This is a genomic window from Serratia quinivorans, from assembly GCF_052113645.1.
Lineage (GTDB): Bacteria > Pseudomonadota > Gammaproteobacteria > Enterobacterales > Enterobacteriaceae > Serratia > Serratia quinivorans_B.
Genome location: NZ_JBIEIU010000003.1, coordinates 227,339 through 284,333 on the forward strand (window position 1 = coordinate 227,339; position 56,995 = coordinate 284,333).

General features: G+C 57.2%; 50 protein-coding genes, 1 tRNA gene and 1 riboswitch (2 of these 52 cut by a window edge). Of the genes, 29 read left to right on the top strand and 22 right to left on the bottom strand.

Annotation, left to right across the window (positions count from 1 at the left end; all coding sequences use genetic code 11):
- Together ACGS9J_RS08435 and pdxR are read right to left on the bottom strand one after the other, a co-directional pair.
- Positions 1–489 carry the start of an oxidoreductase gene (locus ACGS9J_RS08435; protein WP_442230488.1) on the bottom strand. It extends 1,533 nt beyond the left edge of the window, so the window shows 489 of its 2,022 coding nt (coding positions 1–489); the start codon lies at positions 487–489; its stop codon lies off the left edge, out of view.
- 172 nt (positions 490–661) lie between these two features.
- Positions 662–2,128, bottom strand: a complete 1,467-nt coding sequence (gene pdxR / locus ACGS9J_RS08440) for a MocR-like pyridoxine biosynthesis transcription factor PdxR (RefSeq protein WP_442230489.1) — start codon at positions 2,126–2,128, stop codon at positions 662–664.
- Positions 2,129–2,256: 128 nt separating this feature from the next.
- Between pdxR and ACGS9J_RS08445 the strand changes: the two genes are divergently transcribed.
- From ACGS9J_RS08445 to ACGS9J_RS08455, 3 genes are read left to right on the top strand one after another with little or no spacing between them, the layout of a single operon-like run.
- Complete coding sequence (locus ACGS9J_RS08445; protein ID WP_442230490.1) at positions 2,257–3,522, top strand: 4-aminobutyrate--2-oxoglutarate transaminase; 1,266 nt, start codon at positions 2,257–2,259, stop codon at positions 3,520–3,522.
- Between the two features lie 13 nt (positions 3,523–3,535).
- Positions 3,536–4,990 carry an NAD-dependent succinate-semialdehyde dehydrogenase gene (locus tag ACGS9J_RS08450; protein WP_442230491.1) on the top strand — a complete coding sequence of 485 codons (1,455 nt, stop codon included), beginning with the start codon at positions 3,536–3,538 and terminating at the stop codon, positions 4,988–4,990.
- A 58-nt stretch (positions 4,991–5,048) separates the two neighbouring features.
- Complete coding sequence (locus ACGS9J_RS08455; RefSeq protein ID WP_442230492.1) at positions 5,049–6,293, top strand: aromatic amino acid transport family protein; 1,245 nt, start codon at positions 5,049–5,051, stop codon at positions 6,291–6,293.
- 67 nt (positions 6,294–6,360) lie between these two features.
- Here the strand turns inward: ACGS9J_RS08455 and yfcF are convergent, their stop codons facing one another.
- Positions 6,361–6,999 (bottom strand): glutathione transferase, encoded by a 639-nt coding sequence (gene yfcF, locus ACGS9J_RS08460; protein WP_442230493.1) that lies wholly within the window; start codon positions 6,997–6,999, stop codon positions 6,361–6,363.
- Positions 7,000–7,170: 171 nt separating this feature from the next.
- On the opposite strand from yfcF, the gene ACGS9J_RS08465 reads away from it, so the two are divergent.
- Positions 7,171–7,887, top strand: a complete 717-nt coding sequence (locus ACGS9J_RS08465; protein ID WP_442230494.1) for an HPP family protein — start codon at positions 7,171–7,173, stop codon at positions 7,885–7,887.
- 77 nt (positions 7,888–7,964) lie between these two features.
- On the opposite strand, the gene ACGS9J_RS08470 is transcribed toward ACGS9J_RS08465, so the two are convergent.
- Positions 7,965–8,041, bottom strand: a tRNA-Ile gene (locus tag ACGS9J_RS08470).
- Positions 8,042–8,188: 147 nt separating this feature from the next.
- Between ACGS9J_RS08470 and mug the strand changes: the two genes are divergently transcribed.
- Both mug and ACGS9J_RS08480 read left to right on the top strand, forming a co-directional pair.
- Positions 8,189–8,677, top strand: a complete 489-nt coding sequence (gene mug / locus ACGS9J_RS08475; RefSeq protein WP_442230495.1) for a G/U mismatch-specific DNA glycosylase — start codon at positions 8,189–8,191, stop codon at positions 8,675–8,677.
- 28 nt (positions 8,678–8,705) lie between these two features.
- The gene (locus tag ACGS9J_RS08480; protein WP_442230622.1) at positions 8,706–9,149 is read left to right on the top strand and encodes a nuclear transport factor 2 family protein; all 444 of its coding nucleotides are present in this window, start codon (positions 8,706–8,708) and stop codon (positions 9,147–9,149) included.
- A gap of 48 nt (positions 9,150–9,197) precedes the next feature.
- Here ACGS9J_RS08480 and rpoD read toward each other — a convergent pair whose 3' ends face one another.
- The 3 genes from rpoD to rpsU all read right to left on the bottom strand — a co-directional run bounded on the left by rpoD (position 9,198) and on the right by rpsU (position 13,291).
- Positions 9,198–11,033: an RNA polymerase sigma factor RpoD gene (gene rpoD, locus ACGS9J_RS08485; RefSeq protein WP_442230496.1), complete on the bottom strand. Its 1,836-nt coding sequence runs from the start codon at positions 11,031–11,033 to the stop codon at positions 9,198–9,200.
- Between the two features lie 157 nt (positions 11,034–11,190).
- Entirely contained in the window at positions 11,191–12,939 is a 1,749-nt protein-coding gene (dnaG, locus tag ACGS9J_RS08490) for a DNA primase (RefSeq protein WP_442230497.1), read from the bottom strand.
- Between the two features lie 136 nt (positions 12,940–13,075).
- A complete protein-coding gene (gene rpsU, locus ACGS9J_RS08495; RefSeq protein ID WP_001144069.1) occupies positions 13,076–13,291 on the bottom strand; it encodes a 30S ribosomal protein S21 in 216 nt (71 codons plus the stop codon).
- 326 nt (positions 13,292–13,617) lie between these two features.
- Between rpsU and tsaD the strand changes: the two genes are divergently transcribed.
- The gene (tsaD, locus tag ACGS9J_RS08500) at positions 13,618–14,631 is read left to right on the top strand and encodes a tRNA (adenosine(37)-N6)-threonylcarbamoyltransferase complex transferase subunit TsaD (RefSeq protein WP_442230498.1); all 1,014 of its coding nucleotides are present in this window, start codon (positions 13,618–13,620) and stop codon (positions 14,629–14,631) included.
- Between the two features lie 62 nt (positions 14,632–14,693).
- Here tsaD and ACGS9J_RS08505 read toward each other — a convergent pair whose 3' ends face one another.
- From ACGS9J_RS08505 to plsY, 4 genes are all read right to left on the bottom strand, one after another.
- A complete protein-coding gene (locus tag ACGS9J_RS08505) occupies positions 14,694–16,436 on the bottom strand; it encodes an ABC transporter ATP-binding protein (RefSeq protein WP_442230499.1) in 1,743 nt (580 codons plus the stop codon).
- Positions 16,430–18,226, bottom strand: coding sequence for an ABC transporter ATP-binding protein (locus ACGS9J_RS08510; RefSeq protein WP_442230500.1), 1,797 nt, complete (start codon positions 18,224–18,226; stop codon positions 16,430–16,432). Before ACGS9J_RS08510 ends, ACGS9J_RS08505 begins: the two co-directional genes overlap by 7 nt.
- A gap of 142 nt (positions 18,227–18,368) precedes the next feature.
- The gene (gene fhuA, locus ACGS9J_RS08515; protein ID WP_442230501.1) at positions 18,369–20,570 is read right to left on the bottom strand and encodes a ferrichrome porin FhuA; all 2,202 of its coding nucleotides are present in this window, start codon (positions 20,568–20,570) and stop codon (positions 18,369–18,371) included.
- A gap of 221 nt (positions 20,571–20,791) precedes the next feature.
- A complete protein-coding gene (gene plsY / locus ACGS9J_RS08520; RefSeq protein WP_442230502.1) occupies positions 20,792–21,433 on the bottom strand; it encodes a glycerol-3-phosphate 1-O-acyltransferase PlsY in 642 nt (213 codons plus the stop codon).
- 107 nt (positions 21,434–21,540) lie between these two features.
- Between plsY and folB the strand changes: the two genes are divergently transcribed.
- Complete coding sequence (gene folB / locus ACGS9J_RS08525; protein ID WP_006320572.1) at positions 21,541–21,900, top strand: bifunctional dihydroneopterin aldolase/7,8-dihydroneopterin epimerase; 360 nt, start codon at positions 21,541–21,543, stop codon at positions 21,898–21,900.
- A gap of 131 nt (positions 21,901–22,031) precedes the next feature.
- Entirely contained in the window at positions 22,032–22,856 is an 825-nt protein-coding gene (gene bacA / locus ACGS9J_RS08530) for an undecaprenyl-diphosphate phosphatase (RefSeq protein WP_442230503.1), read from the top strand.
- A 40-nt stretch (positions 22,857–22,896) separates the two neighbouring features.
- On the opposite strand, the gene ACGS9J_RS08535 is transcribed toward bacA, so the two are convergent.
- Together ACGS9J_RS08535 and ACGS9J_RS08540 are read right to left on the bottom strand one after the other, a co-directional pair.
- The gene (locus ACGS9J_RS08535; protein WP_442230504.1) at positions 22,897–24,141 is read right to left on the bottom strand and encodes a multifunctional CCA addition/repair protein; all 1,245 of its coding nucleotides are present in this window, start codon (positions 24,139–24,141) and stop codon (positions 22,897–22,899) included.
- Positions 24,142–24,264: 123 nt separating this feature from the next.
- Entirely contained in the window at positions 24,265–24,885 is a 621-nt protein-coding gene (locus tag ACGS9J_RS08540; RefSeq protein WP_442230505.1) for a TIGR04211 family SH3 domain-containing protein, read from the bottom strand.
- 280 nt (positions 24,886–25,165) lie between these two features.
- Between ACGS9J_RS08540 and ACGS9J_RS08545 the strand changes: the two genes are divergently transcribed.
- The 4 genes from ACGS9J_RS08545 to yjeH all read left to right on the top strand — a co-directional run bounded on the left by ACGS9J_RS08545 (position 25,166) and on the right by yjeH (position 32,174).
- Entirely contained in the window at positions 25,166–26,473 is a 1,308-nt protein-coding gene (locus tag ACGS9J_RS08545; RefSeq protein WP_442230506.1) for a CYTH domain-containing protein, read from the top strand.
- Between the two features lie 45 nt (positions 26,474–26,518).
- Entirely contained in the window at positions 26,519–29,356 is a 2,838-nt protein-coding gene (gene glnE / locus ACGS9J_RS08550) for a bifunctional [glutamate--ammonia ligase]-adenylyl-L-tyrosine phosphorylase/[glutamate--ammonia-ligase] adenylyltransferase (RefSeq protein ID WP_442230507.1), read from the top strand.
- 93 nt (positions 29,357–29,449) lie between these two features.
- Positions 29,450–30,880, top strand: coding sequence for a bifunctional D-glycero-beta-D-manno-heptose-7-phosphate kinase/D-glycero-beta-D-manno-heptose 1-phosphate adenylyltransferase HldE (hldE, locus tag ACGS9J_RS08555; RefSeq protein ID WP_442230508.1), 1,431 nt, complete (start codon positions 29,450–29,452; stop codon positions 30,878–30,880).
- A gap of 25 nt (positions 30,881–30,905) precedes the next feature.
- On the top strand, positions 30,906–32,174 hold the full coding sequence (yjeH, locus tag ACGS9J_RS08560; protein WP_442230509.1) for an L-methionine/branched-chain amino acid transporter: 1,269 nt from the start codon (positions 30,906–30,908) through the stop codon (positions 32,172–32,174).
- A gap of 7 nt (positions 32,175–32,181) precedes the next feature.
- Here the strand turns inward: yjeH and ubiK are convergent, their stop codons facing one another.
- Positions 32,182–32,466, bottom strand: coding sequence for a ubiquinone biosynthesis accessory factor UbiK (gene ubiK / locus ACGS9J_RS08565; RefSeq protein WP_442230510.1), 285 nt, complete (start codon positions 32,464–32,466; stop codon positions 32,182–32,184).
- A gap of 145 nt (positions 32,467–32,611) precedes the next feature.
- Positions 32,612–32,773, top strand: a riboswitch (FMN riboswitch).
- 109 nt (positions 32,774–32,882) lie between these two features.
- Here ubiK and ribB point away from each other — a divergent pair.
- A complete protein-coding gene (gene ribB / locus ACGS9J_RS08570) occupies positions 32,883–33,536 on the top strand; it encodes a 3,4-dihydroxy-2-butanone-4-phosphate synthase (protein ID WP_442230511.1) in 654 nt (217 codons plus the stop codon).
- A gap of 65 nt (positions 33,537–33,601) precedes the next feature.
- Here ribB and zupT read toward each other — a convergent pair whose 3' ends face one another.
- The gene (gene zupT / locus ACGS9J_RS08575; RefSeq protein WP_442230512.1) at positions 33,602–34,369 is read right to left on the bottom strand and encodes a zinc transporter ZupT; all 768 of its coding nucleotides are present in this window, start codon (positions 34,367–34,369) and stop codon (positions 33,602–33,604) included.
- 203 nt (positions 34,370–34,572) lie between these two features.
- Here zupT and ygiD point away from each other — a divergent pair, with 203 nt between their 5' ends.
- Positions 34,573–35,355, top strand: coding sequence for a 4,5-DOPA dioxygenase extradiol (gene ygiD, locus ACGS9J_RS08580; RefSeq protein ID WP_442230513.1), 783 nt, complete (start codon positions 34,573–34,575; stop codon positions 35,353–35,355).
- Between the two features lie 16 nt (positions 35,356–35,371).
- Here the strand turns inward: ygiD and ACGS9J_RS08585 are convergent, their stop codons facing one another.
- A complete protein-coding gene (locus tag ACGS9J_RS08585; protein ID WP_442230514.1) occupies positions 35,372–36,397 on the bottom strand; it encodes a LacI family DNA-binding transcriptional regulator in 1,026 nt (341 codons plus the stop codon).
- A 215-nt stretch (positions 36,398–36,612) separates the two neighbouring features.
- On the opposite strand from ACGS9J_RS08585, the gene ACGS9J_RS08590 reads away from it, so the two are divergent.
- Genes ACGS9J_RS08590 through ACGS9J_RS08610 form a run of 5 tightly spaced genes read left to right on the top strand, consistent with a single transcriptional unit; the run spans position 36,613 to position 40,963 of the window.
- Entirely contained in the window at positions 36,613–38,382 is a 1,770-nt protein-coding gene (locus ACGS9J_RS08590; protein ID WP_442230515.1) for a class I mannose-6-phosphate isomerase, read from the top strand.
- 4 nt (positions 38,383–38,386) lie between these two features.
- On the top strand, positions 38,387–38,815 hold the full coding sequence (locus ACGS9J_RS08595; protein WP_442230516.1) for a PTS sugar transporter subunit IIA: 429 nt from the start codon (positions 38,387–38,389) through the stop codon (positions 38,813–38,815).
- 9 nt (positions 38,816–38,824) lie between these two features.
- Positions 38,825–39,325, top strand: coding sequence for a PTS system mannose/fructose/N-acetylgalactosamine-transporter subunit IIB (locus tag ACGS9J_RS08600; RefSeq protein ID WP_442230517.1), 501 nt, complete (start codon positions 38,825–38,827; stop codon positions 39,323–39,325).
- A gap of 16 nt (positions 39,326–39,341) precedes the next feature.
- Positions 39,342–40,142: a PTS mannose/fructose/sorbose/N-acetylgalactosamine transporter subunit IIC gene (locus ACGS9J_RS08605; protein WP_442230518.1), complete on the top strand. Its 801-nt coding sequence runs from the start codon at positions 39,342–39,344 to the stop codon at positions 40,140–40,142.
- Complete coding sequence (locus ACGS9J_RS08610; RefSeq protein ID WP_442230519.1) at positions 40,142–40,963, top strand: PTS system mannose/fructose/sorbose family transporter subunit IID; 822 nt, start codon at positions 40,142–40,144, stop codon at positions 40,961–40,963. The genes ACGS9J_RS08605 and ACGS9J_RS08610 overlap by 1 nt, the downstream gene beginning before the upstream one ends.
- Positions 40,964–41,013: 50 nt before the next feature.
- On the opposite strand, the gene ACGS9J_RS08615 is transcribed toward ACGS9J_RS08610, so the two are convergent.
- The 4 genes from ACGS9J_RS08615 to ACGS9J_RS08630 form a co-directional block, all read right to left on the bottom strand.
- A complete protein-coding gene (locus ACGS9J_RS08615; protein ID WP_442230520.1) occupies positions 41,014–41,796 on the bottom strand; it encodes a glucose-6-phosphate isomerase family protein in 783 nt (260 codons plus the stop codon).
- Positions 41,789–42,352 (bottom strand): glucose-6-phosphate isomerase family protein, encoded by a 564-nt coding sequence (locus ACGS9J_RS08620; protein WP_442230521.1) that lies wholly within the window; start codon positions 42,350–42,352, stop codon positions 41,789–41,791. Before ACGS9J_RS08620 ends, ACGS9J_RS08615 begins: the two co-directional genes overlap by 8 nt.
- Before the next feature lie 123 nt (positions 42,353–42,475).
- Entirely contained in the window at positions 42,476–43,636 is a 1,161-nt protein-coding gene (locus ACGS9J_RS08625; protein ID WP_442230522.1) for a glutathionylspermidine synthase family protein, read from the bottom strand.
- A 3-nt stretch (positions 43,637–43,639) separates the two neighbouring features.
- On the bottom strand, positions 43,640–44,308 hold the full coding sequence (locus ACGS9J_RS08630; RefSeq protein ID WP_442230523.1) for a DUF1190 family protein: 669 nt from the start codon (positions 44,306–44,308) through the stop codon (positions 43,640–43,642).
- Between the two features lie 353 nt (positions 44,309–44,661).
- On the opposite strand from ACGS9J_RS08630, the gene ACGS9J_RS08635 reads away from it, so the two are divergent.
- Genes ACGS9J_RS08635 through dhaM form a run of 4 tightly spaced genes read left to right on the top strand, consistent with a single transcriptional unit; the run spans position 44,662 to position 48,978 of the window.
- Positions 44,662–45,768 carry a glycerol dehydrogenase gene (locus tag ACGS9J_RS08635; RefSeq protein WP_442230524.1) on the top strand — a complete coding sequence of 369 codons (1,107 nt, stop codon included), beginning with the start codon at positions 44,662–44,664 and terminating at the stop codon, positions 45,766–45,768.
- A 52-nt stretch (positions 45,769–45,820) separates the two neighbouring features.
- Positions 45,821–46,891: a dihydroxyacetone kinase subunit DhaK gene (gene dhaK, locus ACGS9J_RS08640; RefSeq protein ID WP_442230525.1), complete on the top strand. Its 1,071-nt coding sequence runs from the start codon at positions 45,821–45,823 to the stop codon at positions 46,889–46,891.
- A gap of 9 nt (positions 46,892–46,900) precedes the next feature.
- Positions 46,901–47,533, top strand: a complete 633-nt coding sequence (gene dhaL / locus ACGS9J_RS08645; RefSeq protein ID WP_442230526.1) for a dihydroxyacetone kinase subunit DhaL — start codon at positions 46,901–46,903, stop codon at positions 47,531–47,533.
- Between the two features lie 11 nt (positions 47,534–47,544).
- Positions 47,545–48,978, top strand: coding sequence for a dihydroxyacetone kinase phosphoryl donor subunit DhaM (gene dhaM / locus ACGS9J_RS08650; protein ID WP_442230527.1), 1,434 nt, complete (start codon positions 47,545–47,547; stop codon positions 48,976–48,978).
- Between the two features lie 6 nt (positions 48,979–48,984).
- On the opposite strand, the gene dhaR is transcribed toward dhaM, so the two are convergent.
- Both dhaR and tolC read right to left on the bottom strand, forming a co-directional pair.
- Positions 48,985–50,931, bottom strand: a complete 1,947-nt coding sequence (gene dhaR / locus ACGS9J_RS08655; protein ID WP_442230528.1) for a dihydroxyacetone kinase operon transcriptional regulator DhaR — start codon at positions 50,929–50,931, stop codon at positions 48,985–48,987.
- Positions 50,932–51,081: 150 nt separating this feature from the next.
- Positions 51,082–52,581 (bottom strand): outer membrane channel protein TolC, encoded by a 1,500-nt coding sequence (gene tolC / locus ACGS9J_RS08660; RefSeq protein ID WP_442230529.1) that lies wholly within the window; start codon positions 52,579–52,581, stop codon positions 51,082–51,084.
- A 283-nt stretch (positions 52,582–52,864) separates the two neighbouring features.
- Here tolC and nudF point away from each other — a divergent pair, with 283 nt between their 5' ends.
- The 5 genes from nudF to parE all read left to right on the top strand — a co-directional run.
- Positions 52,865–53,497 carry an ADP-ribose diphosphatase gene (gene nudF, locus ACGS9J_RS08665; RefSeq protein WP_044553528.1) on the top strand — a complete coding sequence of 211 codons (633 nt, stop codon included), beginning with the start codon at positions 52,865–52,867 and terminating at the stop codon, positions 53,495–53,497.
- A complete protein-coding gene (locus ACGS9J_RS08670) occupies positions 53,497–53,922 on the top strand; it encodes a DUF1249 family protein (protein WP_004948286.1) in 426 nt (141 codons plus the stop codon). Before nudF ends, ACGS9J_RS08670 begins: the two co-directional genes overlap by 1 nt.
- 27 nt (positions 53,923–53,949) lie before the next feature.
- Positions 53,950–54,777 carry a 3',5'-cyclic-AMP phosphodiesterase gene (gene cpdA, locus ACGS9J_RS08675; protein ID WP_442230530.1) on the top strand — a complete coding sequence of 276 codons (828 nt, stop codon included), beginning with the start codon at positions 53,950–53,952 and terminating at the stop codon, positions 54,775–54,777.
- Positions 54,777–55,361 carry an esterase YqiA gene (gene yqiA, locus ACGS9J_RS08680; RefSeq protein ID WP_442230531.1) on the top strand — a complete coding sequence of 195 codons (585 nt, stop codon included), beginning with the start codon at positions 54,777–54,779 and terminating at the stop codon, positions 55,359–55,361. The genes cpdA and yqiA overlap by 1 nt, the downstream gene beginning before the upstream one ends.
- A 104-nt stretch (positions 55,362–55,465) precedes the next feature.
- Positions 55,466–56,995, top strand: partial view of a DNA topoisomerase IV subunit B gene (parE, locus tag ACGS9J_RS08685; RefSeq protein ID WP_442230532.1) — the 5' portion only. Its footprint extends 366 nt past the window's final position; only the first 1,530 of its 1,896 coding nucleotides appear in the window; it begins with the start codon at positions 55,466–55,468; its stop codon lies beyond the right edge, outside the window.

Here is a 56,995-nt window from a genome sequence, read left to right on the forward strand (position 1 = left end):
CATCACCTCGACGCCGTCGTAGCCGGCCTGTTGCGCCAAGGCTGCACACTGCGCGAAGTCGGCGATGGTCTGCAGGATATCCGCTTCGCTCAGTGCGGTGGGGGCGAAGGGATTGATCGGTGCCTGCAGCGCAGAAGGGGCTACCGGCTGCGGCTGGTAACTGTAGCGGCCGGCATGCAGGATTTGCAGCGCAATTTTGCCGCCGGCCTCATGGACAGCGTCGGTGACGATGCGATGGTGATCGACCTGCTCCGGGTCGCTGAGGGTTGAGCCACCACGATACACCACGCCTTTCTCATTGGGGGCGATGCCGCCGGTGACGATCAACGCCACGCCGGCCGCTGCACGTTCGGCATAGAAAACGGCCATGCGCTCGGGGCCATCAGGCAGTTCTTCCAGGCCGGTGTGCATCGATCCCATCAACACCCGATTTTTCAGGGTGGTAAAACCGAGATCCAGCGGCGCCAGCAGGTGGGGGTAATTGCTCATTGCAGTCTCCATCGCATCTTTCATCGTTATTATTATGTGTGACCCAAGTGGTCGGATGAGATAAATCTAGTCGTTGTCTTCGCCATTGGGAATCTGCGTTGCGCTGAATGTGATAGATGTCATGAATCTTTGCCCCCGTTTGCAAGGATGCCTTCGGAGCCGCCTGTTGTTTTCAGGGGGTGATACATTCCAGCAGCAGGGTAAAGGCCGCGGCCATCTGCTCTTCCGGTACGCAGGCAAAGCCCATCAGCAGGCCACGGCGATGATTGGGCAGCATGTAGTAACGGGACAGCGGCCTCACCAGTACGCCGCGCGTATTGGCTGCGGCGGCAATCGCCACGTCGTCCGCCTCGTCCGGCAGGTTGAGGATCAGGTGCAGCCCGGCATTGTTGTTAAATTCGCTCAACGCCTGTTTGCCCAGATGTTGCTCGATAAGACTGGTGAGGAAGGCGCGCCGCCGGGCGTACAGCAAACGCATACGGCGGATATGTGCGGTGTAGTGACCTTCCTGAATAAACTGCGCCAGCGCGGTTTGGATCAGCAGGTGGCCCCCGCGATACAGCTCGGCATGGGCGGTTTTCAGCGCCGCCATCAGCGGCTTTGGCAACACCACGTAACCCAGCCGTAGCGCCGGATACAGCGTTTTACTGAAGGTACCGATATAGATCACCGGCGCGTCGGCTTCCAACCCCTGCAGCGCCGGGATCGGCTGGCCGGAAAAGCGAAACTCGCTGTCGTAGTCATCTTCAACAATCCAACTGCCGGCGTTGCGTGCCAGTGCCAGCAACCCTTGTCGACGCGCCAGGCTCATTACCGATCCCAACGGATATTGGTGCGACGGCGTAACGAAGATCAGCCGCGGTGCCTCGGTGGGCTGTTCCGGCAGCACCATACCGGCTTCATCCACCGCCAGCGGGCAGATATTCACGTCGTTCATTCGCAGGATATTGCGGATCCCCCAATAGCCCGGCTCTTCAATCCACGCGTCGTCGCCCGGATTGCACAGCAGGCGCGTCACCAGATCTATCGCCTGATGGATGCCCTCGGTAATCAGAATTTGTTCTGGAGAACAGCGTACCGAACGCGCTACGCGCAGATAGTCCACCAGCGCATGCTGCAGCTCGGGGCTGCCACCCTGATTGCTGTAGGTCAGCCGCTGCGGAGCCGGGCGACGGCTGATGCGCGCCTGGATCTTGCTGAATAACTGGTGTGGAAAAGCGTTTACGTCAGGCACGCCGGGGATAAACGCCCCCCACTGTTTGGGACTGGCGCTGGCGTGGTGCAGCAGGGCAGCGCCGCGCGCCGACAGTTCAATGCGCCGCTGTTCCCCGTCACTGCCTGCCGGTGCGCTGACAGTGGATAAACAGCTATCCGGCACGGTTTCTGCGACGAATGTGCCGCTTCCGGCGCGCGCCAAAACATATCCTTCTGCCAGGAGTTGTTCATAAACAGTTAATACAGTGTTGCGGGAAAGGCTGAGCTCCTGCGCCAAATCGCGTGAGGCGGGCAGGCGGCTGGAGGGCGGCAGGCTGCCGTCCAAAATGCTGGTGCGGATCGCATTATATAGCCGTTTATGCAGCTTATCATCCGGCTGTTCGCCAAGACGCTGCAATAACAGGTCACCACTCAGTGAGCGCAATTGGATCCCTCAATTAATCGTAACTGGCTCTCGATTATAGGGCCACATCCTGTGTAAATAAACGTCATTGTTTCACGAATGTGAACAAAACGTTTAGCTGGCATCGACTACCGACCGGAGAGAACAACATGAAAAACGCAGAATTGAATCAACGTCGTCAGGATGCCACCCCGCGCGGGGTCGGTGTGATGTGTGGTTTTTACGCCGAGCGCGCAGAGAACGCCACGCTGTGGGACGTCGAAGGTAATGAAGTTATCGATTTCGCCTCTGGTATCGCCGTGCTGAATACCGGACACCGCCACCCGAAGGTGATCGCCGCCATTGAAAAACAGCTGAAGGCCTTCACTCATACCGCTTACCAAATTGTTCCTTACGAAAGCTATGTTGCACTGGCTGAGCGTATCAACCAGTGTGCGCCGATCGAAGGTCCATGTAAAACCGCCTTCTTCACTACCGGTGCGGAAGCGGTAGAGAACGCCGTCAAAATTGCCCGCGCCCACACTGGCCGTCCGGGCCTGATCACCTTTGGCGGTGGCTTCCATGGCCGTACCTACATGACCATGGCGCTGACCGGCAAAGTGGCCCCTTACAAACTGGGCTTCGGGCCATTCCCCGGGTCGGTGTTCCACGGCCAGTACCCGAATGCGCTGTACGGCGTGACCACGGAAGACGCGATGAACAGCCTGGAGCGTATCTTTAAAGCGGATATCGATCCCAAACAGGTCGCGGCCATCGTGCTGGAGCCGGTACAAGGTGAGGGCGGTTTCAACGTCGCTCCAGCCGAATTTATGCAGGCACTGCGCACGCTATGCGACGAGCACGGCATTTTGCTGATTGCCGACGAAGTGCAAACCGGCTTTGCCCGTACCGGCAAGCTGTTTGCCATGGATCATTACAGCGTGAAACCCGATCTGATCACCATGGCGAAAAGCCTGGCGGGCGGTATGCCGTTATCGGCCGTAGCCGGTCGTGCAGAGGTGATGGATGCCCCGGCACCGGGCGGGCTGGGCGGCACCTATGCCGGTAACCCACTGGCGGTGGCGGCGGCGCTGGCCGTGCTGGATGTGATTGAAGAAGAGCAGTTGTGCCAACGTTCGCAACGCCTGGGCCAGCATTTGGTGGAAGTGCTGCAGCAAGCGCGCCAGACCAGCCCGGCCATCGCGGATATCCGTGCGCAGGGTTCGATGGTGGCGGTGGAGTTCAACGATCCCCAGACCGGTAAACCTTCTGCCGAGATCACCCGTCAGGTGCAGCAGAAAGCGCTGGAAGAAGGCCTGCTGCTGCTGAGCTGCGGCGTCAACGGCAACGTGATCCGCTTCCTGTATCCGCTGACCATTCCTGAAGACCAGTTCACCAAGGCGCTGGGCATTCTTTCCCGCGCGCTGGCCCAATAAGGAGCGATCGGCAATGAAATTGAATAACCCCGAGCTGCTGCGCAGTCAGTGCCTGATTAACGGCGAGTGGTGCGATTCGCTGAGCGGCAAACGTGAAGCCGTCATCAACCCGGCGAATGGCATCGAACTGGCCAGCATTCCACTGGTCAGCGGTGAAGAAACCCAACAGGCGATTAACGCGGCACAGGCCGCGCAGCAAGGCTGGAAGCAACTGACGGCCAAACAACGTTCCGCACTGATGCTGGCCTGGGCTGACAAGGTGCTGGCGGCCCAGGAAGATCTGGCGCAGTTGATGACCGCAGAGCAGGGCAAGTCACTGGCGGAAGCGCGCGGTGAAGTGGCCTACGCCGCCTCATTTATCACCTGGTTTGCCGAAGAGGCCAAGCGGGTGGACGGCGCCGTCTTGCAGGCGCCGTTGGCCTCGCAGCGTTTGGTGGTGGTGAAGCAGCCGATCGGCGTGTGTGCGGCGATCACGCCGTGGAACTTCCCGGCGGCGATGATCACCCGCAAGGTGGCACCGGCGCTGGCAGCAGGCTGCGCGATTATCGTTAAGCCGGCCGAACAAACGCCGCTGACTGCGCTGGCGTTGGGCAAACTGGCGCAGGACGCCGGTATTCCGGCAGGGGTTCTGCAGGTGGTGACCGGCGATGCCGCGCAGGTAGGTAAAGTGCTGTGCGACAGCCCGGTGGTACGCAAGCTGAGCTTTACCGGTTCGACCGAGGTAGGACGCATCCTGATGGCGCAGTGCGCGCCAACCATCAAAAAGCTGTCGCTGGAACTGGGCGGCAATGCGCCGGTGATCGTTTTCGACGACGCCAATCTGGACGCGGCGGTGGCAGGCATCATGGCCTCCAAATTCCGCAACAGCGGCCAGACCTGCGTTTGCGCCAACCGCATCTACGTGCAGGACGGTATCTATGACCGCCTGGTGGACAAACTGGTGGCGGCGGTCGAGCAACTGAAGGTCGGTGACGGCAGTCAGGAGGGCACCACTCAGGGCCCGTTGATCGACCAGGATGCGGTAGACAAAGTGCAGAGCCACATTGACGATGCGTTGATCAAGGGCGCGCAGATCGCTACCGGCGGTCAGCCGCACGCGCTGGGCCGCACCTTCTTCCAACCCACGGTGGTGACCGGCGTGACGCAAAAAATGCGTTTCGCCAGGGAAGAAACCTTTGGTCCGGTGGCGCCGCTGTTCCGTTTCCATGACGAGGCGGAAGCCATCGCCATGGCCAACGATACCGAATTCGGCCTGGCCGCCTATCTGTTTACGCAGAACGCTTCACGCCAGTGGCGGGTGCCGGAAGCGTTGGAATACGGCATGGTCGGTATCAATACCGGACTGATTTCCAATGAAGTCGCACCGTTTGGCGGCGTGAAGCAGTCAGGACTCGGACGTGAAGGATCGCGTTACGGGATTGAAGAATATCTGGAGCTGAAATACCTGTGTATCGATGTGAGCTGTTAACCACCGGGAAATTAACCTATCCCGGTGGCCTGCGCCGCCGGGAGACAAAGGATGCTGAATGTCTTCTGAAAACATCTCTGTTTCTCCGGCGCTGGCCGCCGGGGTGCGAACGCCTGCACCCGCCAAATCACTGAGTTTCCTCGAAGGGGTGGCGATGATTGTCGGCACCAACATTGGCGCCGGCGTGTTGTCCATCGCTTACGCCTCCAGCAAGGCCGGGTTCTTACCCTTGCTGTTTTGGCTGGTGCTGGTCGGCAGCCTGACCACCATCACCATGCTGTACGTCGCTGAATCCACTCTGCGCACCCGCGCCCATCTGCAATTGAGCGGGCTGGCGAAACGTTATGTTGGCGGTCTCGGCGCCTGGCTGATGTTTGCTTCGGTATGCGTGAACAGCGTCGGAGCGCTGACCGCCTATATGACCGGCAGCGGTAAATTGTTGCAGTCGCTGTTTGGCATCTCGCCGGCGATAGGCAGCCTGCTGTTTTTCGTGCCCGCAGCGGGGGTGTTGTACCTGGGGCTGAAGGCGATTGGCCGTGGGGAAAAGTTTATCAGTATCGGCATGGTGGTGATGCTGACCGCGCTGGTGGCGGCTACGCTGCTCAAAGATACCACCCAGATGCGCAACCTGCTGGACGGCGACTGGCGCTTTATGGTGCCGGTATTTAACGTGGTGGTGTTCTGTTTTTCTGCGCAGTACATCGTGCCGGAAATGGCGCGTGGCTTCTCGGACAAGCCGGAGCAACTGCCCAGGGCGATTATGGTCGGTATGGCCGTGACTTTTGTGCTGCTGGCGGCGGTGCCGATGTCGGTGATTGCTCTCAGCGGGCTGAATGGCATCTCTGACGTGGCGACCATTTCATGGGGCCAGGCGTTAGGGCAGTGGGCCTTCTTCTCCGCCAACATCTTTGCCCTGTGCGCGATGCTGACCTCTTACTGGGGGTTGGGCGGCAGCTTCCTGACCAATATTTTCGACCAGTTCAAACTGGGTAACGACGAACAGCCATTGCGCCGTTTCGGCGTGCTGATGCTGGTGGTCTTACCGCCGTTCGCGCTGGCTTACAGTGGGCTGGTGTCCTTCGTTAACGCGCTCTATTTCGCCGGAGTATTCAGCGGGGTGATCTTGTCGATTATGCCGATGTTGATCCTGCGAGGCGCACGCAAGCACGGCGATCAGACACCGCGTTGGCAGTGTAACTGGATCACCCACCCGTTGTTGCAGATCAGCATCGTGTTGCTGTATTTGGCCAGCGCGGTGTACGCCATTGCGTCGTTGCTAGGCTATCTGCCCTCTGGATGGTGACTTGCCTTCCCTCAAGAAGTGATGTTGTTTCTCAGTTGAGAACGGCGGCGTCGTGGCCGCCGATTTTTTATCCCCCGCGCATTTTCTCCGGCAGCGCCAACCAGGCTTGCACGGCAGGCCGTTGCCACTGTTTCTGCGCATAGTGGCGAAGGTTTTCCGGCACCGGATCGCCATGTATCACCAGCCGATTCAGCATCAAGGCCAGATCGGTGTCGGCAATGCACCACTCCCTGAACAGATTATCCTGGCCGTGACTCAGCAGTTTTTCGACGGCGGTAATCAACTTGTTGGCGGCAGCCTGTGCGGCGTTGGACAGCGGAGGAAACTTGCCGTTAATGAACACCGCCTCTGTCGGTCGCTCGGCCCGAAGTGGTAGCAGATCGCTGCGTAGCCATGCCTGGACTTCGCGTGCTTTGGCGCGTTGTTTGACATCGCGCGGGTACACCGGATGGGCCGGGTGGATCTCATCCAGGTATTCATCAATAGCCGAGGACTCCGACAGCTGAAACTCGCCGAACACCAGCGTAGGCACCCGGCGCGTCAATGACAACGCCGCATAGGCCGCCTCAGTATTTTTCCCCTGCGATAAATCGACCGGCTTCACGGTGAAGGGAATGCCTTTTTCCGTCAGGGTAACAAACGCCGACATGGCATAAGGGCTGAAAAACTCGGCGTCGGTATAGAGTTCGGCAATCGGCTGAGACATTGGGTTTTCCTCAAGGCAAAGGGATGCGAACTTTGATAATTGACGAGGAGTGGCTAAAGATCAATCTGTTAGCTGAAAGTTATTTCGGCGGTGAAAAGCGCGGCGAGCGGCGACGGTTGGCGTTGTGATATATTTGTTGCCATTAAGTTGAATTTGGCAGCAAGAAGTAACATGAAAATGCAGGTGTTGGAAAGATTGAGAGTAGGGTGCGCACGTTTGTGGCCGCACCCGCTGGCGGTGGGCAAAAAAGAGATTTTGCTTTCCAGCGTCGGTGCCGGGCTGGGGCTGATGATCGCCGGCTGGATCAGCCATTTTGTTCTGGGCGAGGTGAACCTGTGGTTTATCGCCCCGATGGGGGCGTCCGCGGTGCTGCTGTTTGGCGTACCGAACAGCCCGCTGGCACAACCCTGGTCGATCGTAGGCGGTAATATCTCGGCCGCGGCGGTAGGGGTGAGCACCAGCCTGCTGATTGCCGATCCCGGTCTGGCTTGCGGGGTGGCGGCCGCGCTGGCGATTGGCTTGATGTTCAAACTGCGTTGCCTGCATCCACCCGGTGGTGCGGTGGCACTGACCGCCATTCTCGGTGGGCCGGGCATTCACCAACTGGGCTACAGCTTCGTGCTGTACCCGGTGCTGCTGAACTCGGTGTTATTGGCGCTGTTGGCGATTGTCTTCAATAACCTGGCCGGGCGACGCTATCCGCACCCTTTGGCACCGACCGAGGCAAAGCCGGCTAATCTGCCGATTGACGCGGTGTCTATCACCCGCGCCGATCTGCACGAGGCATTGATGCAGGGCGAACTCTTTGACATCGACGAAGACGATCTGCAGGAAATTCTGTTGCGCGCCGAACAATTGGCGCATCAGCGACAGAACGGTGGAGGGTGATTACGCGAGCGGGCGGGTAGAAATAAAAAAGCCACCTTCAGGAAGGTGGCTTTTTTGGCTGTGAAAACAGCGAGATTTGGTGGCCCCTACTGGACTTGAACCAGTGACCAAGCGATTATGAGTCGCGTGCTCTAACCAACTGAGCTAAGGGGCCAAGCGGCGAGATTATACGGTAATCCTTCGGCGCAGGTCTACTGTTAACCATCTGTATGTTGCTTTTATGCGCAGTTCTAGCCTGTTGTAATTGCTGGCGGATTTTGCGATAACCGCTGTAAATCCCTTTAATGGACTCCCTACCTCTATGGAACTCCTGGCGCCAAACCTGCGGGTGGTATTTTGCGGCATCAACCCCGGCCTCTCTTCGGCCCATCAAGGCTACCCTTTTGCCAACGGCAGCAACCGCTTCTGGAAGGTGGTACATCAGGCCGGCTTTACCGATCGCCAATTGGCACCGGAGCAGTGGCAACAGCTGCAGGATACCGGCTGTGGCATCACTGCGCTGGTGGCGCGGCCAACGGTAGCGGCCAGTGAAGTGACGCGTGATGAGTTGCTCAACGGCGGTGAGGTGTTAAAAGAAAAAATCTTGCGTTACCAGCCGCGCGCATTGGCTATCCTGGGCAAGCAGGCGTTCAGCAGCGCCTTCGGGGTGAAAAATGCAGCCTGGGGCCGTCAGGAGATGACGATCGGCAAAACGGAGGTTTGGGTATTACCTAACCCCAGCGGATTGAATCGTGCCACGCTGGAGCAGCTTACGGAGAGTTATCGCGAGCTGTTCCTGGCGTTGAAATAATCTGAAAGGGAGTTGCGAGATGAAAACGATGATTAAAGGTTGTCTGGTTGCTTTGTTGTTGGCGACTGGCGCTGCCCATGCGGGCAACAGTGCGCAGGAGTTGAAGAACAAAAATAACGTGCTGGAGTTTTACCGGCAGGGGCTGAATAACAAGGATTTTGCGGCGGCGCGGCCCTATCTGGGCGACGAGTACAAACAGCATAATCCCAATGCGCAGGATGGCGTGGAAGGGTTCCGCCAGTTTGTCGATCTGCTGAAAACGCGATTTCCCAATTCTCACAGTGAAATCAAACAGGCGTTTGTCGACGGCAACTATGTGATTTTGCACGTAGAGACCCGCGGGCGTGAAAAGGGCAAGACGGCCGCGATTATCGATATTTTCCGTCTTGATGACGCGGGCAAAATCGTGGAGCACTGGGACGTGACTCAACCGGTGCCGGAGAAAACCGCCAGCGGCAACAGCATGTTTTAGGCAATAAAAAACCCCGGCGAGCCGGGGTTTCTTGCGAACAGCTAAACCTTAGTCGTCCAGGAAGCTGCGCAGCACTTCGGAACGGCTTGGGTGACGCAGTTTACGCAGTGCTTTGGCTTCGATCTGACGAATACGCTCACGGGTAACGTCGAACTGTTTACCCACTTCTTCCAGCGTGTGGTCAGTGTTCATATCGATGCCGAAACGCATACGCAGCACTTTCGCTTCACGGGCGGTCAGACCGGCCAATACGTCGTGCGTTGCGGAGCGCAGGCTTTCCGAGGTAGCAGAATCCAGCGGCAGCTCGAGGGTGGTATCCTCGATGAAATCGCCCAGGTGTGAATCTTCATCATCACCGATCGGCGTTTCCATGGAGATCGGCTCTTTGGCGATCTTCAGCACTTTGCGGATTTTGTCTTCCGGCATCAGCATGCGTTCAGCCAGCTCTTCCGGCGTCGGCTCGCGGCCCATCTCTTGCAGCATCTGGCGTGAAATACGGTTGAGTTTGTTGATGGTCTCAATCATATGCACCGGAATACGGATGGTACGCGCCTGGTCGGCGATAGAGCGGGTGATAGCCTGACGGATCCACCAGGTGGCGTAAGTCGAGAACTTATAACCACGACGGTATTCAAACTTGTCTACCGCTTTCATCAGACCGATATTGCCTTCCTGGATCAGATCCAGGAACTGCAGGCCGCGGTTGGTGTATTTCTTGGCGATAGAAATAACCAGACGCAAGTTGGCTTCAACCATCTCTTTCTTCGCACGGCGGGCTTTCGCTTCACCGATGGACATGCGGCGGTTGATGTCCTTCACCTGCTCGATGGTCAAGCCGGTTTCTTCTTCGATCTGACGCAGTTTCTGCAGGCTGCGCTGCACGTCATCGGCGACGTCTTTCAGCTTCTCTGACCATGGCTTGGCCATTGCCAGTGCCGCTTCGAACCAAGTGGTGCTGGTTTCGTTGCCGGCGAACAGAGTGACGAAGTTTTTCTTCGGCATTTTGCACTGTTCAACGCACAGCTTCATGATGATACGTTCTTGAGTACGAACGCGGTCCATCATGGTGCGCATGCTGTTGACCAGGAAGTCGAACTGTTTCGGCACCAGACGGAACTGCTTGAACACTTCAGACAGCTTCAGAATTTCTTCTGCTGAGCTGGCGTGGCTACGGCCGTTCTTTTTGATGACGACGCGGGTCGCTTCGTACTGATCGCGCAGGTCGGCGAATTTCTGACGTGCCAGCTCAGGATCGATGCTGTTGTCGTCTTCTTCTTCGTCTTCGTCTTCTTCTTCTTCATCGTCGTTCTGCTCTTCGGTAGACAGCTCAGAACCCACGTGAGTTGCGGTAGGGGCGATGTCCTCTTCCGCATTAGGATCGACGAAGCCGGTGATCAGATCGGACAGACGGGCCTCGCCTGCTTCGACGCGATCGTACTGCTCCAGCAAATAGGTGATGGCTTCCGGGTACTCGGCAACCGAGCACTGCACCTGGTTGATGCCGTCTTCGATGCGCTTGGCGATGTCGATTTCGCCTTCGCGCGTCAGCAGTTCAACGGTCCCCATTTCGCGCATGTACATGCGCACCGGGTCGGTGGTACGGCCAATTTCAGACTCAACGCTGGACAATACCTGAGCGGCAGCTTCTTCCGCATCTTCGTCTGTGCTGTTTGAGTTTTCAGCAAGCAATAGGTCGTCGGCGTCCGGCGCTTCTTCCAGAACCTGGATGCCCATGTCGTTAATCATCTGGATGATGTCTTCGATCTGGTCGGAGTCGACGATATCTTCCGGCAGATGGTCATTGACCTCAGCATAGGTCAGATAGCCTTGCTCCTTACCACGGGTGACAAGTAGCTTTAGCTGTGACTGCGGGTTTTGCTCCATAAGACGGTATCCACACTTCAGAGTATTTGGGTTGGTGTCGGTCGGCGAAACCGCCAACAATAGCATTTGGGGCGTTTTTGTTGTTGCCGCGGCCCACTGTGGCGGCATATTGCAGGGCTCTGCCCTCGCATTTATCGGCACTTAAGCCGTTTGGTATTCAGTTTTTCTTCGCCAGCACCTGATTAAGAGAACGGACTTCTTCACGTTCTTCCGGGCTGAGGCCATGCGTTCTGGCCTGTGCGATCAATGTCTCCAGCCGCTGCTCCAGTACCGAGTCGTACAGGCTGGCTAAAGTATCCAAAAAAGTCTGTTCAACCATATCCTCAACAATCATATGGTTCCATGTTGCCAAGGTTTCAAGCTGTTGGCTCAATTTGTTGTCACGATATTGCTCCAACAACTGGCCGGTAGTCAGGCCCGGCTGAGCCAAACAGGTCTGCACCAGTTCGACAAACAGCGGTAAACCCGCCTGTTTGGTCTGCTCCAACCCCTCAAGCGAAGGGATAAGTGTAGCCAGTTGCGGATTTTGTACCAGTAACCCTATCAGTATACGCATGGTTGTGCGTTTTAGCTGGGGCGCCTGATAAGTATTCGCATTTTCAGCTTGCTTGGGCATCAGCTTGTCGAGCTGGCTGTCATCCAGCAGGCCGAGCTTGCTGCCGAGCTGTTGACGCAGGTACAAACGCAACGTTTCGCCCGGCACCTGAGTAATCAGCGGCAGTGCCAGCGTGCTCAGCTTGGCGCGGCCGTCCGGGCTGCTCAGATCTACCTGTGGCATCAAAGTTTCAAACAGGAAAGTGGAAAGCGGCTGCGCCAGCTCCATTCGCTGTTCGAAGGCCTCTTTGCCTTCCTTGCGGACCAATGTGTCCGGGTCTTCGCCGTCGGGCAAAAACATAAACCGCAGCTGACGCCCGTCATTGAGATAGGGCAGCGCGGTTTCCAGTGCACGCCAGGCCGCTTCGCGACCGGCTCTGTCACCGTCATAGCAACAGACAACGTTGTCGGTGGCGCGGAACAGCAGCTGAATATGTTCAGCCGTCGTCGAGGTTCCAAGCGAGGCGACGGCATAATCGATGCCGTATTGCGCCAGCGCCACCACGTCCATATAGCCTTCCACTACCAGCAATCGCTGCGGGGTAGGGTGGCTCTGTTGCGCTTCATACAGGCCGTACAACTGACGACCCTTGTGGAAGACTTCGGTTTCCGGCGAGTTCAGGTATTTCGGCATGCCGTCACCCAACACGCGCCCGCCAAAGGCGATCACCCGTCCGCGCTTGTCGCGGATAGGGAACATTACGCGCTCACGGAAACGATCGTACGAGCGTCCTTGATCGTTAGTCACCAGCATGCCGGCATCGTTCAATGCACTGCGGCTGTCGGCATCGCGACCAAAACGCTTTAATGCGTTATCCCAACCGGCAGGTGCAAAGCCGATGGCGAAATGGCGGATAACGTCGTCACTCAGTCCGCGCTGTTGCAAGTAATTGCGCGCCGGCGTGCCGGAGGACTGATGCAGCGACTGTTGATAGAACGCGCTGAGCTGTTCCATCAGTTGATACAGGCTTTGACGCTGATGACGTTCGATTTGCGTCGGCCCGGAACCTGCCTCGTAGGGCACTTCCAGTCCGTGCATGGTTGCCAGCTCTTCGATGGTTTCGACAAACTCGAGCCTGTCGTAATTCATCAGAAAGTCGACGGCGTTACCGTGCGCACCACAACCAAAACAGTGGTAAAACTGCTTTTCGCCATTAACCGTAAATGAAGGCGTTTTTTCGTGGTGGAACGGACAGCACGCGTGATAGTTCTTGCCCTGCTTCTTGAGCTTTACACGCGCGTCGATCAGATCGACGATGTCGGTGCGAGCCAGCAAGTCATTGATAAATACACGCGGAATTCGTCCAGCCATAAGCCCTTACTTTACTAGCCTATAAACGAGAACAAGCCGCGCATTCCTTTCGGAAAGCACGGCCTTCGTATGCAACTACTCGGTCTGCGCGATTTTTAAAATCAGAAATTCACGCGGCGGGGTTGCCCCCGAAGAATTAATACAGACGAGTGCGGCGTGCGTTTTCGCGAGCCAGTTTCTTCGCGTGACGTTTCACAGCAGAAGCTTTAGCGCGCTTACGTTCGGTAGTCGGTTTTTCATAGAACTCACGACGACGAACTTCAGCTAAAACGCCTGCTTTCTCGCAAGAGCGTTTGAAACGACGCAGAGCAACGTCAAATGGCTCGTTTTCACGTACTTTAATTACAGGCATGTGCCTCTCACCTCAATAAAATTCGGTTTGCTGCTGGCCAAGCGCCAGCAATTTCAAAATGGTGCGGAATTTTACTTCAACGGATGCTGCTTTGTAAAGCACCACAGCAAATTGAAACCTGCGGCCACCCTGGTAAAACATGCGCAATTTTGCATCGGGCGCTGATTATAGACTAAACAGGAAAAAATGCTCGTTTTTAATCAAATCGGCATTTGTGGCTGGAATCATCAACATAGCCTGAAGTGGATGACAAGATGCGTCGCGCTGGCGGTAAACAGGCCTGATTGTGCTAAACTGGCGGCCGCACGTGAATGATGGGAAATGTAATGCGAGTACTGGGTATAGAAACCTCCTGCGATGAAACCGGAATTGCAGTGTATGACGATCAGGCCGGTTTATTAGCGAATCAATTGTACAGCCAGGTGAAGCTGCATGCCGACTACGGCGGTGTGGTGCCGGAGCTGGCCTCCCGCGATCACGTGCGTAAAACCGTGCCGTTGATTCAGGCGGCATTGAAGGAAGCGAACCTGACCGCGGCGGATATCGACGGCGTAGCCTACACCGCCGGGCCGGGCCTGGTGGGGGCGCTGCTGGTCGGGGCTACCATTGGCCGTGCACTGGCGTTTGCCTGGGATGTGCCGGCGGTACCGGTACATCATATGGAAGGCCACCTGCTGGCGCCGATGCTGGAAGATAACCCACCGGCGTTCCCGTTTGTCGCGCTGCTGGTTTCCGGCGGGCATACTCAGCTGATCAGCGTGACCGGCATTGGCGAGTACGAGCTGTTGGGTGAGTCGGTCGACGATGCGGCCGGTGAAGCCTTCGATAAAACCGCCAAGCTGCTTGGGCTGGACTATCCCGGTGGGCCGATGTTGTCGAAGATGGCACAGCAGGGCACCGCGGGGCGTTTCACCTTCCCGCGCCCAATGACCGATCGTCCGGGGCTGGATTTCAGCTTCTCCGGGCTGAAGACCTTTGCCGCCAACACCATTCGTTCCAATGGCAATGACGATCAAACGCGTGCCGACATCGCTCGGGCGTTTGAAGATGCGGTGGTGGATACGCTGGCGATCAAATGCAAACGCGCGCTGGAGCAGACCGGGTTTAAACGCCTGGTGATGGCCGGCGGCGTCAGCGCCAACCGGACGCTGCGTACCAAACTGGCTGAAATGATGCACAAACGCGGTGGTGAGGTGTTTTATGCCCGGCCGGAGTTCTGCACCGATAACGGCGCGATGATCGCTTACGCAGGCCTGGTGCGGCTGAAAAGCGGCGCTAACCCGGAACTGAGCGTTTCGGTACGGCCACGCTGGCCGCTGGCTGAGCTGCCGGCAGTCTGAGCAGGTCGGCTCTTGCCGCAGCCAAACTCAAGGCTCCCGCTGGGAGCCTTTTTAGTTTTCGGTCAGGCAATACGCCAGCCTTTGGTTCTGTGCCGTTGGGTCAGGAAATGCGCGTAGCGCCCCCCCAGGGCTTCAAGCTGGGCATGGGTGCCGCGTTCAGCAATTTCGCCGTCTTGCAGCACCAGGATTTGATCGGCCATCGCTACCGTCGACAGCTGGTGCGCAATGACAATCAACGTCTTCTTGCCGCGCAGGCGTGCCAGGGTGTCGGCAATGATCGCCTGATTCTCTGGGTCCAGTGCAGCAGTCGCTTCATCGACCAGCAGAACAGGGGCGTCTTTAATCAGCGCTCTGGCAATAGAAATACGCTGACGTTCACCGCCGGAAAGCCGAGCGCCGCCTTCACCCACCGGGGTATCCAACCCCTGTGGCAGCCGTTCGATGATTTCCGTGGCCCCGGCCTGCTCGATGGCCATCAACACTTCCTCATCGCTGGCCGTCGGTTTACCCAGACGGATGTTTTCGCCAATGCTGCCCTGGAACAGGTAAGTATTTTGGAAAATCTGGCTGATCTGATCCGTCAATTGTTCATTGGGGATCTGGCGTACGTCGGCTCCGCCAATCATCACCGAGCCTCCCGTGACGTCAAAGAAACGGGCAATCAAACGGATCAAACTGGTTTTACCCGAACCGGATGCGCCAACCAGTGCGGTCATGGTGCCGGGTTCAACCTTAAAACTGACTCCGCGTAATACGGCAGCCTGTTCTGGCGAATAGCGAAACGAAACATCGCGCAGTTCCAGCGAAGCGTCTTGTGGCCGTTGCACCTGCTGCGGTTCGGGCAAGGGCTTGATGGCTAAAATCTCGCTGACGGCATTTAATTGGCCACGAGCGTTTCGCAGGGCTTCGCCATAACTGGCAACGTCCAGCAACGGGTCGATAAAGCGGCTCACCAGCATCAGCGCAATCACCGTACCCACGGCGCTACTGATAGCCGGCAGATTTCCCTGAGTGTGGCTCAGCAGCATCGCTCCGGTGACCAATAAGGTGGCGAACACTAACTGCACCATCCAGGAGTTGAGCACCACCGAGGCGGTAGAGATATAAATAAGCCGCTTGCCTGACTGATACTGCCGATCGATGGCCTGTTCGAGGAAACGGGTGCCGCCGCCTTCGCCGTTGAAGGCGCGCAGTACCGATTGCGCCTGCGCAAATTCCACCATGCGTTGGCTGGTGTGGGCGGATGCCTGATGAAAGGCTTCATCTGCCTGGGTACCGAGCCGGGCCGAAATCAGGAAAATGCCGGCGATCAAGGGCAGGGCTGCCAGGGCCAGCAGCCCCATTTGCCACTGCAAGGTGCAAAGCGCAATCACCAGCACCAACGGCGTGACGACACCGCTAATGATCGGCGTAAAAAGGTGCGCCGGGAGTTGCGCCACATCCATCATCCCCTGGGAAACCACATGACTGAGTCGCGCAGTATTATCGGGGGTGAACCAACCGATAGGCAGGGTGGCCACATGGTCGCCAATGCGTTGGCGAGCCGTCAGTAGCAGCGATGAACCTACGTTCATGCCGGCAAAATCGACGCGTCTGCGCAGCAACCAGCTCAATAGCACACCAGCGAAAAGCGCCATCAGCCAACCGGCAGCCGTGTAGACCTCACCTTGCAGCAGATAGCCGACAATAGGGACCAGGGTGGTTACCGTCAGGCCGCAACACAGGCCGTAAAGCATGGCCATGCCGATATAACGGCGGAATATGGGCGCATCGTTGCCCAGCAACTGCATAAATGTTTTTAACATGGTTGAGCCGCCTGTTTCGTCATGTTTTCGTAACCCCCTGCGGTCCACAGGCGCGCATAGCGGCCCTGGCCTGCCAGTAATTCAGCATGGCTGCCTTGTTCGCGGATCATGCCGTCTTCAAGCACGACGATATGATCGGCATGCATAATGGTGTCTAACCGATGGGCAATCACCAGCAACGTGCGTTTTTTGGCAAAGTTGGAAAGGGCTTCCTGAATCAGATATTCATTCTCGGCGTCAGCGGCGGCGGTGGCTTCATCCAGCACCAAAATCGGCGGGTTCAACAGCACGGCACGTGCAATGCTCACACGCTGTTGTTCGCCCCCGGAGAGCTTCGCATCCTCCCCGACTACCGAGTCATAACCCCGCGGCAAGCTGAGAATGTGCTCATGAATATTGGCGGCAATGGCGGCAGCTTCGATTTCTTGCTGGCTGGCCTTGGGGCGGCCAAGCGCAATGTTTTCACGCAGACTGGCGTGGATCAGCTGCACTTCCTGCAGTACGAAGCCAATGTGCTGATAAAGCTGAGTCGAACTCAGTTCGCGCAGATCGACGCCGCCAAGCGTGATGCGCCCCTGGGTCGGATCGAAGAAGCGCAACAGCAAGCGCGCCAGGGTGGATTTGCCCGCACCGGAGGGGCCGACAATGGCGGTTACGCTACCGGGTTTCAGGCTGAGGTTGATGTCTGCCAGCACGTGACTGTCGCTATTGTAGGCATACCCCATTTGCTCGAAACGGATCTCTGCATCTTTCAGCGTTGGCTGAACCTTCGGCTGCGTGAGGATCGGCGTATCCAGCAGAGACTGGATGCGTTCCGCCGCTCCGGTGGCATTGCGCAGACCGTGGGTAATAAAGCCCATTAACAGCAGCGGGGCGGAAATGCCCGGTGCGACCAGCGCGAACGGCAATACGTTAAGCGGTTCGAGCCAGCCCAGTGCCACAAACAGGGTACCGAAAACCAGCACCACGCCCAACACGGTAACCGGCGCAACGATGGCATTCGCCAACGCGATAGTCTTAATCACCGGGCTCATGGTTCGGGTGAATATTTGGGTAAAGGAGGCGATCGCCTTGCGGTAACTGCTGTGCGCCTTGCCGCCGCCGCTGAACGTTTTGATCACCGGGATGCCGTTAACGAATTCGGCTACGGCATTATTGATACGGCCTAACCCTTTAACAAATTCGCCCATATGGGGCGCGCCGGCTTTCTGAGCCGCGCCGAAAATGAAGAAGAACAGGAAGAAAGGGATAATCGAAACGATCGCCATCCGCCAGTCCATAACGAACATGTAGATAACCGAGATCAGCATCGCGCCGATAGTGCGCCCCAGGGTGGTGAAAAAGTGGGCGGTAAGATCGTGCAGCGTGCCAATATCGTCCTGCATCGCCTGTTTCACTTCGCCTGAAGCGCGATCGCTAAACCACCCCAAAGGCACCTGCGCCAGGCGTCGGGCTGCTGTAATGCGCAGGCCGTGGGTAATGCGGTTATCGGCCAGGTGCGCGAGCACTTCGGCCAGAGTGACGATGATTAAGCCAACAAACAGACTGATCAGGCAGATGACGACGCTGTCTCCGATCCCACCCGATGCCAGGAACAGGGCCATGGTTGAGCTTTGTTCCTGATGACCCAAAGCAATAACGGCAATATGGGCAATGCCCGCCAACGGCACTAGCGTGAATATTGTGCCAATAGCTGCCAGCACCCCGGCGAAAATAAGACTTCCACGTATAGGCCGCAGCAGTAGCCCGATAGGACCAGGTTTACCGGCCCCCGATTGGTGACTACTCATAATAACTCCCCAGAGGAATATAAATAAGGGTTCTTGGCCAGGGTTGGCCAAGAAATAAAAAGGCGAAATTAACCGCCATGGCTAAGGCACGACAAAGGGCTCAATGTAAGTGAAAAAGAATCATTCTGTAATTAGGTTGTTATTACCAATGAAGCGTTAAGGTGGTGAGGATCTGCCGTTCTGCACCCCATGAACAAGTATTATTGGTGAAGCAGGATGAAACATAGTGCTTGTCAAAAAGATTGTTCACGTTTAAAGCGATCTCCGCATTTTCCAGACCAGGGATATTATCCAGCTGATATTTTATAGCGGTATCGAAAACCGTATAGCTTGGAACTTTAAAGTTATTACCGTCATCGCCAGGGGTGCTGGAAACATAACGTGCACCACCGCCGGCGGTAAGCCCATTTAGCCAACCCTGATTAAAGGTGTAATCGGTCCACAGGCTGGCCATATGTTTAGGTACCATGGCGGGAGTATGACCATTGTTGATCGAGTTATCGCGGAATTCGGCATCGGTATAGGTATAACTTGCGATCAGATTAAGGTTATAGGTAAGTGCGGCTTTGCCTTCAATTTCAATCCCACGGGATCGGATCTTGCCTTCTTGCACATTGTAATAAGGGTTAAGGGCATCACGCCGTAAATTATTGTCTTTGGTCAGCTGGAATGCGGCAATAGAGGCTGAGATTGGCGCATTATCAGGAATAAATTTAATCCCTGCTTCATATTGCTTGCCGCGAGAAGGTTTAAATGCCTGACCGGATAAACTGTTTCCGCTATTTGGTTCAAAAGATTCGCTATAGCTGAAGTAAGGCGCGATGCCGTTATTGAAGACGTAATTGATACCGCCACGCCAGGTGAATTCATTATCCGTGATACTGGATGATGATTTTTCGCCGGTCATATTACTGCTTTCGCGGGTTTCTACGACGCTGTGATCAAAGCGTCCGCCCAGAGTGAATACCCAGTTCTGCCATTCGGCCTGATCCTGCAGATAAGTCCCCAACTGGTGGTTTTTGTTAATCGTGTGAGTGTCGCCAAAGTAGAGCACATCATGGTTGCCATACTGCGGATCCACCAGGCTGAGCGGTGCGGCAGAGCCCATTTTATTTTGCAGATCGTTACGCAGCTGCGAATAATCGATCCCCATCAACAGGGTGTGGCGCCAGTCACCGGCGCTCAGTTTCCCTTCCAGCCGCGTATCCGTGGTTAACCCATTCAATCTCTCGTCGCTGACCATCGTGGCGCGCGACAAGGTGGTGCCGTACTGCTGCGGGGCAACTCCCATGCAGGTCATGGGGTTACAGAGGCCGTTGCCATAGATACTGCGCCAGTTGACCTTGGTATGTTGATAGCGGACGGCCTGATGGAAGGACCAGGTCTCGTTGAAAGCATGATCAAGCTGATAGCCCACCGTACGCTGCTGGCGTTCGAAGCGGTTATAACCGGCCTCGCCTTCGTTAAATGAAGGGGACAATTTGCCGAATTCACCGGAGGTCAGGGTTCCTTCGCTCGGCAGCCAGCCGTAATAACCGGTACGGGGTTCGTTTTGCAACGACAGTTGGAATAACAACGAGGTTTTATCCGACGGCTGCCAAAGCAGCGAAGGCGCGATGGCATAGCGTTTTTCCCGCTCGCCTTTTTGCTGGCTGTGCGCTTCGTAATAATTACCGGTTAAGCGGTAAGCCAATTCTTCATCATCATCAATAGCGTCGCTGAAATCGAATTGGGTTTTCCATTCATGATGATTGCCGGCCTGCAGTTGTAATTCATGTAATGGCTGGGTTTGTGGACGCTTGCTGACGCTGGAAATAACGCCGCCGGGGTTACTTTTACCGTACAGCACCGAAGCCGGGCCGCGCAAAACTTCTACTCGTTGTAAAAAATAGGGATCCACTTTGCTGTCAGCATACATATCCCCCTGTAATTTCAAACCATCCAGATAAATATTCTGGCTGACATTATTGAATCCCCGGATCATCACGCTATCAAATATGCTTGAACTGCCGCTGTTACCGGTCATTACGCCAGGCGTATAGTTAAGCGCATTTTTAATGGTGGCGGGGCGTTTGGTTTGTAATTCCTCTTCCGTAATGACGGAAATGGATTGAGGGGTTTTTATTAAGGGCGTGCTGGTTTTTGTCGCGGTAACGCTTTGTTTGGCAGCATAAGTTCCATTGGAACCTATTGCTTCCTCTGCCGTATTTCCCTCGCCGTAAACGGTAATGACATTTTCGTTTTCTCCTGCGGCATAAGCCAATGAACTGGTACATATTCCTGCCAGCAGCATAAAAAGGTTAGGCTGTTTTTTTATCAGGCGCCGAATAGTCTTCATAGGCATTGTATTGATGATCCGTTTCGTGGGAATGACAATATTTAATTGTCGCTAATGATAATCATTAGCGATGGGGCGATTTGGCAATTCATGCGATTTTGAACGATAAATATTATTGCGGCGCAGGTAGGGGAAACAGGATATTTACGGCGACAAAGATGGGATCTAAATAGCCCGGGAACTGTAGAGAACAGAACCCGGGCTAAGTCGGGGCAGCGTGACCTGCTTTAATCAGTCTTCTTTTTTTCTTCCTGCTCAACCGCATCGGGCTTTTTCTTGCGAAACTTGCCCCAAATTTTCCCTTCCTGACCACGCCAAAGGCGCTGAATGTTGTCGTGGTGCCGCATCAGGATCAGGCATGACAGCATGGCTACCGGGAAGGTGAACTGCGGTTTGAACCACCAAACGTAGAAAGGGGCAATCAGCGCACTGATAATCGCGCCCAGCGAGGAGTAACCGCTGAGTAACACGGTTAGCAGCCAGGTGCCGGTCATCAGGCCGGTAAGATCCCAGCCTATCGGCGCTATGGCACCAAACGCCGTCGCCACGCCTTTGCCGCCGCGGAAATGGAAGAACACCGGGTAGATATGCCCGACGCAGGCGGCGATCGCCGTCAGCCCCAGGTACAGCGGCGGGACATTAAGTTTGTACGCCAGCCAGACCGGCAGCATTCCTTTGAGAATATCGAAAACCAGCACCGCCGCCGCCGCTAAGCGACCGCCGATGCGCAGGACGTTGGTAGCCCCTGGATTCCCTGAGCCATGTTCACGCGGATCGGGTAGCCTGGCGATCCGACAAACCAGGATCGCACTGGAAACTGAGCCACACAGATACGCGAAGATAATCATGCCAAGCGCGGTAGCACTCATAACGCGGTTCCGTTTAATAAGGGTCGTTTTACTCGCAACATACATGGATAATACGCATATTCCGCTGGAAGTGGTATCCGGCAAGGCCAAAAACAGAGAATGACGTGATGGATATCGTATTTATAGAAGAGCTTACCGTAATCACCACCATTGGCGTTTATGACTGGGAACAAAACATTCGCCAGAAGCTGGTGTTCGATATCGAAATGGGCTGGGACAACCGCCAGGCGGCCGCCAGTGACGATGTGAACGACTGTCTGAGCTATGCCGATATCAGTGAAGCCATCATCCAGCACGTGGAGCCCAATCGCTTCGCTTTGGTGGAGCGGGTTGCAGAGGAAATATCTGAAATATTACTCCAGCGCTTCAATTCCCCGTGGGTCCGTATTAAGGTCAGCAAACCGGGCGCTGTTGCACATGCCAGCCGGGTTGGGGTGATTATTGAACGGGGTACCCGCCCGGTGTGATGTTCTGTCATACATGTGCAACTAAAGACCGTTAACCTGGTCTGAACCTGAGAATTGTTTTAGCGGCAATGTATTGAACACTGCCGCTTTTTTATGTTTATAGCCGTAAATTTATAGGGTGATCGAAGCACATGGCGGACATGCATTCACTGTTTATTGCGTTTGTTCTTGGGGTGGTTGAAGGGTTAACTGAATTTTTACCGGTGTCTTCCACCGGGCACATGATCATCGTAGGCGAGTGGCTGGGCTTTACCGGCGATAAGGCGAAAACCTTTGAGGTGATCATTCAGCTGGGGTCGATCCTGGCGGTGGTGGTGATGTTCTGGCGCCGTCTGTTCGGGCTGATCGGCATTCATTTCGGCAGCAAGCCGGTTGAACACGAAGGTAAAACGGCAGGTCGGCTGAAACTGGGCCATATCCTGCTGGCGATGATCCCGGCGGTGGTGCTGGGGCTGTTGTTCCATGACTTTATCAAATCGCTGTTCGCGCCGAAAAACGTGATGTATGCGTTGGTGGTCGGCGGTTTCCTGTTGCTGGCGGCGGAATGGCTGAAGCCGAAAAAACCGAGTGCCGAAGGGCTGGATGACATAACCTACCGTCAGGCGTTTATGATTGGTTGCTTCCAGTGTCTGGCGCTGTGGCCGGGCTTCTCCCGCTCAGGCTCCACCATTGCCGGCGGTATGCTGGTGGGTGTGAACCGTTATGCGGCCTCCGAATTCTCCTTCATTCTGGCCGTGCCGATGATGATCGGCGCCAGCGGCCTGGACTTGTACAAGAGCCTGCACTTCCTGACGATGAGCGATTTACCGATGTTTGCGGTCGGTTTTGCTACCGCTTTCGTGGTGGCGCTGATTGCGATCAAGACCTTCCTGTCGCTGATCAAACGCATCTCGTTTGTGCCGTTCGCTATCTACCGCTTTATCGTGGCCGCCGTGGTGTACATGGTCTTCATGTAAGCGGCCCGCTAAATAAGAAACCCCGCGCTGCGGGGTTTTTTTATGCCGGATCGAGAGGGATATCCTGAGTTTGCTTCCAGTCGGCTAACGCTTGCTGACGGCGGCGCTTGAGCTCATCGCGGATCGCCAGCCCTTGCAGGCCACTGGCCACCACGTCTTTGACCGACACGGCATTGGCGACCTGAAACGCCTGGCGCAGGTAATCGCCTTGCGGATAGGGGTTGTTTTCAAAACCGGTCCGGCCACGGGCATCGGCTTCGCTGGTGAGGATCATCTGTTCCAGCCGCTGTGGCTTACGCCAGACGTCGACGGCATCAAACAGCTTCAGCAGGGTCTCCGGGCGCAGCTTGTTAACGGTGTGGATCAGGTCGTGATATTCGGCGACCAGTTTGGCCAGATCGCGCACCGGATTGGGCACCCGCAGCCGCTGACACAGGGCGTCGACCAGCACGACTCCGGCTGGTCCGTGGCCGTGGTGGTGTGGCCAAAGCTCTTTTGGCGTCTGCCCTTTGCCGAGGTCATGGCACAGCGCCGAGAAGCGCACGTCGACCTCGGGGCTGAGCTGGGCGGCAATAGCCAGCGTCATCAGCGTGTGGATACCGGTGTCGATCTCCGGATGCCATTTGGCGGGCGCCGGAACGCCGAACAACGCGTCGATCTCCGGGAACAGCACGTTCAGTGCCTCGCAGTCGCGCAGCACCTGGAAATAGACCTGCGGGCTTTGGCTTTGCAGTGCCTTTTCGGTTTCCTTCCAGACTCGTTCTGCGGTCAGCGCTGTCAGTTCGCCACTGTGCGCCATCTGACGCATCAACTCAGCGGTTTCCGGGGCGACGGTAAAGCCCAGATGGGCGAAGCGAGCGGCAAAGCGCGCCACGCGCAGCACGCGCAGCGGATCTTCACCAAAGGCATCGGATACGTGGCGCAGTACCCGCGCTTGCAAGTCGGCCACGCCGTTGAAAGGGTCGATCAGCTCGCCGTCGGCGTCGCGGGCGATGGCGTTAATGGTCAGATCGCGGCGCTGTAGATCTTCTTCCAACGTTACGTCCGGCGCAGCGTAACAGGTAAAGCCGGTATAGCCCTGGCCGGATTTCCGCTCGGTGCGCGCCAACGCATATTCTTCATGAGTTTTGGGGTTCAGAAACACCGGGAAGTCTTTACCGACCTGTTGATACCCCAGTGCTATCAGCTCTGACGGCGCGGCACCCACCACCACCCAGTCGCGGTCAAACACCGGTATTTCAAGCAAGCTGTCGCGGACGGCGCCGCCGACCAGGTAAGTCTTCACTGTTCACTCCTGAATTTATCTTAAGGCTCTGCTGACCAGATTACCTCAATTAGCCGGGCTGTGCCGCAGCCAATAAAAAGGGCGCCCCGCAGGCGCCCGATTTCAAACTGAACGATACTGAAATCAGTTCATCCAGCGGTTGTTGCTTTTGCGACGAGGGATCAGGTGTGGCAACAGCAAGCCAAGCAGCAGACCTACGCCGGCTACGCCACCGCCGTACATGAACCACTGCAGGATAATGGTGCGCTGTTTGTCGTCGAGCTGCAGGTTAACTGCATTGACCTTTTTTTGCGCGACCACCAACTGATTTTTCAGATCCTGGTTTTCCTGCTGCAGACCGCTGATGGTGCTGTCGCTGCCCGCCACTTTCTGCTGCATTTCCGCCGTGCGCTGGTTCCAGCTGCTGTCGATGTTGGCCAGCTTGTCAGTCAGGGTTTTGACCTGTTGTTCCAGCGCGGGCACTTGAGTGCGCAGGCTTGGGGTCTGGCTCAGCTGATTGAGCGGGATCCAGGTGTTGCGGCCTTTGGCATCGCGGATCTGGCCATAGTTGGTGCTGTCATTTACGCTCAACAGGGTGACTTCTTCACCGGCGTTCAGGGTACCGACGATACGGTACTGATTACCCGGGCCGCTATGGACGTAAGTATTCAATTCATCGGAGATATAGCGTTTATCTTCGGCATGGGCGCCCCAAGTGATGCTGAAGCTCAGCACGGCAAGGCAAATTAGGCGTAATTTCTGCATTAGTTCATCGTTTCTGTGTGAATTTATGGGAACGATAGTAGAGCGTTCAGTCTGACGACGCAACGCAAAAACCGGAATGAGAACTATCTTACTGTGGCAGATTCTGTGAGTTGCGCAGTGTTTTATAACGTAACAGGTTTTTTCTGCAGTTAGCAGGGTTAAGGCGCAGGGAATCGCGGTAAGATAACGGCAACTGTGCGTCATCGGGCAAAGCATGGCAGGCGAGGCCCGCCGCCGTGAAGGCTGACGCGAATGCGTAACTTATTGGTGTAAAAGACTTATGACCGTTGAAATAGAACTGAAATTTATTGCGACCCCGGATGCGGTTGCCGCATTGCCTCAGCAACTGGCTGCCTGGCCGAATCAGCATTCCGCGCCGCAAAAACTGACCAATATCTACTTCGAAACCGCCGATAATTTCCTGCGCAGCCAGGATATGGGGCTGCGTATCCGCGGGTTTGACGACAGCTATGAAATGACCATCAAAACCGCCGGCAAGGTAGTGGCGGGCTTGCATCAGCGTCCGGAATACAATGTGGCTATCACCACGCCGGAATTGGCGCTGGATCAGTTCCCGGCGGATATCTGGCCGCAAGACTGTGATATCAGCGCGCTGCAGCTGGCGTTGCAACCCCTGTTCCGCACCGATTTCGTGCGTGAGAAGTGGGTGGTCACTTACGGTAAGAGCGAGATTGAGGTTGGGCTCGATCAGGGCGAGGTGAGCGCTGGTGAGTTGAGCGAAGCGCTGTGCGAAGTCGAGCTGGAACTTAAAACGGGCAATACCGGTGATCTGCTGGCACTGGCCAACGCGCTGGCGGAACATGGCGGTTTGCGTCAGGGCAACCTGAGCAAGGCAGCGCGCGGTTATCATCTGGCGCAGGGCAATGCCCCGCGTGAGCGCCGTCCTCTGACGGTACTGAAGCCAGCGGCCAAATCCAGCGTGGAGCAGGGAATGGTGGCCAGCTTCGAACTGGGCCTGAGCCACTGGCAGTATCACGAAGAGCTGTGGCTGCGTGGCGATACCCAGTCCCGTCGTTGCGTGATGGAGGCGATTGCGCTGATCCGCCAGGCGTTGGTGATCTTCGGCGGCCTGGTACCGCGCAAGGCCAGCGCCGATCTGCGTGCCCGTCTGACCGCACTGGAGCCGCTGCTGGTTGATAAGAGTACCCAGCCGCAGGAGCTGTGCTACAGCGCAGAATACCTGCAATGTAAGTTAGCGCTCACATCATGGTTGGTGACCGGTGCCTGGAAACCCTTTATCGATGCCAAGGCACAGGCCAAACTCGACGGTTCCTTCAAACGTTTCAGCGACATTATGCTGGGGCGCAGCGCGGCCGAGTTGAAAGAAGCTTTCACTCGCACGTTAAACGAGGATGAATACGAGGAACAGCTACCGCGTCTGACCCGTCAGGTGTCGGCATTTATCCTGCTGTCCGGTGCTTATCCCGACGAGGAAACCGGCCCTTACATCGAAAGCTGGCGCGAACTGCAGCTGGCACTGGCCGAACGGCGTCAGGGCTGGTACGAATCCAGCCGCAAGCAGGCATTATCGCATGCGCCATTCTGGTTAAACGGCGCGCTTCGTTAATTAAGCAGGCCTGCAAGGCGCGGGCCGCAGAACGGACCCTTCATTATGTTGCCACTCTCGCGCGTGTTACAGATTCAGGCACAGACCATCGTGCAGCGTTTTCAGGAAGCTCAGGGCGCGGACTGCTCGCTCAGCGATCAGGAACTGCAGGTTTTGGCGTCGAGCGACTTTGTTTGCGACATGTTGCTCAACCAGCCGTCATGGCTGGAGACGCTGCGCAAGCAACCGCCGGTGGCGGACGAGTGGCAGCATTACGCCGCCTGGTTGCAAGACTCCCTGGAAGAAGTGCGTGACGAAGCGCAACTGATGCGCGCACTGCGTCTGTTCCGCCGCGAGACGCTGGTGAGGATCGCCTGGGCGCAGGCGCAGGATCTGTGCAGCACGCAAGAGACGCTGTTGCAGCTGAGCGGGCTGGCGGAAACGCTGATCGTCAGCGCCCGCGATTGGCTGTACCAAACCTGCTGCCGTGAGTGGGGCACACCCTGTAACGCGCAGGGCGTACCGCAGCCGCTGTTGATCCTCGGCATGGGGAAATTGGGCGGCGGCGAGCTGAACTTCTCGTCCGATATTGACTTGATCTTCGCCTACCCGGAAAACGGCCAAACCCAGGGGGGCCGGCGCGAGTTGGATAACGCGCAGTTCTTTACCCGTTTGGGGCAGCGGCTGATCAAGGCGCTGGATCAGCAAACCATCGACGGCTTTGTCTATCGGGTGGATATGCGGCTGCGGCCGTTTGGCGACAGTGGTCCACTGGTCATGAGTTTCGCCGCGCTGGAAGACTATTACCAGGAGCAGGGTCGTGACTGGGAACGTTATGCGATGGTGAAAGCGCGGCTGATGGGCGGCTCGGAAGACGCCTACAGTGAAGAGCTGCGCAAAACTCTGCGGCCGTTCGTTTTCCGCCGCTATATCGATTTCAGCGTGATCCAGTCGCTGCGCAACATGAAAGGCATGATCGCGCGTGAAGTGCGGCGCCGTGGGCTGAAAGACAACATCAAACTGGGTGCCGGCGGCATCCGCGAAATTGAATTTATCACTCAGGTGTTCCAACTGATCCGCGGTGGGCGTGAGCCGGCGCTGCAAGGGCGTTCGCTGCTGCCAACGTTACAGGCGGTAGGGGAGTTGGGGTTGCTGGAGCCGCAACAGGTGCAGGCGATGAGCGCCAGTTATCTGTTCCTGCGCCGGTTGGAAAACCTGCTGCAGGCGATTGCCGATCAGCAAACCCAAACCTTGCCGCAAGACGAACTCGACCAGGCCCGTTTGGCCTGGGGCATGGGGTTCGATGACTGGTCGACATTGCTGGCAGCGCTGGACAGCCATATGCAGGCAGTGAGGGCAGTATTTAACGACTTGATTGGCGACGATAGCCCCGATGTAGGCGAAGATCCGGATTATCAGCACTATCACAGCCTGTGGCAGGACGCGCTGGAAGAGAACGAACTGGCGCCGCTGACTCCTCACCTGGATGAAGAGGCGCGCAGGCAGATGCTGCGCACCATTGCCGAGTTCCGTCATGACGTCGATAAACGCACCATTGGCCCGCGCGGCCGTGACGTGCTTGATCAACTGATGCCGCGCCTGCTGGCTGAGGTGTGCCCGCGTCAGGATGCGCCGACCGCACTGCTGCGCCTGACGCAGTTGTTGTTGAGTATCGTGACCCGCACCACCTACCTTGAGCTGCTGGTGGAATACCATGCGGCGCTCAGCCATTTGATTCGCCTGTGTGCCGCTTCGCCGATGGTCGCGAATCAGCTGTCGCGTTATCCGCTGCTGCTGGATGAATTGCTGGATCCGGCGACGCTGTATCAGCCGGTGGCTCCGGACGCTTACCGCAGCGAACTGCGCCAGTACCTGTTGCGGGTACCGGAAGACGACGAAGAGCAGAAGCTTGAGGCGTTGCGTCAGTTCAAACAGGCGCAGCAGTTGCGTATCGCCGCCGGGGGCATCTCTGGCGCGCTGCCGGTGATGAAGGTGAGTGATCATCTTACTTATCTGGCTGAAGCGATTATCGATACGGTGGTGCAGCAGGCGTGGAACGATATGGTTGCACGCTATGGTCAGCCGACCCATTTGCAGGAGCGGGAAGGGCGTGGCTTTGCCGTGATTGGCTACGGAAAATTGGGCGGTTGGGAACTGGGTTACAGCTCCGACCTTGATCTGGTGTTTATCCTGGATTGTCCGCCGGACGTGATGACCGACGGCGATCGTTGCATCGACGGCCGTCAGTTTTATCTGCGTTTGGCACAGCGCGTGATGCACCTGTTCAGCACCCGCACCTCGTCCGGCATTTTGTACGAGGTCGACGCCCGACTGCGGCCTTCGGGCGCGGCAGGCATGTTGGTCAGCACGGTCGAAGCCTTTGCCGATTATCAACAGAATGAAGCCTGGACCTGGGAGCATCAGGCACTGGTGCGGGCGCGTATCGTGCATGGCGATCCGGCGCTGCATCAGCAGTTTGACGTTATCCGCCGCGAGATCTTGTGCAAAGTCCGCGACGGCGAAACGTTGCAGCGCGAGGTGCGTGAGATGCGCGAGAAAATGCGTAATCACCTCGGCAACAAGCAGCGCGAACTGTTTGATATCAAGGCCGACGAGGGCGGTATCACCGATATCGAATTTATTGCCCAGTATCTGGTCTTAGGCTATGCAAGCGGCGAACCGCGCCTGACGCGTTGGTCTGATAACGTACGCATTTTCGAGCTGATGGCCAATTACGGCATCATGCCGGAAGAAGAGGCGCAGGCGCTGACCCAGGCTTACGTCACCATGCGCGATGAAATTCACCACCTGGCATTGCAGGAGCATTCCGGCAAGGTAGGCCGCGGGCAATTTGCCGCCGAGCGTGAACAAGTCCGCGCCAGTTGGGCGAAGTGGCTGGGCTGAGCAGGCCGGTTGCGCAATACGTTTTGCAGCTATTACAGACGTCTGTGGTAATATCTGCGCCACTAAAATTTTGTACTTTTTTGGAGTTATCGGATGAAAGTTACACTGCCTGATTTTCGCCGCGCCGGGGTATTGGTGGTGGGTGACGTCATGTTGGATCGCTATTGGTATGGGCCGACCAGCCGTATTTCACCGGAAGCGCCGGTGCCGGTGGTCAAGGTTGAAACCATCGAAGAGCGTCCCGGCGGTGCGGCAAACGTGGCGATGAACATCGCTTCGCTGGGTGCCAACTCGCGCCTGGTGGGCCTGACCGGTATTGATGATGCGGCGCGTGCCTTGAGTGCCAAGTTGAACGAAGTGAACGTGCGCTGTGATTTCGTTTCGGTGCCGACGCATCCGACCATCACCAAACTTCGCGTGCTGTCGCGTAATCAGCAATTGATCCGTCTCGATTTCGAAGAAGGTTTCTCCAACGTCGATTCGCAACCGATGCTGGAACGCATCCAGCAGGCGTTGCCGCAAATTGGCGCGTTGGTGCTGTCTGACTACGCCAAAGGTGCGCTGAGTCAGGTGCAGAGCATGATCCAACTGGCGCGAGCCGCCAAAGTACCGGTGCTGATCGATCCAAAAGGTTCTGATTTTGAGCGTTATCGCGGCGCGACGCTGCTGACGCCAAACCTGTCCGAATTCGAAGCGGTGGTAGGCCACTGCAAAGACGAAGCCGAGCTGGTCGAACGCGGCATGAAACTGGTGGCGGACTTTGAGCTTTCCGCTCTGCTGGTTACCCGTTCCGAACACGGCATGACGCTGCTGCAACTGGGCGTTCCGCCGTTGCACCTGCCCACTCTGGCGCAGGAAGTGTTCGACGTTACCGGTGCCGGCGATACCGTGATTGGCGTGCTGGCCGCCGCATTGGCAGCCGGTAACACGCTGGAAGAGTCCTGTTTCCTGGCCAATGCCGCTGCCGGTGTGGTGGTGGGCAAGTTGGGGACCTCTACCGTTTCCCCGATCGAACTGGAAAACGCGGTGCGTGGCCGTGCCGAAACCGGCTTTGGCGTCATGACCGAAGCCCAGTTGAAAACCGCCGTGGCGCAAGCCCGTCAGCGCGGTGAAAAAGTGGTGATGACCAACGGCATCTTCGACATTCTGCATGCCGGTCACGTTTCCTATCTGGCTAATGCCCGCAAATTGGGCGATCGCCTGATTGTGGCGGTGAACAGCGATGCTTCTACCAAGCGCCTGAAAGGTGAAACTCGTCCGGTCAACGCGCTGGAAAATCGCATGATCGTTCTGGGAGCGTTGGAAGCGGTGGATTGGGTTGTGCCATTTGAAGAAGACACGCCTCAGCGTCTTATCGCCGATGTCCTGCCGGATTTACTGGTGAAAGGCGGCGACTATAAACCTGAAGAAATCGCCGGCAGCACCGAGGTATGGGCCAATGGCGGTGACGTCAAGGTACTGAACTTTGAAGACGGTCTGTCGACCACGAATATCATCAAGGCAATCAAAGACGGGCGTGGTTAACGCCCGCTGAAAACGGCGGTGGGCAGTGAGTGGACTGAAGCAGGAACTGGGTTTGGCGCAGGGCGTTGGGCTATTGTCCACTTCATTGCTGGGAACGGGCGTGTTCGCCGTTCCTGCACTGGCGGCGCAGGTGGCTCAGGGCGATAGCCTGTGGGCCTGGCCGGTATTGATTGTGCTGGTATTCCCGATAGCCATCGCTTTTGCGGCTCTGGGCCGGCACTTCCCCAGCGCCGGTGGTGCAGCGCACTTTGTCGGCCTGGCCTTTGGGCCGCGCATGGCGAAAGTGACCGGCTGGCTGTTTCTGTCGGTGATCCCGGTCGGTTTGCCTGCGGCGTTACAGATTGCCGCGGGTTTTTGGCAAGCCATGTTCGGCTGGAGCGCCAATGGCCTGCTGCTGGTGCAGATCGCCACGCTGGTGGTGATTTGGCTCTTGGGCACTCGCGGTGCCGGTTCCAGTGCCAATATTCAAACGCTGATCGCCATTCTGGTGGTGGCGTTGGTGGCCGCCATCTGGTGGCGCGGCGGCATCTCTCCCGCTCAGATCCCCTGGCCCGCGATCAACGAAATATCTCCCCCGAATCTGTTCCACGCGTTGGCGGTCATGTTCTGGTGCTTTGTCGGTTTGGAAGCCTTTGCGCATCTGGCGACCGAGTTCCGCAACCCTGAGCGCGATTTCCCGCGTGCGCTGCTGTTTGGCATGTTGGTCGCCGGCGCCGTGTACTGGGGGTGTACCGTGGCGGTGTTGCACTTCCACGCTTACGGCGAGCATCAGGCAGCGGCGGCATCGTTGCCGGGCATTGTGGTGCAGCTGTTTGGGCAGCATGCGCTGTGGGTGGCCTGCGTTATTGGCTATCTGGCCTGTTTTGCCAGCGTGAATATCTATACCCAAAGCTTCGCCCGATTGGTGTGGTCGCAGGCGCAGGATCGCCCGTCCAGCGCGTTGGCCAAACTGTCTGCCGGACAGGCGCCGGTCAATGCATTAAGCGCGGTGGTGGGCAGTTGCCTGCTGTTTACCTTGCTGATTTATACGCTGAAACTGCCGCTGGATACGTTGCTGGTGTATGCCAATGGCATCTTCGTGCTGATCTATCTGCTGTGTATGCTGGCGGGCTGCCGGATTTTGCGCGGACGTTCGCGGCTAATGGCGGCGCTGGGGTGGGTGCTGTGCGTGCTGTTGATGGTCATTATTGGCTGGAAAAGCCTGTATGCGCTGGGGATGTTCGCGCTGATTTGGCTGGTGTTACCACGCGGGCCGCGGTCAAGCAACAATAAGGGCGCGGTGCCGCGCCCTTAGCGGTAACTTATTCTGTTTCTGCGTCTGGCTGCGGCGCGGCCGGTGCAGCGTTCAGCTTGCTTTCCAACTCGTTCATGCGCTGTTCCAGCAACGCCAGTTTTTCTCGGGTGCGCAGCAGCACTTGAGTCTGCACGTCGAACTCTTCGCGGTTGACCAAATCCAGACGGGTAAGCTGCGACTGCAGCACCTGACGGATTTTCTTCTCAACGTCTTCCCCGAATTCACGTACGCCTTTAGGCATGGATTCATGCACCTGGCGTGCGATCTGTTCAATTTTTTTCGGGTCAATCATGGCGTATCCCTTTCAGAGTTTAATAGCTGTCGCCTAGTGTAATGCGAGTTGCCCGCCGGATAAACTATTAACCGCATTCCCGGTGGTTGACCGATTTGTGCTTTTGCCAATTGCCCTGATTAATCATTAGCGTTATAGTCAAGAAGCTTATTCTCAGGGCGGGGTGCAAGTCCCCACCGGCGGTAAATCACCTTCTACGGTGAAAGCCCGCGAGCGCTCAGCCAGTCTCTTGCAGCTTGGTTAGAGGTCAGCAGATCCGGTGTAATTCCGGGGCCGACGGTTATAGTCCGGATGGGAGAGAGTAACGGTATCTGCCGGGTTTGCGCCCGCTGCGTTATTTTTTTAGCTATTGCTAGCTACTCCTCAAGATCGCCCTGGTTCTGGTAATCCATAATTTTTTAATGAGGTTTTTTACCATGAATCAGACCCTACTTTCAGATTTCGGCACGCCGGTAGAACGCGTAGAACGCGCTCTTGAAGCATTGCGCAATGGGCGCGGTGTGATGGTGCTCGATGATGAAAATCGTGAAAACGAAGGTGATATGATCTTCGCCGCAGAAACCATGACCGTTGAGCAGATGGCGCTGACCATTCGCCACGGCAGCGGTATCGTGTGTCTGTGTCTCACCGAAGAACGTCGTCAGCAGCTTGAACTGCCGATGATGGTGACCAACAACTCCAGCCAGTTCCAGACGGCCTTCACCGTGACTATCGAAGCGGCGCAGGGCGTGACCACCGGTGTTTCCGCTTCCGATCGCCTGACCACCATTCGCGCGGCGGTGGCCGATAACGCCAAGCCTAGCGATTTGAACCGTCCAGGGCACGTGTTCCCGCTGCGTGCGCAGCCGGGTGGTGTGCTGAGCCGTCGTGGCCATACTGAAGCCACTATCGATCTGGTTGCGATGGCCGGTTTCAAACCTGCCGGCGTGCTGTGTGAACTGACTAACGACGATGGCAGCATGGCGCATGCGCCGGAAGTGATCCTGTTTGCCAAACAGCATGATATGACTGTGTTGACTATCGAAGATCTGGTGGCTTATCGCCAGGCGCACGAGCAGAAAGCCAGCTGATCACAGACGGATATTCTGACGATGAAAAAAGCCGCGGAATGCGGCTTTTTTGTGGCTGAAAATCGTTAACCGATGCCGCCGCTTTGCAACAGCGTCAGGCTAAATCCCATTACCGCCATCCCGCACAGCACGCCGTAACTCGGGTTATTGTGCGGATCAATTTCTTTGGCCAGCGGCATCAACTCATCGACCGACAGCGCCACCATGATGCCGGCAACCGCGGCCATAATCGATGCCATCACCACCGGCGAAATCATCGGGCCGAGCAGCAGAAACGCTAAAACGCCGCCGAGAATTTCCGCCATGCCGGAAATGCCCGACCACAACAGGGCTTTGGTTTTTGACCCGGTTGCGGCATACACCGGCCCGGCAACCGCCAGGCCTTCAGGAATATTGTGAATGGCCACGGCCAGCGCAATACCCATACCCAGTTCCAGATCGGCGCTGGCGGTGACGAAGGTGGCGATACCTTCCGGGAAGTTGTGCAGACTGATGCCCAGCGTCAGCAGCACGGCGGTGCGCTTCAGGTTTTGCGGCTTGAGTGGTTTCTGCATTAAATCCTGCGGATGCTGGTGCGGCAGCATGCGGTCCAGCGCGAAATACCCCAGCAGGCCAAGCATGAACATCCCATAACCCAGCATGGGCGACATACCGACGGTGTGCAGCGCTGCGGGCAGCATTTCCATCAGCGATATCAAAAGCATAATCCCGGCGGCAAAGCCGAGAGCAAACGCCAGCATGCGGTTGGAAGGTTTCTGTCCAATAATGCCGAACAGGGCACCGACAAAGGTAGCGCCACCCGCCAGCAGGGTCAGGAGCAAGGGTACGGACATAGAAATCTCCTTTATGCTGAAATATCGTTTATTTTCTGATACTAACAGAGTAAAGGCATAAATCGAGTGGATTTGGCTGATTGTTTCCATTGTTTTAACCGTTCAAATTTATTGAAGATCATCATCACGGTTATCCGGCTGTGTCGCCGTGGCAAACGGCGTAGTCTAGTTCTCATCACGTTTGGACTGACCAAGGATCTTGTATGAACCGCTCTCGTATGCCTGCACTTTTTCTCGGTCACGGTAGCCCGATGAACGCGCTGGAAGAAAACCGCTACACCCAGGTCTGGCGTCATCTGGGTGAAACGCTGCCGCGTCCGAAGGCCATCGTTGCCGTTTCTGCCCACTGGTACACCCGTGGCACCGCCGTTACTGCGATGGAAAAGCCGAAAACCATCCATGACTTTGGCGGTTTCCCACAGGCGCTGTTCGATACTCAGTACCCAGCCCCGGGCTCCCCCGGGCTGGCGGCGCAGATCCAGCAAATATTGGCGCCGCTCACCGTCACCGCAGACGACAGCGAATGGGGATTGGATCACGGTACCTGGGGCGTGTTGATCAAAATGTATCCCGAAGCGGATATCCCGATCGTGCAGCTCAGCATCGACGGCACCAAACCGGCGGAATACCATTATGAGCTGGGCCGCAAACTGGCGATTCTGCGTGAGCAGGGGGTGATGATTGTCGCCAGCGGCAACGTGGTGCATAACCTGCGGATGGTGAAATGGCAGGGCGATGCCACCCCTTATCCGTGGGCAACGTCGTTTGACCGGTTTGTGAGAGATAACCTGAATTATCAGTGGGATAACCACCCGCTGGTCAACTTTATGCAGCATGAGGGCGCGGCGCTGTCTAACCCGACGCCGGAGCACTACCTGCCGCTGTTATACGTGCTTGGCGGCTGGGACGGCAAAGAGCCGATAACCATTCCGGTGGATGGCATCGAGATGAGCTCACTGAGTATGCTGTCGGTGCAGATCGGTTAAATTTCTCACGCCGGCCTCAGGCCGGCGTGGATTGATCGGCGAAACCGCAAGATTGGCGGATCACCAGTGAAGGCGGCAGGATGATGCGTTTTGGTGGTTCATCATTGCCCTGAATTCGGCTATACAGCAGTTCCCCCGCTTTACGACCGATCTCGCGTGAGGCCACCGATACGGTAGTCAAACCCGGCTGCACCAACGACGCTTCGGTAATATCATCAAAACCAATCAGCGCGAAATCTCTGCCAATCTGGCGCTCGAGTTTGCGCAAGGTCTGCATCACACCCAACGCGACAATGTCCTGATAGCATAATGCCGCCGTGATTTCCGGATGGGCCATCAATAACTGCTCTGCGGCCTTGGCGCCAGAGCTTTGGCTGGCTTCGCTGTCCACGATCCATTCGCCCTTGACCATAATGCCCTGTTCCAGCAGCTTGCTGGTGTAACCTCCCAACCGCTGTGCGCGGGTGGTGGAGTTGATGGATCCGCCGATGAAAGCGATATGGCGATGGCCAAGATCCAACAGGTGTTGCGTTGCCAACTGGGTGCCCAGGAAGTTATCGGTGCCGACAAAATCAAAGTACGCATCGGCCACCGGTCTTACCACCATAATGGCTGGGATCTTGCGGCGTTTCAGCGTTTCAAAAAACAGGGTGGGCGTTTGGCGGGCGGCGCACAACACCATGCCGCTGGCGCTGTTTTGCAGCAGCGAGTCGACAAATTTTTGCTGTCTGTCGGCCGACTCTTCGCTGTTGGCCAGAAACAGCATCAGCTGGTGGCGCTCCATTTCCTGGCTCAACCCGGCCGTCATCTCCGCATAAAAGGGGTTGGTGATGTCGTGCAGCAGCAGGCCGACCTGGTTGCTGCTGCGATTACGCAGGTTGGCCGCGGTCTGGTTGTAAACGTAGCCCAGGTGATCGATGGCGCTCAACACACGCTTGCGTGTTTCGTCTGATATGCGGCCGCGGTTGCGCAGGACCATCGATACCGTCGCGGTGGAGACTTTTGCGTATGCGGCGACGTCCGCCAAGGTAATGGTGCTCATTTCATCTCCTGTCGATACTGGCTTTCATATCAAGGTATATCGATTAACCTTTTTCAGTGTAATTTCGTTAAATAGACTGTGATGACGATCGCGATTTATAAGCTTTTTAGCGGGTTATTATCGATTGTATGAGGTTAATCTCGTTAATCAGCCTATTTAATATGAGGTTAATCGATTAATCTTTTTCTATCTATTCAGTGCATAGGCAGAAGGATATGACAGAGCAACAGCGCAAAGCAACAAGCTATGACAAGTACCCGGAAGTGGCGGTTCAGGGATTTGGCCATGCCGCCTGGCAAGGCTGGCCGGCGGTGGCAGAGGCTGTCCGCCGCAAAATTGCCGCCCTCGGGTTACGCAAAACCCTGTTGGTGGTGGACTGCTACCACGGGGTGGACCTGGCAGAGCTGACCGAAAACTTTGTGACGCCTCTGCAGCCGACCAGCAGCATCAACGCCGAGTCGGCTAAATATGATGAGTCGCATATACACGCGATGATCGAGCGTAACTTAACCGATGACCGCGTTTTTGGCGTGCTGTCATGCCATGAAATGCCTGAATTTTTTGATGCTGAGCGCGTCCAGCAATTACGCGATCACATTGCGAACGTCGATAGCGGGCTGGTGGTGATTTATGGACCCGGCGCGACGCTGATCGCCGAGGGCGACGTGCTGGTGTATGCCGATATGGCCCGCTGGGAAATTCAGCAGCGTTTTCGCCGTGGCGAACTGGGCAACTGGGGCGCAGGCAATGTGGATGAAGACGTGCTGCGCCGTTACAAGCGGGCCTTCTTTGTGGAATGGCGGGTCTTCGATCGCCATAAAACCCCGCTGTTACGGCGTGCAGATTTTGTGCTGGACACCAACCAGGCCGGTAATCCCAAGGCCGTGAGCGGCGAGGCATTCCACGGCGGACTGCAACAGGCAACCCGACGTCCATTCCGCGTAGTGCCCTTCTTTGACCCCGGTATTTGGGGCGGGCAGTGGATGAAACAACAGTTCGATCTCGACCCGACGGCAGCCAACTACGCGTGGTGTTTTGACTGCGTGCCCGAGGAAAACAGCCTGCTAATGCGTTTTGGCGACGTTCGGGTCGAGATCCCCTCACAGGACTTGGTGTTGTTATACCCGAGGCCATTGCTGGGCGAGCAAGTACACGCCCGCTTTGGTGCCGAATTCCCGATCCGCTTTGACCTGCTGGATACGGTCGGTGGGCAGAATCTCAGCTTCCAGGTTCACCCGCTGACGGAATACATCCAACAGCATTTCGGTATGCACTACACCCAGGATGAAAGTTATTACATTCTGGCGGCGGAGCAGGGTGCCGAGGTGTATCTGGGGATGAAGAGCGGTACCGAACCGCAGGCGATGATGGCTGAGCTGGCCGCAGCCCAAAGGGGTGAAAAAGTCTTTGACGATCGGCGTTTTGTGAACCGTTTCCCGGCGCGCAAACACGACCATTTCCTGATCCCGGCGGGGACGGTGCACTGTTCCGGTTCAGGCACCATGGTGCTGGAGATCAGCGCTACGCCGTACATTTTCACCTTCAAACTGTGGGACTGGGGCCGTGTGGGATTAGATGGTCTGCCACGCCCGGTACATTTGCAGCACGGTGAGCAGGTGATCAACTGGCAATGCGACACCGACTGGGCGACGGAGCATTTGGTGAACCGCATTGAACCGGTTGCCGAAGGCGCAGGCTGGCAAGAGGAGCGAACCGGTCTGCATGAGCGCGAGTTTATCGAAACCCGGCGTCACTGGTTCAGTGAGCCGGTGTTGCACCATACCGAAGGCCGGGTGAATGTGCTGAATCTGGTTGAAGGGGAAGAAGCGGTGGTTGAAAGCCCTGAGGGGCATTTCGCTCCCTTTGTGGTGCATTACGCGGAAACCTTTATCGTCCCGGCCGCGGTAGGGGCGTATCGCATCAGTCCTTATGGCCGCAGCCTGGGTAAAACCCTAGGCACCATCAAAGCCTGGGTAAGAGGATAAACCTATGTTGAGAGTGATAGTGACCTCCCACGGCCCGCTGGCCGAAGCGCTGATGAGCAGCGCGCGTATGGTTTACGGTGAACTGCCGGGGACCAGCCATGTCGGTCTGAGTGAAGGTGCCGGTATCGAGGCTTTTAAGCAGGATTTTGCCGACGAACTGCGTCGGGTGAGTGACGGGGCCGACGGTGTGTTGGTGCTGTGCGACATGCTGTGCGGTACACCGTACAACGTGGCCTGCCGTCACGCCTTTGATCCCAAAACGCCAGTGCCGATGGCGGTGGTGACCGGCGTGAATTTCCCGATGTTGCTGATGAGTGCCGAATGGCTGGAAGGCAAGGATGTTCAACTGGCGGCACAGGAGCTGGTGGCGCAGGGCGGTGAGGCGATAGCGCTTGCCCGTCCGGCGGTAACGGCGCAAATGGACGATTTCTGAGGAGAGAACATGGCTATTTCATTTGTACGTATCGACGACCGGGTCATTCACGGTCAACTGGTGACCCGCTGGGCGAAAGAGTTGCCCTGCGACGGCATCGTGGCGATCGATGATGAGGTTGCGGCGGATCCGCTGCTGTCATCGGTGATGAAGGGCGCGGTGCAGGATACCAAGGTGTGGCTGTTCACCGTGCAACAGGCGATAGAAAAACTGCCGAAGGTGATCGCCAGCGACAAGCAGTACTTCGTGATTGGCAAATCGCCGGTCACGCTGCGGCGACTGATGGAGGCAGGGATCGACCTCAGCAATCGCAACAAGAAAATCAACGTCGGCCCAATGTCTGCCCGCAAGGACACGGTGACCATTGGCCCAAATCAATCCGTGACTGTAACAGAGTCGGAAGCCTTCGATTTCCTGACCGAACACGGCCATGCCATCGAATTCCGTTTAGTCCCGGATGCCAGCCATTTCAGCTGGTTGGACGCAAAAAAGAAACTCAAACAAGCCTGAACGGCGGGAGTTAACTATGTGGTTTGAAGCGACGCTTATCGGGATACTTTGCTATCTCGGTGCGCTGAGCAGCCCCTGGCTGCTGGGGCTGACCGGGGGCTGGTATATTCTCAGCCGTCCGCTGGTCTCCGGCATGCTGGTGGGGGCTATCCTCGGCGATGTACAGACCGGCATTATCATCGGTGTGGCGGTACAGGCGGTTTATATCGCCATGGTTACACCGGGTGGATCAATGCCGGCCGACCTCAACTTTGTGGCATTCCCGGCGATTGCGCTGGGCATTCTTTCCGGTAAAGGGCCCGAGGTGGCCGTCGCCCTGGCGGCGACTATCGGCATCATGGGCACCGTGTTGTTCAATGCCATGATGGTACTCAATTCCTACTGGAACCACCGCGCGGATCTGGCGGTGGAACGCGGGGACGAACAGGGCATTTACCTCAACAGCGCCATCTGGCCGCAGGTCACCAACTTCCTGCTGCGCTTTGTGCCGACCTTTATCGCCGTCTTTTTCGGGGCGCGTTATATCAACGCCTTTATGGACAGCTTGCCGGCGCTGGTGTTGACCACCATGAACGTGGTCGGCGGCATTCTGCCTGCGGTCGGTATCGCCATTCTTCTCAAACAGATTATTAAAAGCTACAGCATGCTGATTTACTTCCTGGTGGGGTTCATCTGCATTGTTTTCCTCAAGCTGAATATGGTGGCGCTGGTGATTGTCGGCGCGCTGCTGGCATTGATTCACTACAACTATAAGCCAGAGCCGCAGGCGGCTGCCGCACAGGCCGCGCCTCAGGCTGACGATGAGGATGAATTCTGATGGATACGCCAACACCAAAATTGAATAAGCAGGATCTGCGTCGTTGCTGGCGCAGTTGGATGATGTACAACCTGTCGTCGATGAGCTTTGAACGTCTGGAATCTTACGGTTTCTGCCTGAGCATGATGCCGGCGTTGAAAAAACTGTATCAGGATAAACAGCAGCGCATTGAGGCCATTCGCCGCCATACTTCGTTCTATAACACCGAGCCGCAGCTGGGCGCGATTGTTAACGGCATGGTGATAGGGCTGGAGGAGAAACGAGCCAACGGCGAGCCGATCGACGGTGAAACCATCAATACGCTCAAAGTGGGTTTGATGGGACCGGTGGCGGGCATTGGCGATTCCATGGTGCCGGGCATGTTGATCCCGATCTTGCTGAGCATCGGCATGGCGCTGGCTGCCGGTGGCAGCGTGATTGGTCCGTTGTTCTACATCATCGCGTTCAGCCTGATCGTCATCCCCGGGTCTTATTGGTTGTTTATGAAGGGCTACCATATGGGCTCCGGCTCGGTGGAAATGCTGGTCAGCAGCAAGTCGTCACGCCTGCGGGAAGCACTTTCTCTGTTGGGGGTGTTCGTCATGGGCGGCGTAGCGGCGAGCTACGTCAAACTGGGGACCGGCCTGGAGTTTGTCACCAAAGACGGGGTGAATATTCACCTGCAGCAAATGCTGGACGGCATTTTCCCTAACCTGATGCCGCTGATCGTGGTGCTGATGACCTGGTATCTGATGGCTAAACGGGGACTTTCACCGGTGAAAGCCATGCTGGGGTTGTTGGCTCTGGCGGCGGCAGGGGTGGCCTGCGGCTTGTTCTCCTGATACCCGTCGCCTAATAGAGAAGCGGGGCGAATGTATTCGCCCCGCTTTTGTTATGGCTCAAACCGCTGCCATTTTTCCGCTACGCTGCCCGGCTTGGAAATGAACTGGAAGCGCGCCGGATCGGTCTCAAACTGCGAGTATAACGGATCATTGCTTAGGCCAAATTCAGGATATTGGCGTGGCCCAATGGCGTGCAGCCGGCCCGATTGATAACGCGGGTTCTGCTGCCAGATAATGTTGTTGCCCTGCAACAGCGGGTACCACGCCAGTCCTTTGTATTCACGCACTGCATCGTATTCAAAGCCATATTCACGATCGCACCAGGCAGCGAAGGTCAGCGGCTGGTGAGGATCGGCGGAAATCGTGGCGTGGGCCCAGCCCGGCGGCACCAGCACCTTCTCGCCGGGACCGGCATGGACGGCAAAGCAGCGGCCCGGCTCATATTCCACCCGTTCCTGCATGTAAATGATCGCCTTTCCCTGCCAGATTTCGTACAGCTCCGGTGGTGACCAACCGCTGTGCGCGCTGATGCGGTGTACGTGTCCCTGGCTGCGTATCGGTTCCTGGCCCAGTTGCCCTTGGGCATAGGTGACAATGCCGAACAGCAGCATGCGCTTCTTCAATTCGGCCAAATGTTGCTGTTTGGCGACGTCCATCGCGATGGCATAGACCTGCTCTGGCCCGCTGCAGCCAGGATCGCGCAACGAGAGGCGGATCTGTTCCAGCGTCCGTATTTCCGGCAAGGGGCCAATCACGTCATCGCCGTAACCAAATCCCATCGGGTTGTCGCTGATGCGGACATCCAGGCCAAATCGCAGCATCGAGTCACTCATATTGCGCCTCCGCCTTCCAGTCTTCGCCATCGGCAAACACCCGCAGTTTGAAGCCCTGTGGCTGTAGCGCATCGTAGTTGTGGCCGGCGACCGTTGGCCACACAGCCAGTGCAGAGAGCACCTCATTGCCGGTATTGATCAAGCTATGGGCGGTAAAGGAGGGAATGTGATGAACGCTGCCGGGGGAAACCTGCTCCAGCGAACAAGCCCCGCCCTGGTGTTGCAGCAACAGCAAACCATGGCCACGCAGACCAAAATAGAACTCCGCCTGTTCGGGGCGCTGATGAAAATGCCCGCGGGTCATAAAGAATTCGTTGCCTACCCGGCCGGGTTGCAGATGAGTGGTGCCGACATACAGCTCGCCTTCCTGCTGTAGGGAAGGCAACATTTCGACTTGATAGACGGCAAGTTCCGTCGGCATGGCTCGCCAGGCCACAGGATCGGCAAAGATCCCCTCCAGGCTGCCCAGGAGCGTGGATTTACGTTGGATTTCAGGTGCGGTAAAGCATCCGTCCGCCAGGTTGACCTGCGGTGGAATAATGGACGTCAGTTTCATATCTGGTTGCTCCGCCCGAGGAGAACAGACGCTTCGAGTATAAAAGGTTAATCGATTAATCACCAGGCGGAAGGCATAAAAAAAGCGCGATACGATCGCGCTTTTTACTCACGAACTGAGCTGTTAGCCGAGAATGATGTGCGGGTAGAAACGCGACAGATCCTGGGTGATCAGTTCACGATCCTCACGCAGGCCGATCCCGCAGGGTTGATCGTCAACCAGCCAACTGCCGATCAGCGTATAGCTGCCTTCGAACTGTGGCAGTGGGTGGAACTGCTGCACGATCATGCCTTCTTCGCCGTAAGGGCCGTCGACGCTCGCAACTTGCTGGCCATTCTGCACGATCTGGATATTGGCGCCTTCGCGTGAGAACAGCGGCTTGGTGACGTAGTGATCGAGCTGCGGGTGTTCGTCTTCCGCAAAATACGCCGCCAGCAGATTAGGATGATCCGGGAACATCTTCCACAGCATCGGCAACAACGCCTTGTTGGAGATAATGCTTTTCCACGCCGGTTCCAGCCAACGCACGCCGGCGTCTTCCAGCTTGGTGGAAAACATCTCGCGCAGCATGAATTCCCACGGGTAAAGTTTGAACAGGTTACCGATGACCTGATTCTGCAGGTCGGTAAACTGGCCTTTTTCACCCAAGCCAATCTCTTCCATAAACAGGAATTCGGTCGGTACTCCGGCCTCCAGCGCGCAGTCCTGCAGGTATTGCACGGTACCGCGGTCTTCTTCACTGTCCTGGCAACAGGCCAGGTGCAGCAGGCCGAAACCGTGGTGTGCTTTCAGATCGGCGAAACGCTCGATCAGTTTTTCCTGCAGGCTGTTGTACTGATCGGACTCCGGGCTGAGGTTGCCCGCGTTGATCTGATCTTCCAGCCACAGCCATTGGAAAAAGGCCGCTTCGTACAGCGAGGTCGGCGTATCGGCGTTGTTCTCCAGCAGCTTGGGCGGGTTGACGCCGTCGTAGGCCAGATCGAGACGCGAATACAGCGAAGGCTGGCTGGTGCGCCATGAGCTGCGCACGAATTCCCAGGTGTGTTTCGGGATGCGGAACTTGGCCATCAGCGCATCGCTGCTGACCACTTTCTCCACCACCTGCAGGCACATCTGGTGCAATTCGGCGGTAGCGTTTTCAATTTCTTCGATCTGCGCCAGCGTGAACTGGTAATAGGCATCCTCACACCAGTAGGGTTCGCCGTACATGGTGTGGAAGCGGAAGCCGAATTCGGTGGCTTTTTCACGCCAATCCGGGCGCTCGGTAATCGCAACGCGTTTCATTGATTAACCGCCCATGCTGCGTGAGCCGGAATTGGAGGTTGCGCTGCTGCGCTGCATGCTGGTTTGCTTGGCCACGGATTCGCCAAAGCCGCCACGGGTGACGGTATTGGTCACCGCCGGTTTTGGCGCCATCGCGGTTTTCGGCACCGTCATGGTACGGCCACCGGCCGTGGCAGGGCCGTAGCTTTTGCCGCTGGCATCAACGAACTTGCCGTTAGCCGGGCTGGCCGCATTTTTGGAGGTGAACAGCGGCTGCTGGGCAAAGCCGGAGCCGCCCATCATGCGGCCCATCATGTAACCGGCCATCAGCGGCATCCACATGCTGCCACTGCTCTGCGACTCGGCGGCCATGCCGGCCTGTGCCGGAGCTGATGCCTGAGTACATTGAGCTTCGCCGAATTCGGCGACGCAGTCTTCGCGGGTAGCGTATTTCGGCGCGGTTTTTTCGGCTTCTTTCAGGGCGTTGTTATAGGCAGTGGTGCACTGCTCGCTCATGGAAGGGTTGTTGCGCGAACAGTCGTCGGCATTCTGATACATAGAGACAGTTTCATCGCTCTTCTCGCAGCCGGCCAGCATAAATACGGCGCTGATCGCCAAGGCTACGGGCGCAACGCGGTAGTCGCGCCAGGATTTGCGGAACGTCTCTCGGTTGATGTTTTTTGTCCGTTTCATCGATAGTAATCCCATCAGTCGGGCTGTTGTCGCCCTTTCCCAGTAGTGGCCGTAAGAATAGGGGAAAGATGGTCAAAATTAAAGCTGAAACGCCCACAGAATCCACTCTTTACGCAGTTATACGTTAGGCTGTGCGCCAGTTCGCTTTACTGGCTAAAAAAGCCGCGCCGGAGTTTCATTATGGAACGTCATAAGGAAAGTTATGTTCCATAATGAAACAAAAAAGCCGGAGATCGCAAAGTGAGCGGCAAGCCCTATAGTCAGTCCATAACAACGCGGCGGCACAAGACCCGACGCACCATCACCTGATATCTGAACGTTACCATCGCCAATTTCCCTACAAGGATCCGGTTATGTTGAGAATCATCCAGTCTCCAGGCAAGTACATCCAGGGCGCCAACGCATTGGCCGCCGTGGGCGAATACGCCAAAAATCTTGCCGACCATTATTTCGTGATTGCCGACGACTTCGTGATGAAGCTGGCGGGCGATACCCTGATGGGCAGTCTGCAACAGCACGGGGTGAAACATCACGCCTGTGTGTTCAACGGCGAATGCTGTCATAAGGAAATCGACCGACTCGGCCAGCAACTCAAGGCGCATGGTTGCCGCGGCGTGATGGGCATCGGCGGCGGCAAAACGCTGGATACCGCCAAGGCGATTGCGCATTACCAGCATCTGCCGGTGGTGCTTATCCCTACGATTGCCTCAACCGATGCGCCAACCAGCGCGCTGTCGGTGATTTACACCGAGCAGGGCGAGTTTGCCGAATATCTGATCTACCCGCGCAATCCGGACATGGTGGTGATGGACAGCGCGATTATCGCCAAGGCGCCGGTGCGGTTGCTGGTGGCGGGCATGGGCGATGCGCTGTCGACCTATTTCGAGGCGCAGGCGTGTTTCGATGCGCAGGCCACCAGTATGGCAGGTGGCAAGTCGACGCTGGCGGCCCTCAGCCTGGCGCGCTTGTGCTACGAAACGCTGTTGGCGGAGGGTGTCAAAGCCAAGCTGGCGGTCGAGGCCGGGGTGGTGACAGAGGCGGTCGAACGCATTATCGAAGCCAATACCTATCTGAGCGGCATCGGCTTTGAAAGCAGTGGATTGGCGGGCGCGCACGCCATCCACAATTGTTTCACCGTGCTGGAAGAGTGCCATCACCTGTACCACGGCGAGAAAGTGGCGTTTGGCACGCTGTCGCAGCTGGTGCTGCAAAACAGCAGCATGGAGCAGATCGAAACGGTGCTGGATTTCTGCCAGCGTCTCGGTTTGCCGATCACGCTGGCCCAGATGGGCGTGAGCGGCGATCCGGCAGAGAAAATCATGGCGGTTGCCGAAGCCAGCTGTGCTGCCGGCGAAACTATCCACAATATGCCGTTCAAGGTTACGCCAGCCAGCGTGCAGGCGGCGATTCTGACGGCAGATCGGCTGGGCAATGCCTGGCTGCAACAACACTCAAGCTGATACCGCAGGGGCGCAGCAGGCTGCGTCCCGTTGGCCAAACGAGGAAATAACCGTGAAGAAACTGATTAATAAGGTGGAATCGGTACTGGAAGAGCAACTGCTGGGGTTGGCAGAGGCGCACCCAGAGCTGTTGGTGCATCAGGAGCCGGTGTTCGTCACCCGCGCCGATGCGCCGGTCGCCGGAAAAGTGGCGATCCTGTCCGGCGGTGGCAGCGGCCATGAACCGATGCACTGCGGTTTTGTCGGCGAAGGCATGCTTGATGGGGCATGTCCGGGGGAGATTTTTACCTCGCCAACGCCGGATAAAATGTACGAGTGCGGCCAGGCGATCGACGGCGGTGCCGGGGTGTTGCTGCTGATAAAAAATTACACCGGCGACGTGCTGAATTTTGAAACCGCCACCGAACTGCTGCACGACAGCGGTACCCAGGTGGCAACGGTGCTGGTGGACGATGACGTGGCGGTCAAGGACAGCCTGTTCACCGCCGGGCGTCGTGGGGTGGCCAATACCGTGCTGATGGAAAAGCTGCTCGGGGCGGCAGCGGCGCGCGGCGACGATCTGGATAGCATCGTGACGCTGGGCCACAGCATCAATAATCACGGACATTCGATTGGTATCGCGCTGGGCGCCTGTACCGTACCGGCTGCCGGTAAACCCTCGTTTGTCTTGGCGGAAAACGAGATGGAGTTTGGCGTCGGCATTCACGGCGAGCCGGGTATTGCACGGCGTCCATTCACGACCCTCAATGCGGCGGTGGACGACATGTTCCACACCCTGATAGATCACGGTCACTACCAACGCACCCTTCGCGTCTGGGATCGTCAGCAAGGCGAATGGCGTGATGAAGTCCAAACCAAGCAGCCGCTGACGCGCGGCGACCGGGTGATCGCATTGGTGAATAACCTGGGGGCGACGCCGTTGTCCGAGTTGTACGGTGTTTATCATCGGTTGGCAGAACGTTGTGCCGAAGCAGGGATGATCGTCGAACGCAGCCTGGTCGGTTCCTACTGCACGTCGCTGGACATGCAAGGGGTTTCAATCACGCTGCTGAAGGTGGATGACGAACTGTTGTCCCTGTGGGATGCGCCGGTGAAAACGCCTGCGCTGCGTTGGGGTTGCTGAGGAGGAATTATGGCGTTAACCAAACAACAAGTGGTCGACTGGCTGATGCGTTGCGGCGAGGTGTTTACGCAGCAGCGTGATTTTTTAACCCGGTTGGATACCGAAATCGGCGATGCCGATCACGGGCTGAACATGAATCGCGGCTTCAACAAGGTGGTGGAGAAACTGCCTTCGGTGGCGGACAAAGACATAGGTTTTATCCTGAAAAACACCGGGATGACGCTGCTGTCCAGCGTGGGCGGTGCCAGCGGTCCGCTGTTCGGCACCTTCTTCATTCGTGCGGCGCAGGCGGCCAACGCCAAACAGAGCCTGGATTTGGCAGAGCTGCATCAACTGATGCAGGAGGGCGTTGACGGCGTGGTGATGCGCGGCAAAGCGGAGCCGGGCGATAAAACCATGTGTGACGCCTGGTGGGCGGTGGTGGACAGCCTGGGTCAGTCGGCCGAGCAGCAGTTAAGCGTGGCGGAAGCCCTGCAGCGTGCCGGCGAACGGGCGGAGCAGGCGGTCGCGAGCACCATCACCATGCAGGCACGCAAAGGGCGGGCCAGCTACCTGGGTGAGCGCAGCATCGGTCATCAGGATCCGGGGGCAACCTCGGTGATGCTGATGATGAAAACGCTGGCCGAGGTGGCGGGCCAATAGCAGGAGGCGTGATGATCAATATCGTTGTAGTTTCACACAGTGCGCAGCTGGCGCGCGGGGTTGAGGAGTTGGCATTGCAGATGATGCGCGGCGACGGCTGCAAGCTGGCGTTGGCGGCAGGCGTCGACGATGCGGAGCACCCGATAGGCACCGATGCGATCAAAGTGATGGCGGCAATAGAGTCGGTGGCCGAGGGAACGGGCATCGTGGTGCTGATGGATTTGGGCAGTGCGCTGCTGAGCGCCGAAACCGCCATCGACCTGCTGGATCCGACGCTGGCCGCCAAAGTCAGGCTGTGTTCGGCTCCTTTGGTTGAAGGAGCGCTGGCCGCCGTGGTCGCCGCGAATGCCGGCGCAGGGCTGGAACAGGTGTTGGCTGAGGCGCAGGGGGCGCTGCAGGCCAAACAAGCGCAGTTGGGTGAGGCTGCTGCGCCCGCTGTAAAAAACCTTGAGTTACCGCTGACGCAGGGAAAAAGTGTCAGTTGGACAGTACAGAACCCACATGGGTTGCACGCCCGCCCGGCGGCCCGGCTGGCGGAAGCGCTGGCGCCGTTCGATGCCGAACTGGTGCTGGAAAAGCAGGGCCAGTGTGCCAACCCGCGTAGCCTTAACCAGCTGGCACTTTTGCAGGTTCGCCATGGTGACAGCATTCGGCTGATTGCTGACGGAGCACAGGCCGACCAGGCGCTGGCGGCGTTTAGCGCACTGGCGCAGCAGCACTTTGGCGAAACGGTCTCTGAGCAGAGCCTGCCTTCGCTGCACGGCATTCCGGTGGCGGAGAGTGTGACCAGCGGCCCGGTGTGGCAGGCACACAGCTTCTGGCCGACGGTGGCCGAACGCCCGATTGGCGCCGACGATGTACTGAACGAACAACAGCGGCTGCGCGAGGCGTTGCAGCACACCTTGAGCGATCTGAACCGGCTGGCGGAACGCACCGGTTCATTGATTGGCAAGCCACAGGCGGCGATTTTCGGCGCGCACAGCATGCTGCTGGATGATCCGGATCTGCAACAGGCGGCCTACAGCCGTATTGCCCGTCAGCAATGCAGTGCCGAGCAGGCCTGGCAGCAAGAAATGGAGGCGATTGCCGAGGAATATCGCGCGCTGGACGACGAATATATGCGGGCACGCGAGCTGGATGTGCGCGACATGTTGCGTCGTACCCTGAGCCATCTGCAACAGCAGCCATTGCCGTTGATCACGCTGACCGCGCCGTCGATCCTGGTGATGGACGAACTGATGCCGTCGGATGTGGTGATGCTCGATCGCCGTCTGGTGTTAGGCATCTGCCTGAGCGGTGGCCATGCCCTGTCGCACAGCGCGATCCTGGCGAAGGCGATGGGTATTCCGATGGTCATTGGCATGCACGACTGCATGAGCAAAACCCGCAACGGCCAAAAAGCGATGCTGGACGCGGCGCGCGGGGTATTGCAGCTCAGCCACTGAGGGGTCTCAGGCACGCAGTTTAAATTGGCGGATATCAATCTGGTGCTGTTTGATCTTCCGCCACAGCGTGGTGCGGCCAATGCCCAGCAACTGCGCCATTTCATTCAACTGCCCGCGGCTGACGTTGGCCGCGCGAATGATCGCCTGGCGCTCCATTTCCGCCAGGGTTAACAGCGGCATGTTCGGCTGCGGGTCGCTTTCCAGTAATGGCTGGTGGCTGAGCAGGTGCTCGGGCAAATCCGCCAACTGAAGATGGTGGCCGTGGCACACCATCGCCGTACGCTCCACCACGCCTTTCAGCTCCAGATCGTTGCCAGGCCACAGATACAGGCCGAGTTGGGTCATCACCTCGTCATCCACCCGGAAGCGGCACTGGAAATGCTGCTCCAGCGTGCGCAGATGGTGCTTCACCAGCAGTGGAATATCGCTTAGCCGCTGGCGTAACGCCGGGATCTGGATCTCGAACGCCTGCAGGCTGTAAAACAGTTGGCGGCGGAAGCGATTTTGCTGAACCAGCAACGGCAGATTGGCGGCGCTGCTGGCGATCACCCGCACGTCGACCGGGATCACCCGGTTGGAATTGAGCCGCATCACCACACCGGTTTTCAGCACTTGCAGTAGCGCCGACTGCATTTCCACCGGCAGATACTCGATCTGTTCCAGGTACAGCGTCCCGCCGTTGGCCAGTTCAAACTTGCTGAGCTGGCCCGCTTCCTCTTCGCTGGCATCGCTGCCCAGCCATTCACGCAGCCCCTGCGCTTCCGGCAATAACTGGCAGTTGAGGGTGATATAGGGCCCGGCGGCGCGATCGCTGGCGTTGTGGATCGCCTGACTGAGCAGCTCCTTGCCAACGCCTTCTTCGCCACACAGCAGGATGGGATGTTGGCCCTTCGCCGCCTGTTGGCCATAGCGGATCAGCCGACGCATCTCCAGCGAGGCAGACGGCATCTGTTCAAAGCTGTGGCTGACGCGCCCCAATTGGCTGCTGACGTACTGATGCAGCCGTTCCAGCGGATGCAGCAGGGCGATAAAGCTGCACCGTTCGCCCTCGAGGATCGGCTTTAGGGTCAACAGCGTAGCGATAAACTGTCGCTGACTTTCGAAGGTGACCTCAACGTGCTGCAACGGTTGGCGCTGGGCGATCGCCCGGTTGAGCAGTGCGGGCAGCGTCAGCAATTGTGTCAGCGGTTTGCCCTGGCTTTGTTGCTCATCGAGCTTCAGCAGGGTAGCGGCGCGCTGGTTGATGTACTGCAGGTAGCCGCGGTGGTCCCAGGCCATGACGCCGTCATCCACCCCGTCGAGCAGGCCGTAAAGCTGGTTCAGGTGGCGGTTGGATTCGGCCAGCAAACCGTCGGCATTCAGTGAATTGCCGATCTCGCGTGCCAGCGCCAGCGTCAGTGACAGATCACCGGCGGCACAGTCGGCCAACAGGCAGCCCAGCGCAATTGAACCGCGCTGACGGCCGCTGTTGTCATAAACCGGCGTGGCGCAGAATGACCAGTCGTGCAGCGCCAGACGGACATGCTCGCTGCCACGTACCTGTATCGGATGCCCTTCGGCTGCCGCCAGCGACGGCGCGTTGGTGCCGATGTCGCCTTCGGCCCAATAGGCCCCGGGGGTAAACCCCAATTGCTGCAGACGCTCGCGCGTCAGGGCATCGCCGCACAGCCACAGCATGCAGCCGCTTTCGTCGAGGATCATCAGCAGGCAGCGGCGCTGCTCCATGTATTCGCAGGCGTCTTCCAGCGCCGCCTGGCCGAGCGTCAGCAGGTCATTCTTACGCTGGCAGATGGAATGGAAAGTCGCGCCCAGCGCGCAGTGGGGAGCTTTCCACACCGCAGGTTGCATCAGGCTGCGACAGCGCAGCCAGGAGGCATAGATGGCCGGCGCGGGGCGTTGTGCGGGCGTCAGTTCGCCTTCGATCAGGCGTTGCCAGCTTGAAGTGTTCTCCATCGAACCCATCCAGACGAGATAAAGCGATAACCGTGATGATATCACCGCAGGGTGGGGGATTGGCTGTGAGACGGTGGGCAGAACCGGCGAACGGACAAAAAAAACGGGGCGTGGCAGATGCCATACCCCGAATTCAATGTTACACGCGGATCAGTTGCGGAATGGATTGCCGCTGTTGCGTACAGGCTGAGTTGTGGTCACTGGCGCAGAGGCGCGGGTGGCGGCAACCGGTGCCGGCGCTGCAGTTTGCGGTGCAGGAGCGCTGTCGTTATACCCGTCAGCGTAAGCGTCCTGTGCCGTAGTCGGTGGCGCTACCACGTCTTGTGAGGTAGAGATCGGCTTGCCCAATGCGCCGTTCAGCAGCATCAGATCGTTCTCGTTCAAGGTGCCGAGTGCGGACTTGATGTTCAACTGATTGATCAGATAGGTATAACGCGCGCTGGAGAGCTGTTGCTTGGCATTATACAGCGTGGTGGTGGCATCCAACACGTCGACGATGGTACGGGTACCGACCTGATAACCGGCTTCCATCGCATCCAGTGAACTCTGGGCAGACACCACCGCCTGTTTGTAGGCGTTGATGCTGCTGATAGAGGCATTCACGTTATTGAACGAGGAGCGAACGGTCTGCACGACGCTGCGGTGTGCGCTTTCCAGTTGCTCACTGGCGCCCACGAAGTTGTACTGCGCCTGCTGCACCTGCGAGTTGGTCTGGCCACCGCTGTACAACGGCATATTGAAGCTCAGGCCCACTTTGTTCTGACCAATATCGGCGTCAGGCGTGCTATTGTTCGAGCCGTTGTTCTTGGTGTTGCTAACCGCGGTGGAGGCATTGAAGTCAATGGTAGGCATATAGCCGGTTTGCGCTGAGCGGATCTGCTCACGGGCCAGATCCTGGCTCAGGCGAGCGGACAACAGGCTCAGGTTACGGCTTTCGGCTTCTTTTAGCAGGTTATTGACCGCTTCCGGGCGCTGGGTGCTGAAATTGTCGGTATTCAGCGAAGCCAGTTCCGGGTAGAAGGTGCCGGTGACCTGGCGCAGTTTTTCCAACGCGTTATCCAGCGTGTTACGGGCAGTGACTTCCGCCGCCAGCACCGTATCGTAGTTGGAACGGGCGTTCTGCACGTCAGTGATCGCCACCAGGCCTACGTTGAAGCGCTGGGTGGTTTGATCCAGGGTGCGATAAACCGCTTGTTTCTGCGCTTGGGTGTAGGACAGTGAATCGATGGCGCTCAGCACGTTGAAATAGGCGGTGGCGGTATCGAGGATCAACTGTTGCGACGAGGTCTGGAAAGTCACGTCGGAGATGCCGGCGGTTTTTTCCTGCAGCGTCAGCGCGCGCCATTTCGACATATCGAAGATAGTCTGAGTCAACGCCAGTGAACCACTGGTGGCGTCGCTGTTCTGATCACGACTGTCACGGTAGCCGTTGGTATGGGTATAACCCGCGCTCAAACCCAACTGCGGCAGCAACGGGCTGCGCGCTTCGTTGATTTTTTCGAATGCGGCGTCACGGTCAGCGGCGGTTTTGCGCAGATCCGGGTTACTTTCCCTGGCCTGTTTGTAGACCTGCAGCAGGTTCTCTGCCTGGCTCATTGCACTGAAGCCGCCCAGGCTCAGTCCGATAAGAAGGGGGAGCAGTTTCTTCATTTGCATTCCTTGTTGTGCAGCAATATTGCTATGTTAGCGCTGACGATAGACGAAATAGTTGCCGATTCTAACAGAGTCTGTTGTACGCCTAAGGTGGCTGAATGTGCCATCTTGCGTAACTTTTACCTTTCAGGCCGCCTGTTTACCTTAGTTCAACTGGCTGCGTACGTCACACCTGATATCATGGCTCACAATCTATCATAAAGCCGCGGAAGATTATCCCGCCGTTTCTGTCATCAAAACTGTTTATTTTATCGGCATACTCACGCAGGAGAATTCGCTTATGAGCCACTCGCAGCCATCGCCCGTTACTCTCGATAAAAATGATGTAGAAATTATTGCACGTGAGACACTTTACCGTGGTTTTTTTTCACTCAATTTATATCGTTTTCGTCACCGTTTGTTCAACGGCGACATGAGTCCAGAGATTAAACGTGAAATTTTCGAGCGCGGGCACGCGGCGGTGTTGCTGCCTTATGACCCGGTGCGCGACGAGGTGGTGCTGATTGAACAACTGCGGATCGCCGCGGTCGATACCAGTAGCTCTCCCTGGCTCCTGGAAATGGTGGCGGGTATGATCGAAACCGGCGAGAGCGTCGAAGACGTGTGCCGCCGCGAAGCGCAGGAAGAGGCCGGCGTGGTGGTCGGGCGTTGCAAGCCGGTACTGAGTTATCTGGCCAGCCCCGGTGGCACCAGCGAGCGTTTGTCGATTATGGTGGGCGAAGTGGACGCCACCACGGCGGAAGGTATCCATGGACTGGAAGAAGAACATGAAGATATCCGTGTCCACGTGGTCAGCCGCGAACAGGCTTACCGCTGGGTTGAAGAGGGTGCGATTGATAACGCGGCATCAGTGATTGCATTGCAGTGGCTGGCGTTGCACCATGAATCGTTAAGAAAAGAGTGGGCCAACTAATGAAACAGCGCTATACCCCTGATTTCCCCGAAATGATGAGATTGTGCGAAACCAACTTCGCGCAATTGCGCCGCTTGTTGCCGCGCAACGATGAAGTGGGTGAAACGGTGACTTATCAGGTGAACGGCGCCAGTTATCGTCTGACCATTGTTGAATCCACGCGCTATACCTCGCTGGTGCAGATTGAGCAGACCGCCCCGGCGGTCAGCTATTGGAGCCTGCCTGCCATGACGGTGCGCCTGTATCACGACGCGATGGTTGCGGAAGTGTGTTCAAGTCAGCAGATCTATCGCTTTAAAGCGCGTTATGATTATCCCAACAAAAAGTTGCATCAACGCGACGAAAAGCATCAAATTAACCAGTTTCTTGCTGATTGGTTGCGCTACTGTTTGGCGCATGGAGCGATGGCGGTTCCGGTTTGTTAGACAGACTGAGATAACAAAGGACACCATTTGGAAAGCCTGTTTAAACCGACCGTGGCAAGTGGGGCCAGGGTCAGGATCCTGCAAATAACAGATACCCACCTTTTTGCCGGCGAAAATGAGACCTTGCTCGGCATCAATACCTATCGCAGCTACCACGCGGTGTTGGACGCCATTTTGGCGCAGCAGCGTGATTTTGATCTGGTCGTCGCCACCGGCGATTTGGCGCAGGATCATTCATTGGCTGCCTACCGGCACTTTGCCGAAGGTATTGCACGACTGCCTGCGCCTTGCGTCTGGCTGCCGGGCAACCATGATTTTCAGCCGGCGATGGTCGACGCACTGGCCGCCGCCGGTATCACCCCGTCAAAACACGTGCTGGTGGGCGATCACTGGCAGGTGCTGCTGTTGGACAGTCAGGTCTTTGGCGTACCGCACGGTGAGCTGAGCGAATATCAGCTCGAGTGGATGGAGCGCTGCCTGCAGGCCCACCCCGAGCGTTATACCCTGATGCTGCTGCACCATCATCCGCTGCCATCCGGCTGCACCTGGCTCGATCAGCACAGCTTGCGCAATCCGCATATGCTGGGCGCGGTGTTGCTGCGCTACCCGAAAGTGAACACGCTGCTGTGCGGGCATATTCACCAGGAGCTGGATCTGGAGTGGCAGGGGCGTCGCCTGCTGGCGTCGCCGTCCACCTGCGTGCAGTTCAAGCCGCACTGCACCAATTTTACCATCGACGACGTCTCGCCCGGCTGGCGCTATCTTGATTTGCTGCCGGACGGCCGTATCGAGACGCAGGTTTTCCGGTTGGAAAACGATGATTTCCGCCCCGACATGGATTCGGATGGGTACTGATGCCTTCTACGCTGCTCTATCTGCACGGTTTTAACAGTTCGCCGTTCTCGGCCAAGGCGACGTCCTTCAAGGCGTGGCTGGCCGAACATCATCCGCATATCGAGGTGTTGGTGCCGCAGTTGCCGGTTTACCCGGCCGAAGCCGCCGAGATGCTCGAGGAACTGGTGATGGAACGCGCCGGGCAGACGATGGGCCTGGTCGGCTCCTCACTGGGGGGCTACTACGCGACCTGGCTTTCGCAGTGTTTTTCACTGCCTGCGGTAGTGGTTAACCCTGCTGTGAAGCCGTTTGAGCTGCTGATTGACTACCTTGGCGAAAACGAGAACCCCTACACCGGCCAGCAATATGTGTTAGAGTCACGTCACGTTTACGATCTGAAAACGATGCAGATCGATCCCTTGGAGTCACCGGATTTAATCTGGTTACTGCAACAAACGGGCGATGAAATTCTCGATTATGGGCAAGCGGTGGCCTATTACACTGCGTGCCGTCAGACGGTGGAGTCGGGTGGAAACCACGCTTTCGTCGGTTTCGAGCACTACTTCCCCCAGATTGTGGATTTTTTAGGGCTCAACGCTGTCTGAAAAAGCGATTTATACCCTATGGCTTTCAAGTCGCAGCTAGCAACGCAGCGGCTTGAAAGACGACGGGTACGGGCACATTCCTTCTAACCACGAAAAACTCAACGATGACTCAATCCAGCTATAACGCTGATGCCATTGAAGTACTCAGCGGTCTAGAACCAGTGCGCCGTCGTCCCGGCATGTATACCGACACGACGCGCCCCAATCACCTTGGTCAAGAGGTGATAGATAACAGTGTCGATGAAGCTTTGGCCGGTCACGCCAAGCGCATCGACGTGATTTTGCACGCCGATCAGTCACTGGAAGTGATCGACGACGGCCGTGGCATGCCGGTGGATATCCACCCTGAAGAAGGCGTACCGGCGGTTGAGTTGATCATGTGTCGTCTGCACGCCGGCGGCAAATTTTCCAATAAAAACTACCAGTTCTCCGGCGGCCTGCACGGCGTAGGGATTTCGGTGGTTAACGCCCTGTCGAAACGGGTGGAAGTCAACGTCAAGCGTGACGGTAACGTCTACAGCATCGCCTTCGAAAACGGCGACAAGGTGCAGGAATTGGCGGTGACCGGCAGCTGCGGTAAACGCAATACCGGTACCAGCATCCACTTCTGGCCTGACGAGCAGTTCTTCGACAGCCCGCGTTTCTCGGTATCGCGCCTCAGCCACCTGCTGAAAGCCAAAGCGGTGCTGTGCCCCGGGGTCGAAATCTACTTTATCGACAAGCTGAACAACACCGAGCAACGTTGGTGCTATCAGGACGGCCTGACCGATTACCTGATGGAAGCGGTCAACGGCCTGATCACCCTGCCGGAAGCGGCGTTTGTCGGTAACTTCTCCGGCGATACCGAAGCGGTGGACTGGGCATTGCTGTGGTTGCCGGAAGGCGGTGAACTGCTGACCGAAAGCTACGTGAACCTGATCCCGACCATGCAGGGCGGTACTCACGTTAACGGCCTGCGTCAGGGCCTGCTGGACGCCATGCGCGAATTCTGCGAATTCCGCAATATTCTGCCGCGCGGCGTTAAGCTGTCCGCCGAAGATATCTGGGATCGTTGCGCCTATGTGCTGTCGGTCAAGATGCAGGATCCGCAGTTCGCCGGCCAGACCAAAGAACGTTTGTCGTCGCGTCAGTGCGCGGCCTTCGTTTCCGGCGTGGTAAAAGACGCCTTTAGCCTGTGGCTGAACCAGAACGTTCAGGCGGCGGAACAGCTGGCCGAGCTGGCGATTTCCAGCGCCCAGCGCCGTCTGCGCGCCGCCAAAAAAGTGGTGCGCAAGAAGCTGACCAGCGGGCCGGCACTGCCGGGTAAACTGGCCGACTGTACTTCGCAGGATTTGAACATGACCGAGTTGTTCCTGGTGGAAGGGGACTCGGCGGGCGGTTCGGCCAAACAGGCGCGCGACCGTGAATATCAGGCGATCATGCCGCTGAAAGGCAAGATCCTCAATACCTGGGAAGTGTCCTCGGACGAAGTGCTGGCCTCGCAGGAAGTGCACGACATTTCCGTGGCGATCGGCATTGACCCGGACAGCGATGACCTTAGCCAACTGCGTTACGGTAAAATCTGTATCCTGGCGGATGCGGACTCCGACGGTCTGCACATTGCCACGTTGCTGTGTGCGTTGTTCGTGCGCCAC

Bases quoted from the DNA above. Each gene is read 5' to 3' on its own strand.
- hldE (WP_442230508.1), top strand. From the start codon at position 29,450: ATGAAAGTTACACTGCCTGATTTTCGCCGCGCCGGGGTATTGGTGGTG.
- tsaD (WP_442230498.1), top strand. From the start codon at position 13,618: ATGCGAGTACTGGGTATAGAAACCTCCTGCGATGAAACCGGAATTGCA.
- dhaM (WP_442230527.1), top strand. From the start codon at position 47,545: ATGATCAATATCGTTGTAGTTTCACACAGTGCGCAGCTGGCGCGCGGG.
- zupT (WP_442230512.1), bottom strand. From the start codon at position 34,369: ATGTCCGTACCCTTGCTCCTGACCCTGCTGGCGGGTGGCGCTACCTTT.
- ACGS9J_RS08605 (WP_442230518.1), top strand. From the start codon at position 39,342: ATGTGGTTTGAAGCGACGCTTATCGGGATACTTTGCTATCTCGGTGCG.
- rpsU (WP_001144069.1), bottom strand. From the start codon at position 13,291: ATGCCTGTAATTAAAGTACGTGAAAACGAGCCATTTGACGTTGCTCTG.
- ACGS9J_RS08480 (WP_442230622.1), top strand. From the start codon at position 8,706: ATGATTAAAGGTTGTCTGGTTGCTTTGTTGTTGGCGACTGGCGCTGCC.
- folB (WP_006320572.1), top strand. From the start codon at position 21,541: ATGGATATCGTATTTATAGAAGAGCTTACCGTAATCACCACCATTGGC.
- ACGS9J_RS08600 (WP_442230517.1), top strand. From the start codon at position 38,825: ATGGCTATTTCATTTGTACGTATCGACGACCGGGTCATTCACGGTCAA.
- ACGS9J_RS08670 (WP_004948286.1), top strand. From the start codon at position 53,497: ATGAAACAGCGCTATACCCCTGATTTCCCCGAAATGATGAGATTGTGC.
- ACGS9J_RS08545 (WP_442230506.1), top strand. From the start codon at position 25,166: ATGACCGTTGAAATAGAACTGAAATTTATTGCGACCCCGGATGCGGTT.
- ACGS9J_RS08445 (WP_442230490.1), top strand. From the start codon at position 2,257: ATGAAAAACGCAGAATTGAATCAACGTCGTCAGGATGCCACCCCGCGC.
- ubiK (WP_442230510.1), bottom strand. From the start codon at position 32,466: ATGATTGACCCGAAAAAAATTGAACAGATCGCACGCCAGGTGCATGAA.
- ygiD (WP_442230513.1), top strand. From the start codon at position 34,573: ATGAACCGCTCTCGTATGCCTGCACTTTTTCTCGGTCACGGTAGCCCG.
- dhaL (WP_442230526.1), top strand. From the start codon at position 46,901: ATGGCGTTAACCAAACAACAAGTGGTCGACTGGCTGATGCGTTGCGGC.
- bacA (WP_442230503.1), top strand. From the start codon at position 22,032: ATGGCGGACATGCATTCACTGTTTATTGCGTTTGTTCTTGGGGTGGTT.
- ACGS9J_RS08625 (WP_442230522.1), bottom strand. From the start codon at position 43,636: ATGAAACGCGTTGCGATTACCGAGCGCCCGGATTGGCGTGAAAAAGCC.
- rpoD (WP_442230496.1), bottom strand. From the start codon at position 11,033: ATGGAGCAAAACCCGCAGTCACAGCTAAAGCTACTTGTCACCCGTGGT.
- ACGS9J_RS08510 (WP_442230500.1), bottom strand. From the start codon at position 18,226: ATGAGTAGTCACCAATCGGGGGCCGGTAAACCTGGTCCTATCGGGCTA.
- ACGS9J_RS08590 (WP_442230515.1), top strand. From the start codon at position 36,613: ATGACAGAGCAACAGCGCAAAGCAACAAGCTATGACAAGTACCCGGAA.
- glnE (WP_442230507.1), top strand. From the start codon at position 26,519: ATGTTGCCACTCTCGCGCGTGTTACAGATTCAGGCACAGACCATCGTG.
- nudF (WP_044553528.1), top strand. From the start codon at position 52,865: ATGAGCCACTCGCAGCCATCGCCCGTTACTCTCGATAAAAATGATGTA.
- fhuA (WP_442230501.1), bottom strand. From the start codon at position 20,570: ATGCCTATGAAGACTATTCGGCGCCTGATAAAAAAACAGCCTAACCTT.
- plsY (WP_442230502.1), bottom strand. From the start codon at position 21,433: ATGAGTGCTACCGCGCTTGGCATGATTATCTTCGCGTATCTGTGTGGC.
- ACGS9J_RS08610 (WP_442230519.1), top strand. From the start codon at position 40,142: ATGGATACGCCAACACCAAAATTGAATAAGCAGGATCTGCGTCGTTGC.
- ACGS9J_RS08595 (WP_442230516.1), top strand. From the start codon at position 38,387: ATGTTGAGAGTGATAGTGACCTCCCACGGCCCGCTGGCCGAAGCGCTG.
- dhaR (WP_442230528.1), bottom strand. From the start codon at position 50,931: ATGGAGAACACTTCAAGCTGGCAACGCCTGATCGAAGGCGAACTGACG.
- mug (WP_442230495.1), top strand. From the start codon at position 8,189: ATGGAACTCCTGGCGCCAAACCTGCGGGTGGTATTTTGCGGCATCAAC.
- ACGS9J_RS08465 (WP_442230494.1), top strand. From the start codon at position 7,171: ATGAAAATGCAGGTGTTGGAAAGATTGAGAGTAGGGTGCGCACGTTTG.
- ACGS9J_RS08540 (WP_442230505.1), bottom strand. From the start codon at position 24,885: ATGCAGAAATTACGCCTAATTTGCCTTGCCGTGCTGAGCTTCAGCATC.
- yqiA (WP_442230531.1), top strand. From the start codon at position 54,777: ATGCCTTCTACGCTGCTCTATCTGCACGGTTTTAACAGTTCGCCGTTC.
- ACGS9J_RS08630 (WP_442230523.1), bottom strand. From the start codon at position 44,308: ATGAAACGGACAAAAAACATCAACCGAGAGACGTTCCGCAAATCCTGG.
- ACGS9J_RS08455 (WP_442230492.1), top strand. From the start codon at position 5,049: ATGTCTTCTGAAAACATCTCTGTTTCTCCGGCGCTGGCCGCCGGGGTG.
- tolC (WP_442230529.1), bottom strand. From the start codon at position 52,581: ATGAAGAAACTGCTCCCCCTTCTTATCGGACTGAGCCTGGGCGGCTTC.
- ACGS9J_RS08615 (WP_442230520.1), bottom strand. From the start codon at position 41,796: ATGAGTGACTCGATGCTGCGATTTGGCCTGGATGTCCGCATCAGCGAC.
- ACGS9J_RS08585 (WP_442230514.1), bottom strand. From the start codon at position 36,397: ATGAGCACCATTACCTTGGCGGACGTCGCCGCATACGCAAAAGTCTCC.
- ACGS9J_RS08635 (WP_442230524.1), top strand. From the start codon at position 44,662: ATGTTGAGAATCATCCAGTCTCCAGGCAAGTACATCCAGGGCGCCAAC.
- dnaG (WP_442230497.1), bottom strand. From the start codon at position 12,939: ATGGCTGGACGAATTCCGCGTGTATTTATCAATGACTTGCTGGCTCGC.
- ACGS9J_RS08620 (WP_442230521.1), bottom strand. From the start codon at position 42,352: ATGAAACTGACGTCCATTATTCCACCGCAGGTCAACCTGGCGGACGGA.
- yfcF (WP_442230493.1), bottom strand. From the start codon at position 6,999: ATGTCTCAGCCGATTGCCGAACTCTATACCGACGCCGAGTTTTTCAGC.
- ACGS9J_RS08505 (WP_442230499.1), bottom strand. From the start codon at position 16,436: ATGTTAAAAACATTTATGCAGTTGCTGGGCAACGATGCGCCCATATTC.
- ribB (WP_442230511.1), top strand. From the start codon at position 32,883: ATGAATCAGACCCTACTTTCAGATTTCGGCACGCCGGTAGAACGCGTA.
- ACGS9J_RS08450 (WP_442230491.1), top strand. From the start codon at position 3,536: ATGAAATTGAATAACCCCGAGCTGCTGCGCAGTCAGTGCCTGATTAAC.